Annotated in this window: 51 protein-coding genes; 37 read left to right on the top strand and 14 right to left on the bottom strand. The window is 57.6% G+C overall.

Annotation, left to right across the window (positions count from 1 at the left end; genetic code table 11):
• Positions 1 to 167: 167 nt before the first annotated feature.
• The 3 genes from ACW81B_RS02870 to ACW81B_RS02860 form a co-directional block, all read right to left on the bottom strand.
• Complete coding sequence (locus ACW81B_RS02870) at positions 168 to 590, bottom strand: hypothetical protein (protein WP_491578700.1); 423 nt, start codon at positions 588 to 590, stop codon at positions 168 to 170.
• An 11-nt stretch (positions 591 to 601) separates the two neighbouring features.
• Positions 602 to 1,711: a porin gene (locus ACW81B_RS02865; RefSeq protein WP_491578699.1), complete on the bottom strand. Its 1,110-nt coding sequence runs from the start codon at positions 1,709 to 1,711 to the stop codon at positions 602 to 604.
• 188 nt (positions 1,712 to 1,899) lie between these two features.
• On the bottom strand, positions 1,900 to 2,097 hold the full coding sequence (locus ACW81B_RS02860) for an Alvin_2107 family globule sulfur oxidation protein (protein WP_491578698.1): 198 nt from the start codon (positions 2,095 to 2,097) through the stop codon (positions 1,900 to 1,902).
• A 243-nt stretch (positions 2,098 to 2,340) separates the two neighbouring features.
• Between ACW81B_RS02860 and ACW81B_RS02855 the strand changes: the two genes are divergently transcribed.
• From ACW81B_RS02855 to ACW81B_RS02795, 13 genes are all read left to right on the top strand, one after another.
• On the top strand, positions 2,341 to 2,787 hold the full coding sequence (locus tag ACW81B_RS02855) for a tetratricopeptide repeat protein (RefSeq protein WP_491578697.1): 447 nt from the start codon (positions 2,341 to 2,343) through the stop codon (positions 2,785 to 2,787).
• Positions 2,787 to 3,926 (top strand): sulfur reduction protein DsrS, encoded by a 1,140-nt coding sequence (locus ACW81B_RS02850; RefSeq protein WP_491578696.1) that lies wholly within the window; start codon positions 2,787 to 2,789, stop codon positions 3,924 to 3,926. Before ACW81B_RS02855 ends, ACW81B_RS02850 begins: the two co-directional genes overlap by 1 nt.
• 139 nt (positions 3,927 to 4,065) lie before the next feature.
• The gene (grxC, locus tag ACW81B_RS02845; RefSeq protein ID WP_491578695.1) at positions 4,066 to 4,341 is read left to right on the top strand and encodes a glutaredoxin 3; all 276 of its coding nucleotides are present in this window, start codon (positions 4,066 to 4,068) and stop codon (positions 4,339 to 4,341) included.
• A gap of 12 nt (positions 4,342 to 4,353) precedes the next feature.
• Complete coding sequence (gene cysG / locus ACW81B_RS02840; RefSeq protein ID WP_491578694.1) at positions 4,354 to 5,784, top strand: siroheme synthase CysG; 1,431 nt, start codon at positions 4,354 to 4,356, stop codon at positions 5,782 to 5,784.
• Positions 5,784 to 6,482 carry a thiopurine S-methyltransferase gene (locus ACW81B_RS02835; protein WP_491578693.1) on the top strand — a complete coding sequence of 233 codons (699 nt, stop codon included), beginning with the start codon at positions 5,784 to 5,786 and terminating at the stop codon, positions 6,480 to 6,482. Before cysG ends, ACW81B_RS02835 begins: the two co-directional genes overlap by 1 nt.
• Positions 6,483 to 6,598: 116 nt before the next feature.
• Positions 6,599 to 8,254, top strand: a complete 1,656-nt coding sequence (locus ACW81B_RS02830) for a VWA domain-containing protein (protein ID WP_491578692.1) — start codon at positions 6,599 to 6,601, stop codon at positions 8,252 to 8,254.
• A 2-nt stretch (positions 8,255 to 8,256) separates the two neighbouring features.
• The gene (locus ACW81B_RS02825; protein WP_491578691.1) at positions 8,257 to 9,468 is read left to right on the top strand and encodes a hypothetical protein; all 1,212 of its coding nucleotides are present in this window, start codon (positions 8,257 to 8,259) and stop codon (positions 9,466 to 9,468) included.
• Between the two features lie 111 nt (positions 9,469 to 9,579).
• The gene (gene mrcB / locus ACW81B_RS02820; RefSeq protein ID WP_491578690.1) at positions 9,580 to 11,880 is read left to right on the top strand and encodes a penicillin-binding protein 1B; all 2,301 of its coding nucleotides are present in this window, start codon (positions 9,580 to 9,582) and stop codon (positions 11,878 to 11,880) included.
• Positions 11,868 to 12,368: a tetratricopeptide repeat protein gene (locus ACW81B_RS02815; protein WP_491578689.1), complete on the top strand. Its 501-nt coding sequence runs from the start codon at positions 11,868 to 11,870 to the stop codon at positions 12,366 to 12,368. Before mrcB ends, ACW81B_RS02815 begins: the two co-directional genes overlap by 13 nt.
• 56 nt (positions 12,369 to 12,424) lie before the next feature.
• The gene (locus ACW81B_RS02810; protein WP_491578688.1) at positions 12,425 to 12,934 is read left to right on the top strand and encodes a DUF6998 domain-containing protein; all 510 of its coding nucleotides are present in this window, start codon (positions 12,425 to 12,427) and stop codon (positions 12,932 to 12,934) included.
• A gap of 12 nt (positions 12,935 to 12,946) precedes the next feature.
• Positions 12,947 to 14,899: a DNA repair helicase YoaA gene (gene yoaA, locus ACW81B_RS02805; RefSeq protein WP_491578687.1), complete on the top strand. Its 1,953-nt coding sequence runs from the start codon at positions 12,947 to 12,949 to the stop codon at positions 14,897 to 14,899.
• Positions 14,900 to 14,901: 2 nt separating this feature from the next.
• Positions 14,902 to 15,591 (top strand): tRNA (adenosine(37)-N6)-threonylcarbamoyltransferase complex dimerization subunit type 1 TsaB, encoded by a 690-nt coding sequence (tsaB, locus tag ACW81B_RS02800; protein WP_491578686.1) that lies wholly within the window; start codon positions 14,902 to 14,904, stop codon positions 15,589 to 15,591.
• Positions 15,592 to 15,866: 275 nt separating this feature from the next.
• Positions 15,867 to 16,133: a hypothetical protein gene (locus ACW81B_RS02795; protein WP_491578685.1), complete on the top strand. Its 267-nt coding sequence runs from the start codon at positions 15,867 to 15,869 to the stop codon at positions 16,131 to 16,133.
• A 55-nt stretch (positions 16,134 to 16,188) separates the two neighbouring features.
• On the opposite strand, the gene ACW81B_RS02790 is transcribed toward ACW81B_RS02795, so the two are convergent.
• Complete coding sequence (locus tag ACW81B_RS02790) at positions 16,189 to 16,557, bottom strand: hypothetical protein (RefSeq protein ID WP_491578684.1); 369 nt, start codon at positions 16,555 to 16,557, stop codon at positions 16,189 to 16,191.
• 300 nt (positions 16,558 to 16,857) lie between these two features.
• On the opposite strand from ACW81B_RS02790, the gene trhP reads away from it, so the two are divergent.
• Positions 16,858 to 18,156, top strand: coding sequence for a prephenate-dependent tRNA uridine(34) hydroxylase TrhP (gene trhP, locus ACW81B_RS02785; protein ID WP_491578683.1), 1,299 nt, complete (start codon positions 16,858 to 16,860; stop codon positions 18,154 to 18,156).
• A gap of 191 nt (positions 18,157 to 18,347) precedes the next feature.
• The gene (locus ACW81B_RS02780; protein ID WP_491578682.1) at positions 18,348 to 18,836 is read left to right on the top strand and encodes a DUF302 domain-containing protein; all 489 of its coding nucleotides are present in this window, start codon (positions 18,348 to 18,350) and stop codon (positions 18,834 to 18,836) included.
• Between the two features lie 9 nt (positions 18,837 to 18,845).
• Here the strand turns inward: ACW81B_RS02780 and ACW81B_RS02775 are convergent, their stop codons facing one another.
• From ACW81B_RS02775 to dapC, 8 genes are all read right to left on the bottom strand, one after another.
• Positions 18,846 to 20,102, bottom strand: a complete 1,257-nt coding sequence (locus tag ACW81B_RS02775) for a TRAP transporter large permease (RefSeq protein ID WP_491578681.1) — start codon at positions 20,100 to 20,102, stop codon at positions 18,846 to 18,848.
• Entirely contained in the window at positions 20,087 to 20,572 is a 486-nt protein-coding gene (locus tag ACW81B_RS02770) for a TRAP transporter small permease (protein WP_491578680.1), read from the bottom strand. Before ACW81B_RS02770 ends, ACW81B_RS02775 begins: the two co-directional genes overlap by 16 nt.
• A gap of 24 nt (positions 20,573 to 20,596) precedes the next feature.
• Positions 20,597 to 21,634, bottom strand: a complete 1,038-nt coding sequence (locus tag ACW81B_RS02765) for a TRAP transporter substrate-binding protein (protein ID WP_491578679.1) — start codon at positions 21,632 to 21,634, stop codon at positions 20,597 to 20,599.
• Positions 21,634 to 22,506, bottom strand: coding sequence for a TRAP transporter TatT component family protein (locus ACW81B_RS02760; protein WP_491578678.1), 873 nt, complete (start codon positions 22,504 to 22,506; stop codon positions 21,634 to 21,636). The genes ACW81B_RS02765 and ACW81B_RS02760 overlap by 1 nt, the downstream gene beginning before the upstream one ends.
• Positions 22,507 to 22,533: 27 nt before the next feature.
• Positions 22,534 to 23,661 (bottom strand): succinyl-diaminopimelate desuccinylase, encoded by a 1,128-nt coding sequence (gene dapE, locus ACW81B_RS02755; protein WP_491578677.1) that lies wholly within the window; start codon positions 23,659 to 23,661, stop codon positions 22,534 to 22,536.
• Between the two features lie 101 nt (positions 23,662 to 23,762).
• The gene (locus tag ACW81B_RS02750; RefSeq protein ID WP_491578676.1) at positions 23,763 to 24,104 is read right to left on the bottom strand and encodes an ArsC family reductase; all 342 of its coding nucleotides are present in this window, start codon (positions 24,102 to 24,104) and stop codon (positions 23,763 to 23,765) included.
• Between the two features lie 7 nt (positions 24,105 to 24,111).
• Positions 24,112 to 24,933 carry a 2,3,4,5-tetrahydropyridine-2,6-dicarboxylate N-succinyltransferase gene (gene dapD / locus ACW81B_RS02745; protein ID WP_491578675.1) on the bottom strand — a complete coding sequence of 274 codons (822 nt, stop codon included), beginning with the start codon at positions 24,931 to 24,933 and terminating at the stop codon, positions 24,112 to 24,114.
• 18 nt (positions 24,934 to 24,951) lie between these two features.
• Complete coding sequence (gene dapC, locus ACW81B_RS02740) at positions 24,952 to 26,148, bottom strand: succinyldiaminopimelate transaminase (protein ID WP_491578674.1); 1,197 nt, start codon at positions 26,146 to 26,148, stop codon at positions 24,952 to 24,954.
• A gap of 48 nt (positions 26,149 to 26,196) precedes the next feature.
• On the opposite strand from dapC, the gene ACW81B_RS02735 reads away from it, so the two are divergent.
• The 4 genes from ACW81B_RS02735 to ACW81B_RS02720 all read left to right on the top strand — a co-directional run bounded on the left by ACW81B_RS02735 (position 26,197) and on the right by ACW81B_RS02720 (position 28,819).
• Positions 26,197 to 27,078: a DMT family transporter gene (locus ACW81B_RS02735; protein WP_491578673.1), complete on the top strand. Its 882-nt coding sequence runs from the start codon at positions 26,197 to 26,199 to the stop codon at positions 27,076 to 27,078.
• Positions 27,075 to 27,461, top strand: a complete 387-nt coding sequence (locus tag ACW81B_RS02730) for a VOC family protein (protein WP_491578672.1) — start codon at positions 27,075 to 27,077, stop codon at positions 27,459 to 27,461. Before ACW81B_RS02735 ends, ACW81B_RS02730 begins: the two co-directional genes overlap by 4 nt.
• A 216-nt stretch (positions 27,462 to 27,677) precedes the next feature.
• Positions 27,678 to 28,004 (top strand): hypothetical protein, encoded by a 327-nt coding sequence (locus tag ACW81B_RS02725; protein WP_491578671.1) that lies wholly within the window; start codon positions 27,678 to 27,680, stop codon positions 28,002 to 28,004.
• Between the two features lie 47 nt (positions 28,005 to 28,051).
• The gene (locus tag ACW81B_RS02720; protein WP_491578670.1) at positions 28,052 to 28,819 is read left to right on the top strand and encodes a complement resistance protein TraT; all 768 of its coding nucleotides are present in this window, start codon (positions 28,052 to 28,054) and stop codon (positions 28,817 to 28,819) included.
• Between the two features lie 81 nt (positions 28,820 to 28,900).
• On the opposite strand, the gene glnD is transcribed toward ACW81B_RS02720, so the two are convergent.
• Both glnD and map read right to left on the bottom strand, forming a co-directional pair.
• Complete coding sequence (gene glnD, locus ACW81B_RS02715; protein ID WP_491578669.1) at positions 28,901 to 31,594, bottom strand: [protein-PII] uridylyltransferase; 2,694 nt, start codon at positions 31,592 to 31,594, stop codon at positions 28,901 to 28,903.
• The gene (gene map / locus ACW81B_RS02710; RefSeq protein ID WP_491578701.1) at positions 31,591 to 32,397 is read right to left on the bottom strand and encodes a type I methionyl aminopeptidase; all 807 of its coding nucleotides are present in this window, start codon (positions 32,395 to 32,397) and stop codon (positions 31,591 to 31,593) included. The genes glnD and map overlap by 4 nt, the downstream gene beginning before the upstream one ends.
• 233 nt (positions 32,398 to 32,630) lie before the next feature.
• On the opposite strand from map, the gene rpsB reads away from it, so the two are divergent.
• The 18 genes from rpsB (at position 32,631) to dnaE (ending at position 52,446) form a co-directional block, all read left to right on the top strand.
• Positions 32,631 to 33,374 carry a 30S ribosomal protein S2 gene (rpsB, locus tag ACW81B_RS02705; protein ID WP_491578668.1) on the top strand — a complete coding sequence of 248 codons (744 nt, stop codon included), beginning with the start codon at positions 32,631 to 32,633 and terminating at the stop codon, positions 33,372 to 33,374.
• A gap of 48 nt (positions 33,375 to 33,422) precedes the next feature.
• A complete protein-coding gene (gene tsf / locus ACW81B_RS02700; protein ID WP_491578667.1) occupies positions 33,423 to 34,307 on the top strand; it encodes a translation elongation factor Ts in 885 nt (294 codons plus the stop codon).
• 173 nt (positions 34,308 to 34,480) lie between these two features.
• Complete coding sequence (gene pyrH / locus ACW81B_RS02695; RefSeq protein ID WP_491578666.1) at positions 34,481 to 35,200, top strand: UMP kinase; 720 nt, start codon at positions 34,481 to 34,483, stop codon at positions 35,198 to 35,200.
• Positions 35,201 to 35,203: 3 nt separating this feature from the next.
• Positions 35,204 to 35,761, top strand: a complete 558-nt coding sequence (frr, locus tag ACW81B_RS02690) for a ribosome recycling factor (protein ID WP_491578665.1) — start codon at positions 35,204 to 35,206, stop codon at positions 35,759 to 35,761.
• A 40-nt stretch (positions 35,762 to 35,801) separates the two neighbouring features.
• A complete protein-coding gene (uppS, locus tag ACW81B_RS02685; RefSeq protein WP_491578664.1) occupies positions 35,802 to 36,572 on the top strand; it encodes an undecaprenyl pyrophosphate synthase in 771 nt (256 codons plus the stop codon).
• Positions 36,565 to 37,386: a phosphatidate cytidylyltransferase gene (locus ACW81B_RS02680; protein ID WP_491578663.1), complete on the top strand. Its 822-nt coding sequence runs from the start codon at positions 36,565 to 36,567 to the stop codon at positions 37,384 to 37,386. The genes uppS and ACW81B_RS02680 overlap by 8 nt, the downstream gene beginning before the upstream one ends.
• Positions 37,383 to 38,588: a 1-deoxy-D-xylulose-5-phosphate reductoisomerase gene (gene ispC / locus ACW81B_RS02675; RefSeq protein ID WP_491578662.1), complete on the top strand. Its 1,206-nt coding sequence runs from the start codon at positions 37,383 to 37,385 to the stop codon at positions 38,586 to 38,588. The genes ACW81B_RS02680 and ispC overlap by 4 nt, the downstream gene beginning before the upstream one ends.
• A complete protein-coding gene (rseP, locus tag ACW81B_RS02670) occupies positions 38,585 to 39,952 on the top strand; it encodes an RIP metalloprotease RseP (protein ID WP_491578661.1) in 1,368 nt (455 codons plus the stop codon). Before ispC ends, rseP begins: the two co-directional genes overlap by 4 nt.
• 18 nt (positions 39,953 to 39,970) lie before the next feature.
• Entirely contained in the window at positions 39,971 to 42,250 is a 2,280-nt protein-coding gene (gene bamA / locus ACW81B_RS02665; RefSeq protein ID WP_491578660.1) for an outer membrane protein assembly factor BamA, read from the top strand.
• 46 nt (positions 42,251 to 42,296) lie between these two features.
• Positions 42,297 to 42,821 (top strand): OmpH/Skp family outer membrane protein, encoded by a 525-nt coding sequence (locus ACW81B_RS02660; protein WP_491578659.1) that lies wholly within the window; start codon positions 42,297 to 42,299, stop codon positions 42,819 to 42,821.
• 18 nt (positions 42,822 to 42,839) lie between these two features.
• Positions 42,840 to 43,859 (top strand): UDP-3-O-(3-hydroxymyristoyl)glucosamine N-acyltransferase, encoded by a 1,020-nt coding sequence (lpxD, locus tag ACW81B_RS02655; protein ID WP_491578658.1) that lies wholly within the window; start codon positions 42,840 to 42,842, stop codon positions 43,857 to 43,859.
• 39 nt (positions 43,860 to 43,898) lie between these two features.
• Positions 43,899 to 44,342 (top strand): 3-hydroxyacyl-ACP dehydratase FabZ, encoded by a 444-nt coding sequence (fabZ, locus tag ACW81B_RS02650; RefSeq protein WP_491578657.1) that lies wholly within the window; start codon positions 43,899 to 43,901, stop codon positions 44,340 to 44,342.
• A gap of 57 nt (positions 44,343 to 44,399) precedes the next feature.
• Positions 44,400 to 45,194: an acyl-ACP--UDP-N-acetylglucosamine O-acyltransferase gene (gene lpxA / locus ACW81B_RS02645; RefSeq protein WP_491578656.1), complete on the top strand. Its 795-nt coding sequence runs from the start codon at positions 44,400 to 44,402 to the stop codon at positions 45,192 to 45,194.
• A gap of 11 nt (positions 45,195 to 45,205) precedes the next feature.
• Entirely contained in the window at positions 45,206 to 46,357 is a 1,152-nt protein-coding gene (gene lpxB / locus ACW81B_RS02640) for a lipid-A-disaccharide synthase (RefSeq protein WP_491578655.1), read from the top strand.
• Positions 46,350 to 46,958, top strand: a complete 609-nt coding sequence (gene rnhB / locus ACW81B_RS02635; protein ID WP_491578654.1) for a ribonuclease HII — start codon at positions 46,350 to 46,352, stop codon at positions 46,956 to 46,958. Before lpxB ends, rnhB begins: the two co-directional genes overlap by 8 nt.
• Positions 46,959 to 46,978: 20 nt before the next feature.
• Positions 46,979 to 48,151 carry an alpha/beta hydrolase gene (locus ACW81B_RS02630; RefSeq protein ID WP_491578653.1) on the top strand — a complete coding sequence of 391 codons (1,173 nt, stop codon included), beginning with the start codon at positions 46,979 to 46,981 and terminating at the stop codon, positions 48,149 to 48,151.
• Between the two features lie 28 nt (positions 48,152 to 48,179).
• Positions 48,180 to 48,833 (top strand): class I SAM-dependent methyltransferase, encoded by a 654-nt coding sequence (locus tag ACW81B_RS02625; RefSeq protein WP_491578652.1) that lies wholly within the window; start codon positions 48,180 to 48,182, stop codon positions 48,831 to 48,833.
• Between the two features lie 103 nt (positions 48,834 to 48,936).
• Positions 48,937 to 52,446 (top strand): DNA polymerase III subunit alpha, encoded by a 3,510-nt coding sequence (gene dnaE / locus ACW81B_RS02620; RefSeq protein WP_491578651.1) that lies wholly within the window; start codon positions 48,937 to 48,939, stop codon positions 52,444 to 52,446.
• Positions 52,447 to 52,679: the final 233 nt, after the last annotated feature.

Below are 52,679 nucleotides of genomic sequence, written 5' to 3'. Positions count from 1 at the left end.
CGGGAACACTATGAGCGCAGGGTCTATGTCGTTGTCGTGGAGCCGCAACTCCCGGATGCCCTGTATGAGCGCTGGCCAAGGATTTTCAGTGTCTGAGCCCATTGATCCATTGACCCTATTGATCACCATTGATCCGACCCCATTGATCCTTGATCTGTGCTTTCCGGTTACGGAATACGCAACAGCACCTTGACGCGATCATCCACCGCGTCAGCATCAATGTAGCCGATGTTCCCCGGGTCGCTGATGACGCGTTCGATGACAGCTTCATCATTTTCGACAATGCGTGGCGGGTGGCCCTTGCCGGAGAACATGCGTCGTGACCAGTATTTTGAAAGTCCGGTTTCCGACATGCCCAGAATACGGGTGGCGAATGCCTTGCGTTGATCCGAGCCGCTGCGTTGATCCAGCGGTTGCAGGGGGACTCCGTCAGGGAACCGGTCAGCCCGGTTCAGGTACAGGCGTTCCAGCTGTTCGGCGCTGATGCTGTCGATGTCGACGGACGGGGCAACGATCACAGCCAGCTCGGCCCAGGCGTTAAATGCCAGCAGGGCGACTGACAGGGGTAGCAGTTTGAAGAAGGTTTTCATGAATCGGTCCCCTAGAAGATTGCGTCAACAGCAAGGCTGTAGATGGTGATGTCATCGATGGGGCTGATGAGCAGGCCACGGGTGCCATCCTTCGGTTCGATGCGTTGCACTTCGAGCTTGAGCGCGGCACCGGTGCCCAGTTCATAGCGCAGTCCGGCTGTGATGGATTCCTGTTCCAGGGCGATACCGGGATCGCTGTTGCTGTTGTTGTCTTCCAGCTTTGCATAGGTGATGTGCGGGAGGAATCGATTGATCCGGTAACCCAGGGTCGCGTACCAGCCCTTCTGGCTGGGAAAGAATGCATTGGCCGCGCCATCGATTTCACGTTCGAAATATTCGCTGTAGACAATAACGTCATGCCAGTCGAGATTGCCGCCGACACTCCAGAACGTCACATCCTCGTTACTGGTAATACCAAAATCCTCCGCGCTGACCTGGGTGGTCAGGTAACCGCCACGCAGGGTGCCGGCCGGGCCGGTGAAGGCAATGTTGATACCGGCCATGTTTTTGGCATCGAAGTTGGCGTAGGTGACGGTGCCGGCAGGCAGGCTCAGGGCCGGCAGTGCTTCCTGGGGAACCAGCGCTTCCTCGTCGCTGGCGGTACCGAAATAGGGTTGTGCCAGCAGGTCGCCGTTACCGACGCGGACGCGCAGCAGCAGGTCCGCGCCCGTGATAGCGGTAATGGGGTTGCTGCTGTACACCTCTGTCGGTGGGCGAATCCACGGGTAGGCGTAGCCGACTTCGATGTATTCCGAAATCAGGAAGGTCGGGAACTTGATCTTGCCGCCACGGATATCGGCATTCTCCCCGAGGGCGTAGCTGACATAACCCCAGTCAAATGTCGCGTCGAAGGACTGACCCTGGTCGGATGCGCCGAGTAGTTGCGCAGTCACTGACATACGTTTGTTGATGTCGGCGGAAATCTGCACGCCAATGCGCGTATCTTCGTCGAAACCGATATCGTCGCTGATGTTCCCGTTCCGGGTGTCGACGTCATCATTGCTGCCCGCGGCGCCAACGGTAAAGAAACCGTTGAACTGGATATTTTCCACAGCGGGCAGGGTGCCGGCGTGAAGCAGCAGCAACCAGGCTGCCACGGTTCTCAGAAACCGTATCTTCATGGTGAATCCCTCTTGGCGTGTCGTATAAAAACAGTGTTGCGGCCACATACCGGGTGTGGCTTTAGTTATTTTTTGGGTCAGGTGAACAGAATAATACGGTGCCGTGGAGCGTTTGAGCCACTTATATGATTTATGCGGGCATAAAAAAACGGGCCAGAGGCCCGTTCTTTTACCTGAACCGGCTCAGCTTACTTGCCGACCCAGTTCGAGGCATTGTCCATGTTACGTGCCTTGCCGTCTTCATAACCGGCTTCATAGGCTTCCGTCAAACGCTGTTCTTCACGAGGCGGGTTGAGTACATAGCCACTCTGCCAGCCTTCAATGTAGTCGGCGTTCACACCGTCTTTTTCCATCTTGACAGTAAAATCGTAGTAGTTCTGATCCATTGTTGCGATCTCCTTCGACAAGGTTTCGAAATCTTTATACCTGGAGACCGGAAGTTTTGAACCGGTGTCCATCGGATGGCGCGCAAGTATACAGGTATATCAGGAATCCGCTATATATCCCCAGCGGGATAATACCTTAATATTATTATGGTCAATAATTCGTGGTATCAGAATAAATCCCGAGTAATTTGGTAAGGAAAGAGCAGATCGATATAATGCCTTCTTTTTTCGGAGATTCAGGCGATGAACGACGCAGTCAACAGTAACGAAGAGCAGGTGGATTTCGCCAGTGGCATGGCCGCGTTTGAAGCCAGGCACTTTTCCCGCGCGGCCCAGTTGCTGTCGCCGTTTGCCAATGACGGCAATCCTGAAGCGCAGCACCGTCTGGCTATCATGTACCAGAACGGTCTGGGTGTTGCCCAGCACGATACACTGGCGCTGCGCTGGATGAAGGCTGCCGCGGAAAACGGTTACGCGATTGCCCAGCACGGCCTGGGTTTCATGTACCTGGAAGGCGAGTGTGTCGACAAGGACCCGGCCAAAGCCGTTGAGTGGTTCCAGAAAGCGGCAGACCAGGGGCTGGTGGGTTCGCTGACCACACTGGCGATGATGTACGAGGAAGGTAACGGTGTTGAGCAGGACATCGACAAGGCCAACGAACTCTACCGGGCGGCCGGCTTCGAGCGTTGATGGAGCTGTCGGCTGAAGATGCGCTGCGGCTCAACGTACTGCTGGCCAACAGGCTGGAAGCGGTGCGCATCGATGAATCGCAGATGGTGGTCCATGCCCTGTCGCCGGAAGGCGAGGCGAGTGTGCGATTGAACCCGCAGGGCAGGGATGACCAGTACCTGAAAAAAGTACGCGAATTGCTGTCCAGCCAGGTGCTGGGTTCACCCGGTGGTTACCCGGTGTTCCTGCGCCGCTGGACGCGCATGGGCCAGGCGCGTGATGACAGCCTGGAGCAGTTGTTGTTGCTCGGGGAACCCGAGGCGGTGGTGGCCGTGGTACACGCCAATGGTCTGACGGATGAAATCGCCCGACGTGCCTGGTGGGCGATGCCGGTAGCGGATAATGCGCGACGCATGCTGGAGCACGAGTGCGTGGTAACAGGGAAGCTGGGGCCTGAGCTGGCGGAATTCCTGGTCGAGTACCTGCCGTTTGAAACCGAGCACAAGGCGATGATCGAAACCATTCGCCTGGTGTTGCAGCCGGGCCTGATTTCCGACCCGCTACGCGACAAGCTCTGGCGTTCCGCCAAACGCAAGCATTCCTACTACATTGGTTTTATGGATGCCTGTCCGGATAATTTGCCGCAACAGGTGCCACCGCGTAGTGACTGGCAGCAGGTCAGTGACACGCTGGCGCCACTGGTAGAGGCGGGGAATGCAGTGGCAAAACAGTTGTGCCGTTGCCTCAGTCCACAGGGCCAGAGTTTTCTGGTGACGGCAGAGGCGGCGATGTCCAAACCAACCAACCAGGATGTCGTGGTTGAATTCCTGAAGTCGATACAGGGTTATTTTTCCTCTGTGTGTCCCAGCACCGATACAACCGCTGACATGGAAACCATTATGAGTGACGCCGAAGCCCTGCTGGATGTGCCTGCCGTGTGCCCAACTACCACGGCGGTATACGAGGTACTGGAAAAACTGCCGGATTACCGTGCCGATGTGCGCGCCATGCTGGCGCTCGGCTGGGTGGGCGAAGCGCTGGTCAACCCGATTTTTTCACGCACCGATTCCATCGGTTCAGTGATGCGCAAGAAAATTGTCCCCGTCACCGGGCCGATACAGCAGCAGTTTCTGCAACTGCGTGGTAAGGTTAAATCATAGGGAGTCCCTGATGAATTCGTCATACCGGCAAAGGCCGGTATCCAGTGTTCCGGAATCCGGGGATTCCGGCATGCGCCGGAATGACGGAGGGTGACTGAATCAGGGGTTCCATGTTGAGTTACGAACAGGCAGGTCGTCTATGTCAGAAGTAGTCATGTATTGCACGCGTTTTTGTCCCTACTGCACCAGTGCCGAACGGCTTCTGGCCGGCAAGGGTGTCGAGATACATAAAATTCCGGTTGGCGGTGATCCGTCGTTGTGGGAAGAAATGGAACGGCTCACCGGCCGTAACACAGTTCCGCAAATCTTTATCGGGGATTATCATGTCGGCGGTTACGATGAGCTTGCCGCACTGGAACGGGATGGCGAGCTCGACCCGTTACTTGAACCTGTATTGAACGCCAGCCGAGCCTGAGGACAGACTGCATTGGACTTTTTCCCGATATTCATGGAACTTGGTGAGCGCGATTGTCTCGTGGTGGGCGGGGGCAAGGTTGCCGCGCGCAAGGCTGCACTGCTGGTGCGTGCCGGTGCGAAGGTCGAGGTGGTTGCGCCGCGGTTATGCGACGAGCTTGCCCGCCTCGCGGCGGAGGGTGAAATCACTCACAGCGCACGCGACTTCGACGACAGCGACATTGATAACAAGGCATTGATTATCGCGGCCACTGACCGGCAGGATGTGAACCGTCGTGTTTCGGAACTGGCGCACGAACGCCACCTGCCGGTCAACGTGGTCGATCAGCCGGAGTTGTGCAGTTTCATCATGCCGTCGATGATCGACCGTTCACCGGTGCAGATTGCCATTTCCACCGGTGGCAGCGCCCCGGTGCTGGCGCGCCTGTTGCGCGCACGCCTGGAAAGCTATGTGCCGGCGGCCTACGGTCGTCTGGCAAAACTGATGGACAGCTATCGCGACAAGGTCAAGGCGCGGTTTTCAGACGTTGAACAACGTCGCCGTTTCTGGGAAGAGCTGCTGGATGGTGAGATCGCCGAGCTGATGTTCACCGGCCAGGACCAGCGTGCGCGCGAGTACCTGGAGAATGCGCTCAATAACGCCGATGACGCGGCACAGGTGGTCGGCGAGGTTTACCTGATCGGCGCCGGTCCCGGTGATCCCGACCTGTTGACCTTTCGCGCCCTGCGGCTGATGCAGCTCGCAGACGTAGTGGTCTACGATCGCCTGGTCTCGACACAGATTCTGGACATGGTGCGCCGCGATGCGGAACGTATCTATGTCGGCAAGGAACGTGACAATCACACCCTCACCCAGGAAAACATCAACCAGCTGCTGGTGCGGCTGGCGAAAGAAGGTAAACGCGTCGTGCGTCTCAAGGGCGGCGACCCGTTTATTTTCGGACGCGGTGGCGAGGAAATTTCCACCCTGATGGAAAATGGTATCAGTTTCCAGGTGGTGCCGGGTATCACCGCGGCGTCCGGTTGTGCGACCTATTCGGGTATCCCGCTCACGCACCGCGACTATGCGCAGTCAGTGGTATTCGTCACCGGCCACCTGCAGGACGGCTCGGTGGACCTCAACTGGAAGGCGCTGGCGCACCCCAACCAGACCATTGTGTTTTACATGGGCCTGCACGGCGTTGGTGTGATGTCGGAGCAACTCATTAAACATGGCCTGCCGGCTTCAACCCCGGTAGGGCTGGTGCAGCAGGGTACCACCCAGAACCAGCGTGTGATCATCACCGACCTGGAAAACCTGGAACGTACCGTGAAGGACGAGGCACTCAAGCCGCCGACGATCATCATCGTTGGTCGCGTCGTTGAGTTGCACAAGACCCTGCACTGGTTCAACCCCTTGCCGGGTGCCGATCCAAGGCCGTTCGGCGGCACGCCGCACGTCTGATGGAGCCGGACTTCTGGCACCAGCGCTGGCGCGACAACCTGATCGGTTTTCACCTGCCCGGCGTCAATCCCCAGCTGGAAGCCTTCTGGTCGCACCTGTCGGTCGAGGCGGGCGACCCGGTTTTCGTTCCCCTGTGCGGCAAGAGTCTCGACATGTTGTGGCTGGCCGAGCGTCACCCGGTGACCGGTGTGGAGCTCAGCCCGATCGCGGTGGAGGCATTTTTCGAAGAGAACGACCTGCCATCCCGGCAGTCACAGGAGGGCCGCTTCAGTGTTTGTGAAAGTGACCGCATCCGCATTCTCTGTGGTGATTTTTTTGATTTACAACCCGAACAGCTTGCTCATATCAAGGCCGTCTATGATCGTGCTGCATTGATTGCCTTGCCGCCCGATATGCGCGGTCGGTACGTCCGTCATCTGGAAGCCGTATTGCCGCCGGGTGTCGAGATGCTGCTCATCACGCTCGATTATCCTCAGGAACAGATGGACGGGCCGCCATTCGCCGTGAGTGAAAGTGAGGTGCTGGACCTGTTTTCATCAGGCTGGTCGATCGAACACCTGCATGACGACGATGTGCTGGTCAGGGAAGAGCGCTTCCGTGAACGCGGTTTGACGCATCTGACAGAAAACGTTTTTCATCTACGACGCGGGCAGGGTTGGCTGGACACTTCCTCGTCCTGTTCTGGAATCATCGAGTAAGCGATTGAAACTCAATTAATTCTGTCCCTTGCCGTTACAGGGGCTGAGTTACGGGCCAATCCCGTGTCTCCACGGAAATAACGAGTTTTATCAACAGGATATAAGGATATGCAGGCATGAACAGGAGTTATACGGGTGGCGCCGGTCACGGCGCACGTGTTGCGTTTATCTCAACCGTTCTTCGCTGGTTCCTGCTGTGCTGCCTGGCGGCCAGCTGGTCCGTGCAGGCGGCTGCGGGCAAGGCCGGTGGTGTTGATGCGGTATTGTTGATCGACAGTTCCGGCAGTATGGCCAAGAACGATCCCGACAAGCTGCGCGTACCCGCCGCGAAAATGTTCATGTCACTGCTGGGCGAGGAAGACCGCATCGGCCTGATCAGTTTCAGTGACAACGGTTACCCGGTGTTGCACCTGACTGCACCCGGTCCCAAAACCAATGCACGTATTCTTGCCTCTGCCGATCGCGTGTCATCCAGAGGTGTGTACACCAACCTGTATGCTGCGCTGGCCAGGGGCCTGGCGATGCTGGAGAAGGAAGGCAGGAAAGGTCAGCAGCCCATGCTGGTGTTGATGTCGGATGGCAGAATGGATGTCGGCGACACAGATGAAGACTGGGCGCTGACACAGAAATTACAGGAAGAGCTGGTTGCAAAGGCAACGGCGCGTGGCGTCAAGGTGTATACCATCGCTTTCACCGAAGCGTCTGACGTAGACCTGCTGCGTGATATTGCCAATGAAACCGGCGCCCTGTTCAAGCTGGCGCGTAATGACAAGGATCTGCATGAAGTTTTCAGCGCCATTTTTGAAAGTGCCAAGGATCCTGACATGCTTCCCATCGAGGGCGGCGAGTTCAAGGTAGATGCGTCTATCGAGGAAGTGACTATTGTCGCATCCAAGGAACGTGAGGATGTGCGTATCTACCTGCAGGCGCCGGATGGCACAAAGCTGAGTTCCGATGACGCCAGCGACAAGCTGAAGTGGTTTCTGTCTCACCACTTCGACATGATCACGCTGAAGAACCCGCAACCAGGCACCTGGAAGCTGCTCTACACAGGCGGTAAAAACCGCGCCTACATCGTGACCAATATGAGCCTGAACCACAGCCCGCAGACGCCCAGCCTGCAGGTCAATGAGGACATGGTGCTGGAAACCTGGCTGGAGCAGGATGGCAAGTTGCTGGACAGGGAAGCGGTATTGACCAATACAAACTTCTATATGGAAATCCAGGTGCCGAGTGGTGAGACCGCGCGTTTCGAACTGAAAGACCAGGGACGTGAAGGCGACAGAAAAGCAGCAGACGGAAAATACTCGACCGTACTGGCGTATGAAAACCCCGGCTCCTACCGGATTAATCTGATTGCCGAGAGTGCAACCTTCAGCCGGCAGAAAACCGTTCATTTTGAAGTGCAGGCTCCACCAGTCGGGCTTTCGCCAGCACCAGAGCCTGTCGTGGAACTACCGGAACCTGTGACAGAACCCGAGCCTGTGCCTGAACCGGAGGCCGAGCCATTGCCTGAGGAACCTGTCACCGGAGAAGAGGAAACTGTTCCGGAAGATGAAGCTGTTGTTGAAGAAGAAACAGCCGGTGAAGCGACAGAGCCAGAGAAACCCGCGAAGAAAAAAATGAGTCTCGGCCTGGCTATCGGGATCTTTGCCGGTATCAACGTATTGCTGGGTGTGATCGGTTTCGGTGTCTGGTGGTTCCTGAAACGCCGCAACAAGGGCGCGAGTGATGAATCAGAAGATGACGAAGAGGACGAGGACAGCAAGTAACAATGGACGATATGCAGGTCGGATTATTTGCCTTCCTCGGCATTCTGGAGCTGGCCATGCTGGCAGTGGCCGCCAGTGTGGTGTTCCTGTTGCGCGGGAACCGGCTGTCACGCAGGATGCGTGTCCTGGAGAACAAGCTGAAGCAGCAGGATGAAGCGCCCGGACCGGTTGGTTTTGACCAGTACCTGCGCGATGAAATTATCCGCAACGAGGCATTGACGGAACAGGCTGCGGCCTCGGAAGACGAGTCGGAAAAGAAAGCCGCCGAGTTACTGAAATTTCGCAAGCGGTTCCTTGAAATCGAGCTTGAGGCGCATGCACTGGAGAGCAACCCCGTTGCCTTCCAGGACCGGATTGCCGCCGGCCTTTGCGAACTGATGGAAGTCATGCGACCGGAGGCTGAAACAGTTGACGCAGAAGTAGAGATACCCGCGGCTGTCGAGCTTGAAGAAGCCCCGGATGATGAGGATGAAGCGGAACCTGAACGCAAGATCATTGATACATCCGAAAATGAGATTAACCACCTTAAAGATGTTATCAATAATCAGCAGGATGCCATGGCAGCGTTGCGTGCACAGCTTGAGGAGCATGCCGAAGCCGAAGGCATGGATGCAGCCCTGAAGCAGCTGGAAGACTTCGAAAAGCAGGGTGCGGAACTCGAAAAGTGCCTGCTGGTACTGGAGAGTGAGAACGAACGTCTCAAGGCTGCGCAGAATCAGGGTGGTGAGGCGGAGGCGCGCATCGAGCCGGAGGACCCGGCCCAGTTGACCGGCTTGAAAAACATGGTGGGTGGACAACAGGAAACGATCGACAGCCTCAGGAAACTGATTGCCGAGCTGATGCCGGAGGCTGACAAGGTCGGTGAGCTGGGGGAAACACTGGATTGTATCCAGCGCACCAACCAGGAGTTGTCAGGTTGCGTGAGCGTACTGGAAGACGAGAACAACATGCTGCGCAGCGAACTGGAGATGATCGAGCGTCAGCTGGAAGAGCAGGCAGCGCAGCGTGGGGCGGAAGCCGCTGCGATAGAAGAAACGGCAGCCGGAGAATCCGCTGCTGCACCCAGCAGTGAACACATCAAGGAAATGGAAATCAAGGTTCAGGAGCTGGAAGCCCTGGTCGAATTCAAGGACGCTACCATTGAGGAACTGGAAAAGCAGTACAACGCGCTGGAAGTAAAGTACCGCGAAGCCACCGGCGAGCAGAGCGCCTGAGGACCGGGCTGCTCAATGCATCACCAGGCTGCATGAACCGGCCCTGTACAGGTATACTGTGGCTTCAGATCCCGGCATCGGGCCGGTTTCGTACTTCGACAGCCGTATTGCATGCCACCAAAAAAACGCAAAACCCCTCGCCGCGCCCGCAAGCGGCGTAAAAGCAAAGGTTTTCACTTCCCCTGGATCAAGCTTTCCCTGCTTTTGCTGGTGATTGTCGTGGGCTATATCGGCTGGCTGGACTTCCAGATCTATCGACAGTTCGAAGGCAAACGCTGGTCGCTGCCGGCGCGGGTTTATGCGCGGCCGCTGGAGTTGTATGCCGGGTTGTCGTTGCGGCCGGCGCAGTTCACCAGTGAACTGCGTGCACTTGGCTATCGCTTTGTCAGCCGTCCACGCCGTGCCGGTGAAGTGTCGCGTAATGGTAACCGCTATCAACTGATTACCCGGCCCTTCACCTTCTGGGATGGTCGTGAACGATCACAAACGTTGCGCGTGACATTTTCCGCACAACAGGTGACCCGTCTGCAGGATGACCGTAATGGCGCCGAACTGGTGCTGGCGCGGCTCGAACCCCTGGAGATCGGCAGTGTTCACACCGCGCGGCAGGAAGACCGTATCCTGGTGCAGCTCAGTGAAGTGCCGACCCCCCTTACCGAGGCGCTGATCGCCGTCGAGGACCGTGCCTTTTACCAGCACCACGGTGTTTCACCACGTGCGATTGCCCGGGCTTTCTGGGTGAATATCCGTTCCGGTGAAGTGGTACAGGGTGGCAGCACACTGACCCAGCAGCTGGTCAAGAATTTCTTTCTCACCAACCAGCGCAGCCTGTGGCGCAAGATCAATGAAGCCATCACGGCATTGTTACTGGAGCGTCGTTACAGCAAGGACGAGATCCTTGAGGCCTACCTGAATGAAGTCTATCTGGCGCAGGATGGACAGCGAGCCATCCACGGTTTCGGACTGGGCAGCCGGTTTCTGTTTCAACGCCCGCTGGATGAACTTACCACGGCGCAGATGGCGCTGCTGGTGGGCATGGTCAAGGGACCGTCCTATTACGACCCGCGCCGTCACCCGAAGCGCGCAAAGCAGCGCCGCGACCTGGTGTTGCGGGTGATGTACGAACAGGGTCTGATCGATCAGGCAACCTACCAGAGGTCACGCAATGAACCGCTGGGGCTGGTGCGTGCGGTAGCGGGTACCAGTAAACAGTTCCCGGCTTTTCTTGACCTGGTACGACGCCAGTTGCGGCGTGATTACCGTGAGGAAGACCTGGTCAGTGAAGGGCTGAAGATCTTCACGACACTGGATCCGCAGGTGCAGTGGGCTTTGCAGAAAAGTCTTGACCAGCGCATCAGGCCGCTGCTCGAAAAGCACGCGGAAATGCAGGGCGCGGGCCTGGTGACGCATGCGGCCAATGGCGAGGTGCTGGCACTGGCGGGTGGCCGGCGGGCCGGTTTCTCCGGGTTTAACCGTGCGCTGGATGCGAAGCGTCACGTGGGTTCACTGATCAAGCCGGCCGTGTATCTTACTGCACTTGCGCAGCCGCAGCGCTACAGTCTCGCCACGCTGCTCGACGACGGGCCGCTGGAGTACGAGCAGACCGATGGCATCTGGAGCCCCAATAATTACGACCACAAGTTCCATGACCAGGTCATGCTCTACCAGGCGCTGGCGCATTCCTACAATGTTGCAACCGCGCGACTGGGTCTCGAGCTGGGTGTGAAAACGGTGATCCGTACACTGCGCCGCCTGTCGGTATCCAGTCCGCTCAATCCTTACCCGTCGCTGTTTCTGGGTGCCACGGACCTCAGTCCACTGGACGTGACGCGCCTCTACCTGAACTTTGCCAGCGGTGGTTTTCGCGTGCCATTGCGCGCCATCCGTTCCATCCTCAACGCTGAAGGTGAAATATTGCAACGCTACGAGTTGCAGGTGTCGCGGGTAATCGATCCACAACCGGCCTTCCTGATTGATCAGGCGCTGCAGGCTGTCGTAAGGGAAGGGACTGCGCGTGCACTCAATCGACGCTTTTCGGACAAACTGGGGCTGGCCGGCAAGACCGGCACCACCAATGACCTGCGCGACAGCTGGTATGCCGGTTACGACGGCTCGCAACTGGCCGTGATCTGGATGGGCCGGGACGACAACCAGCCCATGGGGCTGACCGGCGCCAGTGGCGCCATGCAGGTGTGGTCCGGCCTGTATGCGCAGACCGGTGCCGTGCGCAACCAGCCAGCTGTGCCGGACGGTATCGTCTGGCACGGCGTGGACCGTGACACGGGCGGGCTGGCCGACACGGGTTGCGCGGATACCGTACAATTGCCCTTTGTCGAAACCGGCGTGTTGCCGCCGCCCGCACCCTGTGCCGGCCGGGCTGCGCCGCAGTGGATACCGGAATGGTTGCAATAAGACGTACGTTTTTCCTTTTGACCCTGTTACTGGGTGCCTGCAGTACCCGGCCGCCGAGCCAGATGCCGCCGGTGGTCGACAGTGGTGCGCCATCCACCGAAGCGCGGTTACCCGGTGAAATGCCGGCCCCGGTCATCGAGGCACAGCCGGAGAACCGCGCCAGTCGTGGTGCAGTGGTTGCGTTGCTGGACCGTGCCGAACATTACCGTCGACTTGGCGATAGCGGCGCGGCTTCCGCGACACTGGAACGCGCCCTGCGCATCGATCCGCGCAATGCCCGTCTGTGGCACCAGCTGGCCGCAGTACGCCTGGAACAGGGCAGGCCGGCCCAGGCCGAGCAGCTGGCGCTGAAATCCAATGCACTGTCTGCCGGAGACCGGGCCTTACAGGCGCGTAACTGGGCGCTGGTGGCCCGCGCCCGCTGGGCACAGGACGATCCTGCCGGTGCGCGTCAGGCCGAGCGCAAGGCCGCGGAAACACGTCACTGAGCAGGGTTCCGTGTACAATCGCCACATCCACAACTGATAACGATAAAGATGATCCCGTGGGCGTTTATTCTGTCGACAAGCTGATTGCCGAAGCACGCCGCCTGGCGGCGGAGTTTCGGCGTACCACCGGCAAACCCTTGCCCGGTGTGAGTGGTGAAATTGCCGAACACGATGCCGCCCGTCTGCTAGACCTGGAGTTGTGCAAGGAACGTCCGGGTGGTTACGATGCGATTGGTCGCGGCCGTCGTGAAGGTGACCGCGTGCAGATCAAGGGTCGGGTGATGTTTGGCGAGGAAAAATCCGGCCAGCGCATCGGCCAGCTCAAGCTCGACAAGGACTGGGACAGCGTGGTGCTGGTGGTTATGGATGAAAACTACGAGGCGGCTGAAATCTACGAAGCCAGTCGCGAGGAGGTTGAAAATGCCATGGATGAGGCAGCTTCAAGTAACCGAAAGAAACGTGGCGCCATGAGTGTGGCACGCTTCAAGATCATTTCCCGGCTGGTATGGACGCGTGAGGAAGGCGCGCTCGATGATGAAGTCTGGGACAACCGTTCCAGTACCTGACCCCGGCGTATCATGACAGCAGATCCCCTGGTTGATGACATCACGCAGGCCGCGGCCTGTCTTGGCGGCGATGGCCTGCTGGCGGGCGAGGTACAGGGTTTTGCCGCACGTCCCCAGCAACAGGAGATGGCCGCAGCGGTAGAGCAGGCGCTGGCCGAGGACTCAACGTTAATCGTTGAAGCCGGTACCGGTACCGGTAAAACTTACGCCTACCTGGTGCCGGCGTTGTTGTCCGGCAAGAAGGTCATTATCTCTACCGGTACCCGCCATTTGCAGGACCAGCTGTTTCACCGCGACCTGCCGACGGTGCGCTCCGCACTCGGGGTGCCACTCAAGGCGGCGTTGCTGAAAGGGCGTGCCAATTATCTTTGCCCGCAACGCCTGCACATGACACGCAGCGAAGGCCGCCTCGCAGATCGTCGCCAGGTCAACCAGCTGGAGCAGGTGTTCGACTGGTCCGGGCGCACTGCCAGTGGTGATATCGCAGAACTTTCCAATATTCCTGAAGATGCGCTCATCTGGCCAAAAGTCACATCCACTACGGAAAACTGTCTTGGTTCGGAATGTGAATACTTTTCCGATTGTTATGTCATGAAGGCGCGCCGTGAAGCGCAGGATGCCGATCTGGTGGTTATCAATCATCACCTGTTGTGCGCCGACATGGCGCTCAAGGAAGAGGGGTTTGGTGAACTGCTGCCGGGCGCAGAGGCGTTCATTATCGATGAGGCGCACCAGCTGCCGGAAACCGCATCACGGTTTTTTGGCATGGCATTGTCCAGCCGACAACTGCTGGAACTGGCGCAGGACAGCATCAATGAATACGTCGGTGAAACCGGCCAGCTGGACGGACTGCCGGATGTCGCCCGCGAGCTGGAAAAAGCCACCCGTGAATTCCGCCTGGTCATGGGGCAGGGCGAACAGCGTGCCCCCTGGTCACGGCTGGCCGGTAACAAGGCGATCGGCGAGGCATGCGATGATCTGAAAACCGCGCTCGCCGAACTGGCGCTGCAACTTGAACCCTTGTCGGAACGCAGTCGCGGGCTGGACAACTGTTACCAGCGCACTCTGCGCGTGCAGGCCCTGCTGGTACAGACGACTGAACAACCGCCGGCTGGCTACATCCACTGGTTTGAGACCTGGCGGCAGTCGTTCCGCATTAACCTCACACCGCTCGATGTGTCGGAGAACTTCAACAGCCAGCGCCACGCCCTGCCAGACTGCTGGGTGTTTACCTCGGCGACATTGTCTGTCAATGACAGTTTTGCGCATTTCGCCCACAAGCTGGGGCTGGAAGATGCCACGACCCTGCAACTGGACAGCCCTTTCGACTACGCCAGCAACGCGCTGTTCTATGTACCCAAAGGCATGCCCGAGCCATCTGACCCGGACTATACGAACCGCATGCTCGATGAGGCAGAGGCCATTATCGAAGCCGCACGTGGCCGTACCTTCGTGCTGTTTACCAGTTACCGCGCCATGAATATTGCACGCGAACGCCTGCTCGACAGTTGCCAGTTTCCCCTGCTGGTGCAGGGTGACGCGCCGCGCAATGAACTGCTGGAACGTTTCCGCGAACTGGGTAATGCTGTATTGCTTGGTACCAGCAGTTTCTGGGAAGGCGTCGATGTACGCGGTGAAGCCCTGTCCTGCGTCATCATCGACAAGTTACCGTTTGCCTCGCCCGGTGACCCGGTCTGGCAGGCGCGCATCGATGCCATGAAAGAGCGCGGCGGCAATCCTTTCATGGACGAGCAACTGCCGCACGCGGTGATTACCCTGAAACAGGGTGTCGGGCGCCTGATTCGCGATATCAACGATCGTGGCGTACTGGTGATCTGTGACCCGCGCCTGCTCGGCAAGCGCTATGGCCGGGTGTTCCTCAACAGCCTGCCGGACATGGGGCGTACCCGCGATCTCGATGAAGTCGTGAAGTTCTTTCATGCCAGCGATGCCCTGAGCCTGTAATCATGTTACGCCTGCTAGCCATTGAAACTGCGACCGAGGCCTGTTCTGTTGCCCTCTACCAGGAAGATGAAGTGACAGAACGTTTCGAGATCGCACCGCGCCGTCATGCAGCGCTTGTGTTGCCGTGGGTCGAGGTACTGGTGGCTGAAGCAGGTATCGGCCTCAAGCAACTCGATGCCATTGCCTTTGGGCGTGGACCGGGTTCTTTTACCGGGCTGCGCATTGCCGCCGGTGTGACCCAGGGGCTGGCCTTCGGCGCGGATGTGCCGGTGGTGCCGGTTTCCACACTGGCGGCGCTGGCACGCGGTGCTCACAAGGCCAGCGGCAAGGCAAACATTCTCGCTGCACTGGATGCGCGCATGAAAGAAGTCTACTGGGGCGCTTACCGGTTTGATGCCGAGGGTCGTGCGATCTTGATGGGTGAAGAACGTGTCTGTGTGCCCGACGCGGTAGCCGTACCGGAAGGGGATGACGACTGGTTTGGCGCCGGCAGTGGCTGGGCAGGTTATGCCGGCGAGTTGTCGGAATGTTGTGCCTTGCCGGAGTCAGCCTGCCTGCCGGATTGGCAACCACACGCGTCCGATGTCGCGCAACTCGCTGCCGGACTGTATCTCGACGGCCAGGCCATTTCCCCGGAACAGGCCGCACCTGTCTATCTGCGTGACGATGTTGCTGACAAACCTGCACCGTAGCGTCTATTTGGGGTCAGAGTAAAAACTTGTATTAACGATCCTGTGAGCGGGAAGCAGTTTTTACTCTGACCCCAAATATTCAATCTTCCTTAGCGTTCGTTCCAGCAGGTGAGCTTGCAGGAAGGCCTCACTTTGCTCCTTATCAGTCATACACCAGGAAGTTGTGGGTGATCGCGTGTTTTTCAAGAGGTAAACCTCTGTGGATATTAGCCTGGACAATCAGACGGGCCGCAAGCCTATAATTGCTGTGATGGCTACAACATGCGAGGCAGGGGATGCAGGATAACGTTTTACAACAGGTGGTCGAGATCATCGAGTCCGGTCCGCACAGTGGTGCGGGCCTCAATCTCTATGCCTTGATCAGCACGCTGAGGATGGAAAACAGCGGTTATATGTACATGTTGCGCAAGCTGCGCGATCTGTCGCCTGAACACCGTTTGCTTGCCTATGGGCTGATGGAATTGATGGCGGAAAACGGGAACCAGGGCGAGGCATGGGATACAGCACTGCAGGCGATTGACAGGGCCGTGCGGGGTGGCTGAACCGGTAGCCCGCAGCATGCAGCGGGCTACCGGTATTACCCATCAGACGTAAAAATCAATAAACGTATGACCATTCGGGGGCTGGTGCCATATGATCCTTGGCCAGCATTTCCAGCAGGTGTCCCATCACACGCACGTTTTTGCTGAGTTCTTCCGGTGTCAGGGAACGACCTTCATCAGCAGCCTTGACGTTGGTGTTGTTGAGGTTTTGCAGAATATCAACCATCAGGGTGAGGTGCTTGACGCGAGCCTTGCCGGCTTCCTCCCGGGTGGCGGACTTGCTGCGCATCGCCTTGAATGCCGCTTCGCACTGCTGCAGTTTTTGTTCAAGCGGGTATTCTGCGGCTGATAAATTGTGACTGCCTAGCGCCAGTATGCTGGAAATCGCAAAAGCCATTACAAATGATGTTAGTTTTTTTGTCATCGAACTCTCTCCTGGATGATGGTGAAACACTGATTACGGCCACAGATGACACTGGCAGGCCCTGCGTTAACTTGGATTACATCTAACCTAGAGGGCTTCCGGCATGGAAATATTCCCTGTTCTGCGGTTGTTATTCCCTGTCTAACCGGGATTCTGTGGGGCGGCCAATGCAACTATAGTCTAATCAATGGGTTGCGTGTGCCAGTTGCTTTTGTATCCAGAGGTCGTTGAAAGCGCTACCGGTAGCTTGTCCAAGGCAGTAAAATTCGCAGCCCTGAAGCCTGTTGTGCGAACTGAATCATGAAAGCCCCCGAACTGCTTGCCCCCGCCGGTACTTTCAAAAACCTGCGCTATGCCATCACCTACGGCGCTGATGCCGTTTACGCCGGTATGCCGCGCTACAGTCTGCGTGTGCGCAATAACGATTTCAGCACGCCAGAGCGTCTGGCCGAGGGGATCGAATTTGTGCATGCGGCAGGCAAGGCCTTCTTTCTTGCCAGCAATGTGTTGCCGCACAACACCAAGGTCAAAACATTCATCGCTGATATGGAGCCGGTCATTGCCCTGAAACCGGATGCCCTCATCATGGCGGATCCGGGCCTGATCATGCTGGTGCGTGAACGCTGGCCCGATATGCCAATACACCTGTCCGTTCAGGCCAATACCATGAACTATGCCAGCGTGAAATTCTGGCAGCAGATTGGTATCAAACGCATTATCCTGTCACGGGAACTGTCGCTGGACCAGGTGGAGGAAATCCGCCAGCAATGCCCTGATACAGAGCTGGAGGTATTTGTCCACGGTGCGCTGTGCATTGCCTATTCGGGCCGTTGCCTGTTGTCGGGTTATTTCAATCACCGTGATGCCAACCAGGGAACCTGCACCAATTCCTGCCGCTGGGATTACAAGGTGAAACAGGCGGTCGAAGACGACGCGGGGAATCTGATACCCGTCGCCGTCGAGCCTGCCCAATCCGAAGTCAGGGTCAGCCTCATTGAAGAGGCCAGCCGACCCGGTGAGTACATGGCTGTCGAGGAAGATGAACACGGTACCTACATTATGAACTCCAAAGATCTGCGTGCGGTCGAGCACGTCGAGCGGCTGGTGAAAATGGGCATCGACAGCCTGAAGATCGAAGGGCGCACCAAATCACATTATTACGCGGCGCGAACGGCGCAGGTGTACCGCAAGGCCATCGACGATGCCGTGGCCGGCCAGTCATTTGATCCGGCATTGCTGGGCAAACTGGAAAACCTGGCCAACCGGGGTTACACCGATGGTTTCTTCCAGCGCCACCATGAGCAGGATTCCCAGAACTACCTCGACAACCATTCAAAAAGTGCGCAGCAGCGATTTGTCGGTGAGCTGGGCCAATATGACGCTGAAACCGGTACGGTGGAAGTGGTCGTCAAGAACCGCTTTGCCGTGGGGGATGAGCTGGAACTGATCCTGCCGGATGGAAACCACACCTTCACGCTGAGTGAAATGATCAACAAGGACGGGCAGACCGTTGATGTGGCGCCGGGCAGTGGGCATCAGGTACGCATCCCGGTGCAGCCAGGAAAGTTTGATATGGGGCTTCTGGCCGTTAATTACTGATTTTGATCTCTCGTCCATCCAGCATCCCGGTATTCTGCGGAGCATCGTTCGTTACCAGCACGACTCAGTGGGTGAGGTTGAAAGCATTGTCGAACAGTTTGACGAAAACCATTCAGGTTGAGTTATCCTGCTTTGCCCCCGGGTTCTGTATGCTTCGGTTGCCCGCAACATTGATGACAGGAGTCACTAAAATGAAGTTGTTCAAATTGTTTCTGGTTTCCCTGCTGTTTGTGGCACAGGCTGCCATCGCGGACCGAACGGTGCTGGTATGGGAAACAGGAAAAGATCTCGAAACCTCTTACGATACAATCTATAAGGCACTGGAAGAAAATAATTTCTTTGTTGTATTCGAGCCTGATATCCAGGCGAATCTCAGCCATTTTTCCGAGCGTTGGGGGGAAGACTACAACCGCAACGGGCTGGAAGGTATTCGCTCCATGATTTTCTGCAACGGCTGGTATGCCAATGCTGTGAGCAATGTCGACCCGGACATGATGGCGTTGTGTCCCCTGCATATCACACTGGTGCAAAAATCAGGTGTGACACGCATCCTGTTTGCGCGGCCAAGCGTTATTGCTGCCGGTAGCAAGGCCCTGTCTGTTGCCCGCGAAATCGAACAGGGTGTATCAAAGGCGCTGGATGAAGCAGTCACTGCACTGAAGGCGGGACCACAAAAATAAGCCGGGGCTCTATTGCCACCAGAGTGACAGTACAGGCAGGTAGGTGACAATGCCCAGCCACACCAGCATCAGCGCCAGGAACGGCAGGGTTGAACGGAACAGGGTGAGTATCGGTTTTTCGAAGCGCTGGCTGGCGATGAACAGATTGATGCCGACGGGCGGCGTGGAGTAGCCGATTTCCAGGTTGGCGAGGAAGATCACGCCAAGGTGCACCGGGTCGACACCGAAACGTTGTGCGAGTGGCAGAATCAGCGGTACCACAACCACCGTCGCGGAAAAGATATCCATCATCGCACCCACCACGAGCAGGAACAGGTTGAGCAGCAGCAGGAATTTCAACTGGCTATCGATGCTGTTTTCCATCCATTCCAGCAGTCGCATGGGCAGTTGTGCATCGATCAGCAGGTTGGTCAGTCCCATGGCGATACCGAGGATAATAAGGATGCTGCCGACCAGCACCGACGTGTCACCCAGTATGGACACCAGCTGCCTGCGCAGTGAAATGGAACGGTGTATCACGCTTTCCAGGAGCAGCACATACAGGGCGGTACAGGCGGCAGCCTCGCTGACGGTGACATAACCGCCGAAGATGCCGATGATAATCAGCACCGGCAGCAGAAGGTCCCCGAAACCGGAGCGCAAGGCGCGCCCGAGTATGTGCCAGGAAAAGTGATGGCGTGGAATGTCGAAGCGTGCACCAACCACAGCGGCATAGATCCACAGCATGAGCATCAGCACCAGCCCGGGAATGATGCCGGCCCGGAACAGGTCATCGATGTTTACCCCGGCGACAACACCATAGAGAAGAATGGCCAGGCTGGGTGGAAACAACAGCCCCAGCGAGCCGGACGTGGTCAGCAGGCCAAGCGAGAACCGCTCCGGGTAGTGAACTTTTTTCAGCACCGGGTAGAGCAGCCCGCCCAGCGCCAGGATGGTGACGCCCGAGGCGCCGGAGAAAGATGTGAAGAACGCGCAGGCGGTAATGGCAACAATGGACAGGCCGCCGGGCAGCCAGCCGAGCAGGGCATTGAACAGCCGGATCAGTCGCTGCGGCGCACCACCGGAAGACAGGATGACACCCGCCAGGGTAAACAGCGGGATTGCGGTGAGGTTGGGCGAGGAAGCCAGCCGGTTCAGTTCAACAATCAGCAGCGCGCTGTCCAGCCCGCTGTTGTGCGCATAGAACAGGCTGCCGGCGCCCAGTACGGCAAACAGCGGTAGCCCGAACAACGCCAGTAAAACAATGGCCGCTATGGCAGGTGACATGTGTCGTCATCCGGGCCGAGCAGGGCCGCCAGCAGGAAGTGTACAGTCAACAGAACGAAGCCGACCGGCAGGATTAATCCAACCAGCGTTTGCCAGCGGTCGTAGTCCTGTGCATAGGTCCATTCATCACGCCAGAAACGAATGGCGGCATCGGTAAAGAACAGGCAGATCACGGCGGCCAGGGCCTGCAGAGGACGGTACAGTGCCTGTACTGCACGGGGGGAAAGCAGGGTGGTGGCAACGTCGATCTTGATGTGCCGGTTGCGGTCTACCGCCAGCGTGGCGCCGAAGAAGGTGACATACAACACCAGGTAGCGCGTCAGCGTATCGGCCTGTGCAATACCGGCATCAAAGGCATTACGCGCAACAATCTGTACCAGCGCCAGCCCCAGCAGGAGTAGCAGGCTGGCTGCCGCCAGCAGCAGTTCCAGCTGCAGCAGTCTGTCTCGAATGACTTTAAGCAATGTCATGGTTATCGCCAGACGGGTTGTGCTTCAGGGTTGGGGGGTGTCCGCTGTGGCTTGAGCGTGACGATGCTGGTCCAGTAACTCGCGGGTCTGGCTGAACAGGCTGGACGGAATATAGTTGCTTTCTATCAGCTTGCCGGCGGCGCGGTTGCGCAGTGCCAGCAGCTCGGTATCGCTCATGCTGTCGTCCGGCTCGATAAACTGTAAACCGCGTTGTTTAAGTTCATCGATACTTTTTTCATTGTCAATACGTGTGGCGGCCACCAGTTTTTCGCCGAAAGCATAGCCGGTTTCACGCAGCAGCGTCTGCAGATCGCCGGGCAGCTGATCGAAGAACCGGCGTGTCACAATGAGTCCGCCCATGCCGTTGGTCAGGGGTACGCTGCTGATGTATTTTGTTTTGGTAAACCACTGCAGGGCTATGGCGCCAAGTGGCGGGGCATACACGGTATCGATCAGCCCTGTGGACAGGCTGGTGTAGACATCGATGATCGACAGCGGTACAGGTGATATACCACTGGCCTGGAAAAAGGCCTGTCCCATCGGATCACCCTGCCACAGCCACACCCGCCGCGAGCGCATGTCGTCCATTGAGCGAATGGGCTCGGTCGAGAACATGTGAATAAACCCGACTTCCATCCAGCCCAGCAGTTCATAGCCGTTGTCGCGGAAGCCCTGCTGGAATTCAGCGGTGAAATGGTGGCGAACCAGGTCGACTTCCTCGATAGTGTTGAACAGGAAGGGCAGTTCGAGCACACGCGCCGGTGAGTACATGCGGCCGATGCCGTAGCCGGTAAAGGCGCCACCCTGCAACTGGTTAAAGCGCATCTTTTTCAGTACATCGGGTTCGTCACCCTGCACACCCCCCGGGTAGAACTTGAAAACCAGCCGGCCGTTGCTGCGGGTTTTGACCTCCTGGCCCCATGCTTCGAGGATGTTCATCCAGGTTGTGCCGGATGGTGCCAGCGTGGCGAATTTCAGAACGTGTGTGGTGGCTGCCGTGGCGTACAGGGGGAGCAGCAGGCTGAACAGAATCAGGGCAGGCATGTTTACGCATCGTTTCATCAGAACCACTCCGCTTCGAGGCCGAGCAGATGTCGTGCACGCGCGCGTGAAATCTGGTTAATCAGCGCCATCTCCGGGAACGTGCCGGATGGCGTGTTGATCACACCCTCCAGCAGGCTGTGGAATTTTGTCTGGTCGAGCCGCTGGCGTTCAAGGTACTCGGCCTGAAGGACATCGAATATCAGCAACCTGCCTTCTGTGACAGCACGTGCCGCGGAAAAGTTTTTCTCCGCCAGCGCAAAGTCGCCGCCAAACATGGGTGCCCGGCTGCCGTAGTAAACGCCATAGTAGCCGTGCACACTGCCATTAAAGTAGTCGGGTTCCAGTTGCAGGACACGCTGCATCAACCGTTCTGTGCTGCCAAGCTGGGCCAGGCGTGCGGGGTCAGTCCGGTTGAGATCAATCTGTTTGGCCCAGCAGGATGCTGTCCAGAACAGGGCGGGTACGGCCTTGCGGCCCAGTCGTGAGACAGCCTTGTCGATGGTGTCGGGGTTTGCCTTGCGCAAATCGATATCGACACCCAGGCTGCGCAAGGCGCGTAAGCCGTAGTCGGCGCCACGCTGGTAGAGGGCCTCGGCGCGTTTTTTGTCTTTCAGTTCGGTAAAGCCGAAGGCATACCCGTACAGGCCCTGTGCGGCATTGGCGAGCAAAACCGGGTTGCCAGGGTCTTCGGCAATCAGGCCTTCGATCAGCTTGATGTTGGCGGGCAGGGCGGCTTCGGCGAGGACCAGGTCGGTTTCGCGGTTCATTGCCTCGATGGCACCATCCATGATCGACACCGAGGTGCGGGCGACCATCTGTCCCATGCTGCAGGCACCCAGCAAGGGTGCTAGCAGAAAAATCAGCAGGTATCTGCGCAAAGTGGCCCCCATGACAACTCCCTTTGTTATATATATGGCTTACGTTAACAGATTTCTCAGCATAACCGTGTAAATGTCGGAAAGCTGGTCCAGCGCCTCCACGGCAACACATTCGTTGACCTGGTGAATGGTGGCATTCACCGGTCCCAGTTCCAGTACCTGCGCACCCGTCGGTGCGATAAATCGCCCGTCCGATGTGCCGCCGCTGGTGGATAATTCTGTTTCAATACCCGCAACTTCACGGATGGCACGCTGCGCCGCCTCCAGCAACTCGCCTTTGGGTGTCAGAAACGGTTCACCGGACAGCCGCCACTCAATGTCATAGTCGAGCTTGTGTCGATCCAGTACTTCACAAACACGCTTGCGAATCTGTTGCCCGGTCAGTTCTGTCGAGTAACGCAGGTTGAACATGGCCTGCAGTTCGCCAGGCACCACGTTCTCGGCGCCGGTGCCCGCGTGGATATTGGAAATCTGCAAGCTGGTCGGCGGGAAATGATCGTTGCCACGGTCCCACTCGATGGCGGCCAGTTCCGCCAGTGCCGGTGCCGCGAGGTGGATCGGGTTCCTGGCCAGGTGCGGGTAAGCCACATGGCCCTGTTTCCCGTGCACGGTGAGTTTGCCGTTCAGTGAACCGCGCCGGCCGTTTTTTACCATGTCACCGAGTTGCCTGGTACTGGACGGCTCACCGACCAGGCACATGTCGATTTTTATACCCTTGTTCACCAGGTGTTCGACCACTTTGACAGTGCCGTTGACTGACGGGCCTTCTTCATCGCTGGTGATGAGGAAACCGATCGAACCCTTATGATCGGGGTGTGCGGCAATAAAGGTTTCGCAGGCCGTAATCATGGCGGCCAGCGAGCCTTTCATATCGGCGGCACCGCGTCCGTACAGCATGTCGTCGCGAATGTCCGGCAGGAAGGGGTCCGATATCCAGTCTTCCCGCGGGCCGGTCGGCACCACATCGGTATGACCGGCAAACACAACCAGCGGTGCGCTGTCGCCGCGTCGCGCCCAGAAGTTTTTGACTTCAGCAAACGGCAGATCCTCGGTTTTGAAACCGATGGCCCGCAGGCGTTTCTGCATGAGTTGCTGGCAACCGGCATCTTCCGGTGTCACCGAGGCGCGGCTGATCAGGTCTTTGGCAAGGTCGAGTGTGCTGGACATGGGGGGAGTGTACCGGGTTTGTTGGCAAGGCTGTAGTGAGTCGCTGCTGTGGATTAATGCCGGCGTGGTGCAAGTCTGGCAGGTCAGTACAAGCGGGTGGCTCAGAACAGCGTTTCGTATATTTCCGGCTTAAAGCCGAGTACTCTGCGGTTGCCTGTGTCAAGCAGCGGCCGCTTGATAATACCGGGGTTATCACGCATGCACTGCAAGGCGGTTTCCCGGTTGATGTTGTCGCGTACCGACTGTGGCAGCTTGCGCCACAGCTGGCCGCGACGGTTGAGTAATTGTTCCCAGCCGAGTTCCTTCTCCCAGCCGGTCAATTGTTTCTCGTCCAGCCCGTGTTTGCGGTAATCGTGGAAGTGGTACTCGACACCGTGCTCATCCAGCCAGCGCATGGCCTTTTTCATGGTATCGCAGTTTTTGATGCCATAGATCGTGACCATTGTAGAATCAGATATTTCGCAGCAGTTCGTTGATGCCGACCTTGCCCAGTGTTTTGGCATCGACCTTCTTGACGATCACGGCGCAGTACAGGCTGTACTTCCCGTCTTTTGAGGGCAGGTTGCCGGATACCACGACGGAACCGGCCGGGATGCGGCCGTAGGTGATTTCATCTTTCTCGCGGTCGTAGATGCGCGTGCTCTGGCCAATATAGACACCCATGGAAATGACCGAGCCTTCCTCGACGATCACGCCCTCGACCACTTCGGAGCGCGCGCCGATGAAGCAGTTATCTTCGATAATGGTCGGTGCAGCCTGTACCGGCTCCAGTACGCCACCAATGCCGACGCCGCCGGACAGGTGAACATTCTTGCCGATCTGTGCGCAGGAACCCACGGTAGCCCAGGTATCGACCATGGTGCCGGAATCGACATAGGCGCCGATGTTGACGTAGGAGGGCATCAGCACCACGCCGGAGGCGATATAGGAACCGAAGCGCGCCGTGGCCGGCGGTACCACGCGTACGCCGCCAGCGCGGAATTCGCGTGCGTTGTAGTCGCTGTACTTGGATTTCACCTTGTCGTAATAGTTGGTGAAGCCACCCTTCATGAATTCGTTGTCCTCGATACGGAATGACAGTAGCACGGCTTTTTTCAGCCAGTCGTTGACCTCCCAGCCAGCGTCTTTCTTTTCCGCCACCCGGGCTTCACCGGCATCCAGCATGCGGATGGCCTCAAGGGTGGCTTCCTTGACGTGGGTTTCAACCGTGCGCGGTGTGATATCGGCGCGTCGTTCAAAGGCTTCTTCAATGGTGGCTTGCAAGTCGCTCATGGCGGTCTCCTGAAACGGTTATAACTGTTCGGTAAAGGCTTGTATTCTTTGTGCGGCGTCGATGCACTCGTCGAGTGGTGCGACCAGCGCCATGCGTACGTGACGGTGGCCGGGGTTGCCGCCAGCTGTGTCGCGTGACAGGTAGCTGCCGGGCAGCACAATAACATTCTGTTGCCGGTACAACGCCCGGGAAAACCCGGTGTCGTCGATCGGGGTGCGTTGCCACAGGTAGAAACCCGCCGGCGGGATCTCGATATCCAGTTCCGGTGAGAGTATATCTGCAACCGCTGCAAATTTTTCCCGGTACAGTCGGCGGTTTTCCACGACATGCGCCTCGTCGCCCCAGGCGCGGATACTGGCATCCTGGGTGGCCGGCGGCATGGCACAGCCGTGATAGGTGCGGTAGCGGAGGAAGGTCTGGATCAGCCCGGCATCACCGGCCACGAACCCGGAGCGCAGGCCCGGTGCATTGGAGCGCTTGGACAAACTGTGAAATACCAGGCAGTGCTGATAATCCTCATTACCCATTTGCGCGGCGGCCTGCAGCAGGCCGGGGGGTGGTGTATTTTCATCGAGGAATATCTCCGAATAGCACTCGTCGGAGACGATGATGAAATTATATCTGTGCGCCAGTTCGATCAATGACTGCATAGCGGCTATATCCATTACGCGTCCGGTCGGGTTGCCGGGCGAACAGAGGTAGAGTAGCTGGCAGCGTTGCCAGGTTGCCTCATCGATCGCGTCAAAATCCGGAAGGTACTGGCTGCTTGCGGTGGCATTGATAAATACCGGCTCGGCGCCTGCCAACAGTGCAGCGCCCTCGTAGATCTGATAAAAGGGGTTCGGCATCAGCACGGCGGCATTCTGCGTGCGGTCGACGACACACTGGGCGATGGCAAACAGCGCTTCGCGTGTACCATTGACCGGCAGGACGTGGCGATCCGGGGCGAGATTGCCGGCTGGCAGGCTGAAACGTGTCGTCAGCCAGTCGCAAATGGCCGTACGCAAGGCTTCGGTGCCACGTGTCGACGGGTACAGCGACAGGCCATGCAGGTGTTCGATCACTGCTTCGGTAATGAAGGCCGGTGTCGGGTGTTTGGGTTCACCGATGGATAAGCGAATCGTCTCCAGACCGGCCGGCGGTGTTACACCGGCGCACAACTTCGCCATGCGCTCGAACGGGTAGGGTTGCAGGCGTGACAGGTCGGGATTCATATAAAAGGATATGGTTAAAAAAATGAAGGCGAGAGTATACGCAATCTTATGAAGCCGTGCAGTCACCCGCTGTTGCCCGTATTCAGCCTGTTACTGACTGCTACCCTGTGGGGCCTTGTCTGGTATCCGCTGCGCCTGCTGGAGGCGCAGGGCCTGCAGGGGCTGTGGTTGTCGCTCTCCAGTTACACGGCAGCCCTGCTGGTTGGTCTGCCCTGGTTATGGAATTCACGTGGTGACTGGGCACGCGAAGGGATGGTGCTGGCATTGCTGACACTGGCAACCGGCTGGGTGAACGTGGCATTTGTGCTTGCCATTCTTGACGGTACCGTGGTGCGGGTATTGCTGTTGTTCTACCTGTCGCCACTGTGGGCGCTGGTGCTCGGCTGGCTGATTCTCGGCGAGCGGCCGGGAGCCAGTGGAATCATGGTCTTCGTGCTGGCGATTTCCGGCGCTGTCGTCATGTTATGGGACCCGCAACTGGGTATGCCCTGGCCACGTGACGAGGCCGACTGGATGGCTGCCTCCTCGGGGCTGGCCTTCGCCTTTGCGAATGTGATGGTGCGCAAGCTGAAACATGCCGGTATGCCTGCCAAGGCATCGGCCAACTGGCTGGGCGTGGTGTTGGTGGCGAGTGTGTGGATACTCGTGGTCCGTGAACCTGTGCCGGCGGTCGACGTGTCGGTGTGGCTGGGTTCGGCAATGCTTGGCTGGTTCGGTTTCGTTATTATGACTGTGACGGTGATCTACGGCGTGACGCACATGCCGGTGCATCGGTCGGCTGTCATTCTGCTGTTTGAGCTGGTGATCGGTGCAGTGTCATCGATTTTGTTGACGGATGAGCAGGTGCAGTTGCAGGAATGGATTGGCGGTGCGCTGATCCTGGCGGCCGCCTGGTTTGCGGCCTACGAACATATTGGAGAAACAGCGTGAGTGAGGTGCTGGGATTACACCATGTCAGTTTCGTAGTGGCAGACGTGCAGCGTTCGCTGAAGTTTTATCACGAGCTGCTGCAGCTGGATGCTGACCCGCAACGCCCCGATATTGGCTATCCGGGGGCCTGGCTGAATGCGGGTGAACAGCAGATACACCTGTTGCAGGTCCCGAACCCTGACCCGGTGAAGGGCCGGCCGGCGCATGTTGGCCGTGACCGCCATACAGCACTGGCTGTCGGTGACCTGGCGCCGGTACTGAAACGTCTTGAGAAGGCCGGGGTATCCTGTACACACAGTCGATCGGGACGCAGGGCGGTTTTCTTCCGTGATCCGGACGGTAACGGGATCGAGTTGGTGGAAGTGACGCCTGTACAGGTATGAGCTGCCCTGACAGGGGTTGCGGACTGATGTGTGCGGAACGTCAATGATCCGTCATATTCTGTAGTATCTCCCAATTTTATATTGCTTTTTGGGGTTTGGGTAACTAATCTACTTCATGTGGCACCGCCCTGGTGGCACCTGAAGAATTATAAATGCGCATTGCCTTAAGACAGTTCCAGGGGAAGCATACGTGCGTGAATGAGGGGGGTATTGTCTATGAATTATTCAGTTCTCTGTCGAACGATTCTTGTTTCACTTTTCATGGTATCGGTACAGGCGTCCGCCAGTGAGGAAGACGATCTGGCCGAGATGCAGCGCCAGCTCAATGCCGAAACCATGAGCCAGCCTTTTTTTGCCGAACAGCCTGAAAAAGTGGATGCCTACATCAAGGAAGCCATGAAGAAAAATCTCAAGCCACCGGAATACAAGGGTAAGAACTGGCGCCCCGGATACACCTGCCGGAACCTGCTTGGCTATTCGTGGCTGGAATACCGGAACTGCCGTTATTACCGTCACTATTACGGGCGTTACTACCCGTATTGAGGCAGCTGCAGATTTACTGTTAATTATAACAATGTGAGGAGTAAGTAATGATGGAGTACAGCGTTTTCAAATCGGGGATCCGTGTTCTGATGGTCGGTATGCTGCTGGCTTTTCTGGCCGGTTGCGCAGCGACACAGGTTGCGGTCTCCAAGAAAAATCTGGATGTGCAGACCAAAACCAGTACGGCAATTTTTGTCGATGAAGTTTCCAGGGACAAGCGGACAATTTATATCAATGTGCGAAGTGGTGTGATGGAGTTCGATCGTCGCGCATTCAAGCAGTTCATCAATGAGCAGTTTGCGCAATCCGATACAGGCTATACAGTTGTTGATGACCCGGAGGCTGCCCATTTCAGCATGAGTATTTATGTGCTGAATCTTGAAAAGGCCAGTCCCACAGCCGCAGAGGCCGCCTTGAACCAGGGCTTTACCGGTGAGGTTGTAGCCGGTGCAGCAGCCGGCGCACTGATCAACCGTAACAGTAACCCCTATACGGGTGCGGCTGTCGGTGGTTTGCTCGCCGCCGGTATTTCCACGATTGCCAATGCCGCGGTCAAGGATGTTACCTACATGCTGGTAGCGGATGTGCAGATCAAGGAAAAGACCCGCAAGGGCGTTATCGTTCGCAAGGATACGCAGATCAGTTCCAAGGTGTCTGACGCGGGAACGAGTACACAGCGTGTGTCGGAAGCGAGCAATCGCAAGGAATACCGTACGCGTATCGTGACGACGGCCAACAAGGTGAACCTGAAGCTGGAAGAAGCCCAGGATCTCATGTTCAGGAAAACAGCTTATGCGATGGCCGGGTTCTTTTAGCAGTCTGTCATTCAGCAAGCAGGTTGAAAGCAGAAAGCGCCTGAAGGCGCTTTCTGCTTTTCCAGGGCATGTTATGCCGTGTCAGACAGCTTCATCCAGGGCATTCACGAGCGCTTCACGCAGCTTTTTTTGTGCCTTGTCGTCAAGCGCGCCAGCATTTTTATCGGTCACAAAAAACACGTCTTCCGCCTTGGACCCGAACGTAGCGATCTTGGCGTTTTGCAATACAACGCCCTGTTCATAGAAGACCTGGCCTACGCGTGACAACAGGCCGGGGTAGTCCGTGGTGAAGAGTTCGACGATAGTGCGATGCTGCGCCTCATCCTGATGAAAATTGACCTGTGTCGAAACATGGAACTGGCGGATACGCCTTGGTGCGGGACGTGCTGTGATGGTGGTGGTTGCTTCTTTTGACAACAATTCCTGTTGCATCAGAGTGACCAGTTCCTCACCGTCATACGTGTCCAGTACGGGCTCGCCGGCAGAATTCAACAGCAGATAGGTATTGATGGCATAGCCGCGTTTCGAGGTGATGATGCGTGCATCAGTGATCGTCAGGCCCATCTGGTCGATCAGGGCCGTGGTTCGATTGAACAGACGATCAATGACGGGTGTGTACAGGAACAGCGCGCTGCCGCCTCGTTCCGATTGCGGGCACAGGTCGACGCGCACACCTTCCATGTTGTCCTCCCTGAGAATGACCTGTGCATGCCAGACCACTTCGTTGACGTTGTGGCGCAGGAAATAGTCTTCCGGGAAATCCTGCCACAGGGCTTCGAGTTGTTGCGCATCGATCTTGTACTGTACGAGTTTTTCAGCCGCCTTATGTTTGATATCGCGGATCAGTTCGTCGCGATGCAGCGGGTTTTCAAGGCCACGGCGGAGGGCGCGTTTAGTGGCATTGTAAAGGTCGCGGAACAGGGCATCTTTCCAGGAATTCCATAGCGTCGGGTTGGTGCCACGTATGTCAGCGACGGTCAGCAGGTACAGGTAGTCGAGGCGTGTGCGATCGCCAACCTGTGTGGCGAATTCGTGGATGACATCCGGGTCGCTGATATCGCGGCGTTGTGCCACCTGCGACATCAGCAGGTGATTACGTACCAGCCAGGAGACCAGCTTGCAGTCATAGTCGCTCAGGCCATGCCGGGCAAGGAATTCACAGGCATCATCCGCACCCAGTTCGGCGTGGTTTCCGCCCCGCCCCTTGGCAATGTCGTGGAAGAAGCCTGCCAGGTACAACAACTCCGGTTTGGGGATTTCCGCCGAGATGCGGCTGCACATGGGCAGTTCGTGTGCCATTTCCGGTACTGAAAAGCGACGCAGGTTGCGTACCACGAACAGCGTGTGTTCATCGACAGTGTAGGCATGGAACAGGTCGTGCTGCATCTGCCCGACAATGAGTTCGAATTTCGGGTAGTAGGCCGCCAGTACGCCATAGCGGTTCATGCGCCGCAGTTCATGGGTCAATCCTGTGGGCTGGCGGAAGATTTCCATGAACAGGCTGCGGGCGCGGATGTCCTGACGAAACTTGTCATCGATCAGGTGCAGGTGATCGCGCACAAGGCGGATGGTCGATGCGCGCACGCCCTTGATCTCGCTGTGCTGCTGCATGAGCAGGAACAGTTCCAGCAGCGCAAAAGGGTAACGCTTGAAGACGCCATTGCCGGTCACTTCAAGGAAGCCCTTGCGCATCTGGAAACGCCGGTTCAGGGGTGTAACTGCACTTTGATCATTTTCGTACAGAATGATTTCCTGCAGCAGTTGCAGCAGCATTTCGTTCAGGCGGCTGAGCGCCTGGATAGTCCGGTAGTAATCTTTCATGAACCACTCGACCGCCAGCTTGTGGTCATGGTCGGTATAACCGAAATTCTGTGCCAGTGTGCGCTGGTGGTCGAACAGCAGACGGTCTTCACGGCGTTTTGTAATCTGGTGCAACCCGAAACGGACCTTCCATAAAAAGCGTTGGCCCTGCATCAGGGTTTCGTATTCACCGGGTGTAATATCTTCGCGTTCTACCAGTTCGCCAAGGTCTTCTGTGCCGAAGTGGCGCTTGAACACCCAGCCAATCATCTGCGCATCGCGCAGGCCACCGGGACCTTCCTTGACGTTGGGCTCGAGGTTGTAGACGGCGTCGTCGAATTTTTTATAGCGTGCGTGCTGTTCTTCCAGTTTGGCGGTGAAGAAGTCCCGGTCCGGCCAGACGTGATCCGGCCCGGTGAGTCGTCGCATGTCATCGAAAAGATCTTCACGGCCATGCAGCAGGCGGGCTTCCATCAGATTGGTCGCCACGGTGATGTCGGCACGTGCCTGTGCCTGGCAGTCCTCCAGTGTGCGTACACTGTGGCCGACTTCCAGGCCGATGTCCCACAGCAGCATCAGGAAAGCTTCCAGTGCCTCGGCGGTCTGGTCGTCCTCGGTCTGCGCCAGCAGGATCATGATATCGACATCCGAGCCGGGCAGCAGCTCGGCGCGACCGTAGCCGCCGACAGCTACCAGCGATCCGTCGAGTCCTGCAAGCGTTGTTTCCCAGCAGTGAATCAGTACCTGGTCGACCAGCCAGCTGCGCGCAAAGATCAGGTCCTCGATGTCAGCACCTTCATCAAATCGCGCCATGAGATGGTCGGTCGAGTGTTTAAGGAAGGTGCGGATATCAGAAAGCGACGGTGTGTCCGCATCGAACGCACGATCCAGGGTGTCGAGATCAAACCAGCCAGCAATGGTGTCCGTGGGCAGGCGGGTCATGGATTGCACCGCGCTGTCATCCGGGCTCATCATATGGTTTCACCCTTGCGCAGGGTAAGGACTTCGTAGCCGTCGGCCGTAACCAGGATGGTATGTTCCCACTGTGCTGACAGGCTGTGGTCCCTGGTTACCACGGTCCACCCGTCCTTGAGTACCCTGGTATGGCGCTTGCCGACATTGATCATGGGTTCGATGGTAAAGGTCATGCCTTGCTGGAGTACGGCACCCGTCCCGGGTTTACCGTAGTGCAGCACCTGGGGGTCTTCGTGAAACTCGCGACCGATACCATGACCGCAGTATTCGCGTACCACGGAGAAATTCCGGCTTTCCGCCAGTTTCTGGATCGCGTGCCCGATATCACCGAGCCGGGCGCCGGGTTTTACCATGCGAATGCCGGTGCACATGCACGCATAGGACGTATTGGCAAGGCGTTTTGCAATGACCGAGGGCTCCCCGATAAAGAACATCTTGCTGGTGTCGCCATGAAAGCCGTCCTTGATCACGGTGATATCGATATTGAGTATGTCGCCGTTCTTGAGTTTGCGGTCGCCGGGGATGCCGTGACAGACCTGGTGGTTAACCGAGGTACAGATGGATTTCGGAAAACCGCGATAATTCAGCGGGGCAGGAATCGCGCCCTGAACATTGATCGTGTAGTCATGGCAGATACGGTCAAGTTCATCGGTCGTAACGCCGGGTTTGATGTAAGGCTCGATCATTTCAAGCTGCTCGGCCGCCAGGCGGCCGGCTACGCGCATTTTCTCGATTTCTTCGGGGGTTTTGATGGATATGCTCATGGCTTCCTGTCGCTGTCGTTTCCGGCAGCACTGGCTGATCGGCTCGGACGTGAGAAAAAGGGGCCTAAGTGGCCGGAATAATTGCTGTTACGCCTAGTGTATGGTATAAAGCGCGGCTTGTTAACAGGGCTGTTGGAATCTTCTGCTGCCCGCTAACCTGAATCCACACATACGTCGGCACATGCAGTTGGGTGCCTTCGGCATGGCGAGAGCCATCCGCGGGTTACTGTATGGGGCGTATGGAGGCCCAACCCTTACAAAGAGGTTTATTTATGTCTAGTGTAACCATGCGCCAGATGCTTGAGGCAGGCGTACATTTCGGCCATCAGGCCCGTTTCTGGAACCCGAAAATGGCCCCGTTCATTTTCGGCGAACGCAGTAAAATCCACATTGTTAATCTGGAAAAGACGCTTCCGCTTTACCAGGATGCGCTGAACTTTATCGGCAAGCTGGTTGCCAACAAGGGCACCGTGCTGTTTGTCGGTACCAAGCGTGCCGCGCGCGATACCATTCGCAGCGAGGCCCAGCGTTGTAAAATGCCTTATGTGAACCACCGCTGGCTGGGCGGCATGCTCACCAACTTCAAGACCGTGCGCCAGTCCATCAAACGCCTGAAGGATCTTGAGGCGATGGAGCAGGATGGCACCTTCGACAAGCTGAACAAAAAAGAAGCCCTGATGCTGACCCGCGAGAAAAACAAGCTGGATCGCAGTCTGGGCGGTATCAAGGACATGAACCGCCTGCCGGATGTCATGTTCGTGGTTGATGTCGGTCACGAAAAGATTGCCATTGCCGAGGCAAAGAAGCTCGGTATCCCTGTGGTCGGTGTGGTTGATACCAACAACTCCCCGGACGATGTCGATTACGTTATTCCCGGCAACGATGACTCTATTCGCGCGATCCAGCTCTATGTGCAGGGCGTGGCGGACGCAGTCGAGGAAGGCCGCAGCGCCATGGCGCAGATCGGCGGCAGCAAGGAAGACGAGTTTGTCGAGGTCAGCGGTACCGCCCAGTAACCGGGCGGCCGTATCTTTATTCAGCAATTTTTTCAAGAGGTATTAATCATGGCAATCTCTGCAGCGCAGGTTAAAGAACTGCGCCAGCGTACCGGCTGCGGCATGATGGAGTGCAAGAAGGCACTGGTGGATGCGGACGGCGATATGGATGCAGCCGCCGAGGCCCTGCGCAAATCCGGTCTGGCCAAGGCTGACAAGAAGGCCGGCCGTGTCGCGGCCGAAGGTGCAATCATTGTTGAAGTCAGTGGTGACGGCAAGACAGCCGCGATGGTTGAAGTCAATTCCGAAACCGACTTTGTGGCGAAGAAAGACGATTTCCAGAATTTCGCCCGCGCGGTTGCGAAGCGGATTCTGGCTGATGCGCCGGCTGATATTGAAGCCCTGATGGCCATGCCGCTGACCGATGGTGGTGAAACCGTCGATGAAGCGCGTCGTGGCCTGATCGCAACCATTGGTGAAAACATCAATGTGCGCCGTTTCGTGCGCCGCGAAGCGAGCGGCGGCAATCTTTCCAGCTACCTGCACGGAGAGCGCATTGGCGTGCTGGTTGAAGTGGAAGGTGGCGATGCCGCGCTGGCGCGCGATGTGGCCATGCACATAGCGGCATCAAAGCCGGTGTGTGTCGATGAAAGCGAAGTGCCGCAGGAAATGCTCGACAAGGAAAAGAACATTTTTTCCGCGCAGGCAGAAGCCAGTGGCAAGCCGGCCGAGATCATCGAGAAAATGGTCAGCGGTCGTATTCGCAAGTTCCTGGGTGAAATTACCCTGCTGGGCCAGCCTTTCGTCAAGGATCCGGATCAGACCGTTGGCAAGTTGCTCAAGGCTGCCGGTGCCACGGTGAAGGGCTTTGACCGCCTCGAACTGGGTGAAGGTGTCGAGAAGAAGACCGAAAACTTTGCCGAAGAGGTTATGGCGCAGGTTCAGGGTAGCTGAGTCGACGCCTTGCCGGGGAGGACGCGAAGTCCACTTGCCGGTATGATTCACGGGGTCGCATTGCGGCCCCGTTTCGTACCTGCGTCCGATTTAGCGAAATCATCGCTGGTGCCGCAGCACCAGTAATGATAAATTTACTTAAAATAGTTCTATAACTTATTGTAAATAAACCTATGAATCAAAAGAAACTGGCCTATCGCCGCATCCTCCTGAAGATCAGCGGCGAAGCACTGATGGGAGACGGTGACTACGGGATCGATCCGGAAACCATTCTCCGGGTGGCAGGTGAGATACAGGACCTGGCTGAACAGGGCGTGGAAATTGGTCTGGTCATCGGCGGGGGTAACATTTTCCGCGGCGCAGGGCTGGCCCAGGGTGGCATTGACCGGGTCACCGGCGATCACATGGGTATGCTGGCCACGGTGATCAATGCGCTGGCGATGCAGGATGCGCTGGAAAAACTCGGCAGTCAGTGCCGGGTGATGTCCGCACTGAAAATCAACCAGGTCAGTGAGGACTATATCCGGCGCCGTGCCGTTCGCCACCTGGAAAAGGGACGTATCGTGCTGTTTGCTGCCGGCACCGGTAACCCGTTCTTTACTACGGACTCTGCCGCCAGTCTGCGCGCCATCGAGATCGGCGCCGAGATTATGCTCAAGGCGACCAAGGTCGACGGCGTCTATGATTCCGACCCGATGAAGAACCCGGATGCAGTACGTTACGAAAAGCTCAGTTATGACGAGGCCATTGTCAAAAAGCTGGGTGTGATGGATACCACGGCGCTGGTTCTGTGCCGTGACCAGAATGTTCCCGTACGTGTGTTCGATCTGTTTCAGCCGGGCAACCTGCTGCGTGTGGTTCAGGGTGAAGCCGTCGGAACACTGGTGGAGTAGAAAATGATTGAAGAAATAATAGAAGATGCCAAATCCCGAATGGGCAAGAGTATCGAGGCGTTCAAACAGGCCTTGAGCAAAATCCGCACCGGCAGGGCGCACCCCAGCCTGCTCGACCATGTGAAGGTCGATTATTATGGTTCGGAAGTTCCGCTCAGCCAGGTGGCAAACATCAACGTGGAAGATTCCCGCACGCTGGTGGTCAACCCCTGGGAGAAGCAAATGGTGCAGGCGGTTGAAAAAGCCATTATGAAATCTGACCTGGGGCTGAATCCGAACACGGCCGGGACGGTAATACGCATTCCCATGCCGCCACTGACCGAAGAACGTCGTCGCGATATGGTGAAAATCGTTCGCAGTGAAGCGGAAGGCGCGCGCGTCGCCATCCGTAATATCCGCCGCGACGCCAACAGTGATTTCAGGGAGCTGCTTAAGGAAAAGGAGATTTCCGAGGACGATGAGCGCCGCGCCAGTGATCGCATACAGAAGCTGACCGACCAGTATGTTGAAGAAGTCGAGAAGCTGGTTGAGGTCAAGGAAGCGGAGTTGATGGAAATCTGACCCGGCATCACCCGGAAACAGGCTGATAAAGATCAAGCACATGTCACAGGAGCCCGTCCAGGCCGGAACACAAGTCGCAGAACAGCGCCTGCCGCGCCATGTTGCCATCATCATGGATGGCAACGGGCGCTGGGCGCGACAGCGTATGTTGCCGCGCTATATGGGACACCGGGAAGGCGTCAAGGCAGTACGGCGTATTGTCGAATCCTGTCGCACCCGTGGTGTTGAGGTGCTTACCCTGTTTGCTTTCTCCAGTGAAAACTGGCGGCGACCGAAAACCGAGGTGGGGTTGTTGATGGAGTTGTTTCTTCGCACCCTGCGCAAGGAAGTTGCGCGACTGGATAAGAACAATGTGCAGTTGAGATTTATTGGTGACCGCAGTGCATTCAACGACAAGCTCCAGTCAATGATGGACAGTGCCGAAGCGCAGACTGCCGGGAATACCGGTATGACACTGGCTATCGCAGCAAACTACGGGGGGCGCTGGGACATGGCCGCTGCCGCCAGGCGACTGGCGGAAAGAGTGGCCAACGGGGAGCTTCAGCCCGGGGAGATTGACAGCGACTTGCTGGGCAGGGAATTGTCGATTACCGACCTGCCCGAGCCGGACCTGTTTATCCGTACCGGCGGTGAACAGCGGATCAGTAATTTCATGTTGTGGCAACTGGCCTATACCGAACTTTATTTTACGGATTTGTTATGGCCGGATTTTGATGTTGCTGCGTTTGATGAAGCACTGCAATCCTTTGCCGGCCGACAACGGCGCTTTGGTAAAACCGGCGACCAGGTGGAGCAGGCCGGCAGTGCTTAAACAGCGTATCCTCAGCGCACTGATTCTTGTGCCGCTGGTGGTGCTGGCGGTACTGCGTCTCGATTTAAGTGGTTTTGCCATGCTGGCGGCAGTGGCTGTATTACTGGGTGCCTGGGAATGGGGGCCGCTGGTTCCATTGCGAAGTCTGGCGGCTCGCATCACGTTTGTGCTCGTAGCGCTTGCGACAGTGATCGTGGTCTGGCAATTCGCGCAAAGTGAGTTGCTGGTCAACAGTATATTATGGGGCGCGATGGGTGGCTGGATCCTTGTCCTGTTCTGGATAACCTCGCCTGATCTTGGTCGTGTCGAGACACCGGCGCATTCTGTTTTCAAGTTTGCGCTCGGCATTGCTGTGCTGGTCAGTACCTGGCTGGCACTGGTGGTTTTGCACAGCCGTCCGGACGAGGGGCCTCGCTGGGTATTGTATCTGCTGTTCCTTATCTGGTTTGCGGACAGTGGCGCTTACTTTGCCGGGCGCCAGTGGGGCAAGACGAAGCTCGCGCCACAGGTCAGCCCGGGTAAAACCTGGGAAGGTGTGATGGGTGCGCTGACGGTGTGTACCCTGTTCGCATTCGGGTTTGGGCAGTACCTGGGTTTACAGGGTGCCATGCTGGCAAGCTTTACACTGGTCAGCCTGGTCACGGTATTGTTTTCCATCGCTGGCGATCTGCTGGAAAGCCTGCTGAAGCGCCATCACGGCGTGAAGGATTCCGGTGCGCTGATTCCGGGACACGGTGGTGTGCTGGATCGTATCGACAGCCTGCTGGCCGCCGCACCGGTGTTTGTGTTTGGGCTGAGGTGGATCGAATTATGAATCCCCAGGGCATAACCATACTCGGCGCAACAGGTTCTATCGGTGTCAGTACGCTCGACGTGATCAGTCGCCATGCCGATCGTTACCGGGTTGTGGCGCTGACGGCCAACCGTGATGTCGAAGGTCTTTGCACTCAGTGTATCGAACATCAGCCGCGCTATGCTGTGATGGCCGATCGTGATTCGGCGGAACAGTTGCAGCAACGCCTGCGTACTGTGGCGCCCGGTATTGAAGTGCTCGCCGGTGCGGAGGGTTTGCAGCGTGTCGCCAGCCTCGATGAAGTGGATTGTGTCATGGCCGCTATCGTGGGTGCCGCCGGGCTGATGCCGGCACTGGAAGCGGCGCGTTCGGGCAAGCGCGTGCTGCTTGCCAACAAGGAAGCCCTGGTGATGGCCGGCGCACTGTTTATGCAGCAGGTTCGCGACGGCGGTGCCGTGTTGTTGCCGGTGGATAGCGAACACAACGCCATTTTCCAGTGCATGCCGGCATCTTTCGTACCAGGGACGGGGCAGCCGGATGCTGTCAGCAGCATTCTTCTTACCGCATCCGGCGGGCCATTCCGGACCACGCCGATCGAACAACTTGGGGGTATTACCCCGGAGCAGGCCTGCGCCCATCCCAACTGGGACATGGGGCAAAAAATTTCAGTGGACTCTGCCACCATGATGAACAAGGGGCTGGAAGTTATCGAGGCCTGCTGGTTATTTTCAACCGACGCGAAGGATGTTCAGGTCGTGATTCATCCGCAAAGTGTCATTCATTCCATGGTGCAGTATCACGACGGTTCGGTACTGGCGCAGCTGGGTAACCCCGATATGCGCACACCAATCGCACACTGTCTTGCCTGGCCCGAGCGCATCGATGCTGGCGTGGAGCCGCTGGACATCGTTGCTATCCCCCGGCTGGATATCGAAGCACCGGATCTGACGCGGTATCCCTGCCTGCGACTGGCACAGGAAGCCTGGCAGGCCGGTGGTACTGCCTCCGCTGTGCTGAATGCAGCCAATGAAATAGCGGTCGAGGCTTTCCTCAACCGGCAACTGGCCTTTACCGGCATACCCGGCATTATAGAATCCACGCTGTCGCATATCGGCGTGCAGGAGGCCACAACACTGGAGGTTATTCTTGGTGCCGATCAGCAGGCGCGCGAGTATGCGAGGTCACTGGTTAACGGGGCATCGCACCCGGGAGAACTGGCATGACAAGTTTTCCGGGGATGTTGCTGGCCTTTATTGCTGCGATCAGCGTACTGGTGGCGGTGCATGAGTTCGGGCACTTCTGGGTCGCCAGGAAACTTGGCGTCAAGGTGTTGCGGTTTTCCATCGGCTTTGGCAAACCATTATGGCGGCGTAATTTCGGGGCGGACAATACCGAGTTTGTGGTGGCGGCATTGCCACTCGGCGGTTATGTCAAGATGCTCGATGAGCGCGAAGCCCCGGTTGCAGACGAAGAGCGCGCCCGCGCCTTCAATAACAAGCCGTTGTGGATTCGAACTGCGGTCATACTGGCCGGCCCACTGTTCAATTTCCTGTTCGCCATCGTCGCATTCTGGTTGATGTTTGTCAGTGGTGTGCCGGGCATGAAGCCGGTACTTGGTCCTGTCGAACCGGCTTCCATTGCTGCGCAGGGAGGGTTTCGGGAGGGTGACCAAATCATTTCCATTGATGGTGCAAAGACAGCCACCTGGGACGATGCCACAATGTCCCTGCTGGATGCCGCGTTGTCGCGTAGCCGTACGCTGGTCGAGGTTCGTGACAGCAATGAACGCTTGCAGGAGCGCTATATCGATTTCAGCCAGGCCCCTGATGCGCTGGCGAAAGGTGGTTTGCTGAAGAATCTGGGATTGTCTGTGTGGCGGCCGAAAGTTCCCGCGCTAATCGAAAGGGTGCTGCCGGACAAACCGGCTGAACGCGCCGGCATGAAACCGGGTGACAAGGTGATTGCGGTAGATGGTGAACCCGTCGAATTCTGGCACGAGTGGGTGAAGTATGTTCGTGCACATCCCGGAGAAGAAATTACCGTTCGCGTACTGCGCGAGGGTGAGCCTGTTGACCTCCAGCTGATACCGGAGCCTGTTGAGGAATCGGGTGAGATTGTCGGCAAGATCGGTGCTGCGGTACAACAGCCAAACAACCTGCGGGATGATCTGCGCGTGACAGTACGTTACAGTGCCGCCGACGCAGTTGCGCGTGCCATCAGCAAGACCTGGGAAACCTCGGCCCTGACGGTGCGTACACTGTGGGGCATGCTCGCCGGGCGAGCCTCGGTTGAGAATATCAGCGGCCCGCTGAGTATCGCGCAGTACGCGGGCTATTCCGCCAGTGCAGGGCTGGCAAGTTTCCTCAAGTTTCTGGCCATTGTCAGTGTCAGTCTCGGGGTGCTTAACCTGTTGCCTGTCCCGATACTCGATGGCGGACACCTGCTGTACAACATTATCGAATGGATACAGGGCCGGCCCCTGTCCGAGTACGCGCAACAGATCGGGCAACAGCTCGGTATTGTGTTGTTGCTGTTGCTGATGAGTATTGCTTTTTACAACGACTTGTCCCGCTTGTTCGGGACCTGACTGTTTGCGGAATTTTTTATGCGATTTAGTTTGAAACCACTGGTTATGGGCCTGATGCTGGCGTCATCGGCCCACGCCTTCGAGCCGTTTAATATCAAGGATATCCGCGTCGAGGGACTTCAGCGCATTGCGCCGGGTACGGTATTTAACTACTTACCGGTAAAAGTAGGCGACCGCTTCAATGACTTTGAATCGGAACGCGCAATCCGCGCCCTGTTCAAGTCAGGCTATTTCCGCGACATTCGACTGGAACGCGATGGTGACGTGCTGGTCGTCAAGGTCGAGGAGCGTCCCGCCGTCGCCAGTATCAAGATTCAGGGTAATGACGATATCGAAACTGAACCATTGCTGGACTCGCTGGAAGACATCGGGCTTGCTGAAGGCCGGGTGTTTAACCGTTCGCTGCTGGAGCAGGTTGAACAGGAGCTGGAGCGGCAGTATTTCAGCCGCGGCAAGTACGGCGTAAAAATCAAGACTACCGTAACGCCCCTGGAGCGCAACCGGGTGGGTATTCTTATCGACGTGTCCGAGGGTGTCGTTGCTCGCATCAAGCAGATCAATATCGTCGGGAATAACGTTTTTGACGATGAAACCCTGCTTGATCAGTTTGAACAGCGAACCCCTGGCTGGTTGACTTTTTACACCAGGGACGACCAGTATTCCCGGCAGAAACTGGCAGCCGACCTGGAGACGCTGCGTTCGTATTACCAGGACCGGGGTTACATCAAGTTCAATGTGGATTCCACCCAGGTTTCCATTACTCCGGACAAGAAAGACATCTATATCACCATCAATATCACCGAAGGTGAGCAGTATCATGTGAGTGATATCAAACTTTCAGGTGACCTGGTTGTGCCGGCCGAAGAACTGTTCCCCGAATTCAGGATAAATGCAGGCGACACCTTCTCGCGGAAAAAAGTAAGCAGTACCGTAACGCGTCTTTCGGACCACCTGGGCAACAAGGGTTATGCCTTTGCCAATGTTAATACGATTCCTGATATCGATGAAGAAACGCGAACCGTCTCCCTGACATTCTTTGTCGATCCGGGCAAACGCGTCTACGTTCGCCGGATTAACTTTGCCGGCAACACCAAGACCCGCGATCAGGTCATGCGCCAGGAAATGCGCCAGATGGAAGGCGGCTGGTTTTCTGCAAAGAAAGTTGAACGCTCGCGCACGCGTCTGCAACGGCTGGGATTTTTCTCTGCGGTTAACGTGGAGACACCGGCTGTACCCGGTACGACAGACCAGGTCGATGTGAATTATTCCATCGCAGAACAGCCATCGGGCAGTATCTCGGTGGGTGTCGGTTTTTCCCAGACCTCCGGCTTGTTACTGAACGGCAGTATCTCCCAGAATAACTTTCTTGGTACCGGCAGGCGGGTGTCCGCGTCGATCAATAACAGTTCGGTTAACCGGATTTTCAGTTTTTCCTATAACAATCCCTATTATACGGTGGATGGTGTCAGCCGCGGGTTTGGTGCGTTTTACCGCGAAACGAACGCCAGCCAGGCCAATATTGCCCGCTATTCAACAGACACCTTTGGCGCCAATGTTAGCTATGGCTTCCCGGTTAACGAATACGATACCTTCAATTTCGACCTGAAGGCGGACAGCCTCACGCTCAGGGAGTCGAGTTTTTCATCCACCCAGATAACCGATTTTATTGCCCGGCACGGTGATGAGTTCAAAAGCCTGACGCTGGTAGGCAGTTTCTCGCACGATACACGAAACCGTCGTATCTTCCCGACCAGTGGTGGTGTACAGCGCGTGAGTGTTGAAACCAAAGTGCCTGGCTCGGAGCTGGAATACTACAAGCTCAACCTGCGTGCGCAACACTATGTGCCGCTGACACGCCTGTTTGTACTGTCTTCGAAGTTGCAGATTGGCTGGGGTGACGGGTTTGGCGATTTTGACAACCTGCCGTTCTTCCAGAACTTCTTCGCCGGCGGCACGCGTTCCGTGCGCGGTTACCGGGATAATTCCCTGGGGCCGAGAGATTCAAGAAACGATCCGCTTGGCGGCAGTTTCCGGACGGTTGGCAATATGGAGATTGTGTTTCCGCCACCGTTCATGTCCGCCAGCAACAGTGTTCGGCTGAGCCTGTTTTATGATGTGGGTAATGTATACGCTTCCACGCAGGACTTCAGTGCGCAGGACCTGCGTATGTCAGCCGGTCTTGCGGCTATCTGGTTATCACCGGTTGGCCCGTTGTCGATCAGTGTCGCACAGGCGTTTAACGACCAGGCTAATGACGATACACAGTTCTTCCAGTTTAATCTGGGTGCAGGGTTCTGATGCAGAAATAGCGTATTCAACATGAGTTCATTTTGAGGAGAAAGCTGTGAACAAGATAAAGGCTGTATTAGGCGGGATATTGTTGCTGGGCGCGTTTGCCGCACCGGTTTACGCCGAGACGACGGTGGGAGTGGTGAATTTCCTGCGCATGATGGAGGAAGCACCGCAGGCAAAGGCGGCGCAGAGCAAGATTGAGTCGGAATTTGCACCCCGCGAACAGGAGCTACTGGCGCTGCAGAAGGAAATCCGCAAGCTTGAGGACAAGCTGGCAAAGGATGGTGCCGTGATGAGCGAGGCACAGAGCAACAAGCTGGAAAGGGAAATCCTGTCAAAGAGTCGGGAGCTGAAGCGCTCCCGTGAGGAATTCCGCGATGATCTCAATATCCGCAAGAACGAAGTGACCTCACAGCTGCAGCGGCAGATGCTGGAAGCCACGCGTGCGCTGGCCGTGGAAAAGGGCTTCGATATCATTCTCGGGCAGGGCGTGGTCTATGCGAACAAAAGCTCGGATATCACGGATATGGTGCTGGAAAAACTGACCAGCGATTTCAAATCGGGCAGCAGCAAGTAAGCGCTAGCAGGTATCTCCATGCCGCTCACCCTGTCGGCACTGGCGCAACAGTTGGGTGTTACCTGGCGGGGTGACGGTGATACACTGATCTCTTCGGTATCGACATTACAGCACGGCGCCAGCGGTGCACTGGGATTTCTTGCCAATCCTGCCTACCGGAAGTACCTGGCGGGTACACAGCTGTCAGCCGTTTTGCTGGCGGAGCAGGATGCCGATGACTGCCCGGTGGCAGTACTGGTCTCGGCCAATCCCTACGCGGACTATGCGCGCGCAGTGCGTTTGCTCTATCCCGGACAATCACGGACCCCTGGCATACACACAAGTGCCGTGATTGATGCCGCTGCTGAAGTTGACGCCGAGGCCTGTATCGAAGCAAACGTCGTGGTTGCATCAGGTGCACGCATTGGCAAAGGTGTCTACCTCGGCCCGGGTTGTGTGATCGATGCCGATGTCAGTATCGGTGAAGGCAGCTGCCTGGTCGCCAATGTCACGGTGCTGGGCCGGGCGCAGATAGGCCGGCGCGTCACCATTCATCCTGGTGCAGTCATTGGCAGCGAAGGTTTTGGTATCGCCGCTGTCGAGGATGGCTGGGAAAAAGTCCCGCAACTGGGCAGTGTGCGAATTGGTGACGATGTGGATATCGGCGCCAGTACCACCATCGACCGGGGCGCACTCGAGGATACGGTGATCGAGGAAGGTGTGCGCATCGATAATCAGGTGCAAGTGGCGCACAATGTGTTTATCGGCGCGCATACCGCCATTGCCGGCTGTGTCGGTATTTCCGGCAGTGCGCGCATTGGCCGGCACTGCAAGCTGGCCGGTGGCGTGGGTGTCGTCGGGCACCTGGAAATTGCCGACCATGTGACGGTGACCGGCATGTCGATGATTACGCGCTCTATCACCCGGCCGGGCAGTGTCTGGTCGGCCGGCACGCCACTGATGGAAAATACTGTCTGGCGTCGCAATGCGGCGCGCATGAAGCAGCTGGACGACCTGGCAAAGCGTATCGCCAGGATTGAAAAAATACTGAAAAAATAGATTGTTATAATATAAATCACGAATCAGGTTTAATAATTGATGATGGATATCAACGAAATCAAGAACACCCTTCCGCACCGCTACCCGTTTCTGCTGGTGGACCGGGTGCTGGAGTTCGAGTCCGGAAAATCGCTGGTGGCCATCAAGAATGTGTCCGTCAACGAACCGTTCTTTCAGGGGCACTTCCCCGAAAAACCGGTCATGCCCGGTGTGCTGATTCTGGAGGCGCTGGCGCAGGCGACCGGTCTGCTGGCATTTCGCAGCGAAGGGCGGGATGCCGCACGTGACTCGCTTTACTATTTTGTGGGTATCGACAAGGCGCGTTTCAAACAACCGGTGGAGCCGGGTGACCAGTTACGCCTGTCGGTGGATGTCCTCAAGGTCAGGCGGGGTATCTGGGTGTTTGATACCAGGGCCACCGTGGATGGCAAGGTGGCGGCAACCGCTGTCATTATGTGCACCGAACGCAAAATCGACGAATAGTCCGACTCCACTTGCAGGGTACTACCATTCAACAGCAGCTGCCGGTATGGTTTGCCCATGCCGGTTAACGATAAAGTCTCCCTGGTTCATCCCACTGCGGTCATCGATCCACAGGCACGTGTCGCCGCCGACGTCATTGTTGGCCCATACAGCATCATTGGCGCGGGCGTTGAGATCGATAGCGGCTGCTGGATCGCGCCCCACGTGGTGATAGTCGGTGACACCTCCATCGGTCGCGACAACCGTATTTTCTCTTTTGCCTCGCTCGGCGACGTGCCACAGGACAAGAAGTACAACGGCGAGCGTACACGTCTGGAAATCGGCAACGGCAATACCATCCGCGAATATGTCACCATCAACCGCGGCACCGAGCAGGACGCCGGCGTAACCCGTGTAGGTGACGATAACTGGATCATGGCCTATGTGCATATTGCCCATGACTGCCAGATCGGCGACCATGTGGTACTGGCCAACAACACAACACTGGCCGGGCATGTACAGGTCGGCGATTACGTCACGCTGGGCGGTGCGACGCTGGTGCACCAGTTCTGTCATATCGGCGAGTATGCGTTTTCCGCCTATGGCGCGCGTATCAACAAGGATGTGCCGCCATTCATTACTGTCAGCGAAGGCAAGGCGCGGCCGCGTGGTCTGAACAGCGAAGGCCTCAAGCGCAATGGTTTTGACGAGGCGCGCATCCGAACGCTCAAGGAAGCCTACCGCGTGTTGTACCGGGATGACCTGCCATTACAACAGGCCATCGAACAGCTGGCGTTACTGGACGATGCGCACGGTGATATTGCACGGTTGCAGGCCTTTGTTTCCGGTCGCCAGCGCAGTATCGTGCGTTAATCCCGGTAACGATGGCGCGGCGACTGCGTATCGCTCTGGTGGCGGGGGAGATGTCGGGAGACCAGCTCGGCGCCACATTGATCCGCGCGATACAGGCGCGTAATCCGGACGTCGTGTTTGAAGGCGTGGCCGGCCCGCGTATGCGCGAGGCCGGTTGTACCGCCCTGGCGGATATCGGGGAATTATCGGTGATGGGACTTGCCGAGGTGCTGGGTCGTTTGCCCTCGCTGCTGGCACTGCGCCGCCGGTTGTTTCGATACTTCAGGGACAGCCCGCCTGACGTGTTTGTCGGAATCGATGCACCGGATTTCAATTTCACCCTGGAAGCAAGACTCAGGCGTGTCGGTGTGCGGGTCGTGCACTGGGTCAGTCCGTCAGTCTGGGCCTGGCGGCAGTACCGCGTTAAAAAGATTCACCGCAGCGTGGACCGGATAGTCACGCTGTTCCCGTTCGAGGAACACTTCTATCGACAGCACAATATTGCATCAGTATGCAGCGGGCATCCGCTTGCCGATGAAATACCCGAACAGGGTGAGCCGGCGCTGGCACAGGCCTCACTCGGGCTTGAAGGCGGGCGGCGTTACGTGGCCCTGTTGCCAGGCAGTCGGCGCAGTGAAATCGACAGGCTGCTTCCCGTGTTTCTGGAAACGGCACAGCGTTGCCAGCAGGTGGCCGGGGAGCTGGTTTTCCTGATACCGGCAGCCAGTGACGCCCTGTACCGTCACTGTCAGGGCATACTGGCAAGGTCTGCTGTTGCCAGCGACCTGTCGGTCGAGCTTTTCCAGGGACAGGCGCGCCACGTCATGCAGGCTGCAGATGCCGTACTATTGGCATCCGGTACCGCGGCGCTGGAGTGTATGCTGGTCGGTCGACCCATGCTGGTGGCCTATCGCCTGCATCCACTGACAGCTTTGTGGGTGAGGCACTTGTTGAAAACGCCGTATGTCTCCCTGCCAAACCAGTTGCTGGGACGCATGCAGGTGCCGGAATATCTGCAACAGGACGCGACACCGCCACGCCTGGCGGAAGGGCTGCTGGCATTATTGCAGGATCCTCAGCGGGCCGCGGCCCAGGTCGCACCCTTTGCCGCGGTACACCGTGATCTGAAACGTGATGCGGCCTCGTGCGCTGCAAACAGTATTCTGGAGATGGCCGGTGGTTGAACAAGGCGAGCTTTACTTGATAGAACCCGGTATTCGCCACGCCGGTGTGGACGAAGTCGGGCGTGGTCCACTGGCCGGCCCGGTGGTGGCTGCCGCTGTCATTCTCGACCCGCAGTGTCCTGTCGATGGCTTGCGCGATTCCAAAAAGCTCAGCGAGAAGCGACGTGAAACACTGTTCGATGAAATCTGCGACTGCGCACTGGCCTGGTCACTGGGGCGTGCCGAGGTCGAGGAGATCGACCGCATCAATATACTGCAGGCCAGCCTGCTGGCCATGCGCCGGGCCGTCGAGGGCCTTTCGATCGAGCCGGAACGGGTACTGGTCGATGGCAATCGCTGCCCCGAGTTGCGGCATCCCTGCGAAGCTGTCATTAAAGGCGATGACCGGGTGCCGGCGATCAGTGCCGCCTCCATCATTGCCAAGGTCAGCCGTGACCGGGAAATGATTGCACTGGACGCGCAGTACCCCGGCTATGGCCTTTCCAGTCACAAGGGTTATCCCAGCAAGGCGCACCTCGAAGCACTGCGCACACTCGGTGTGACGCCGATGCACCGGCGTTCCTACGCGCCGGTGCGCCGGGTACTGGATGGTGAGGGCTGACAGGGCGGATTATGGCGCGCATGCACAGTATTCTCGGCCTGCTGGGTGCAACGGGTGAGCTATCGGAACGACACCGCCTGAAGACACCGGGTCATGAATGGATGCAGGGTGTCGGGTCGCTCGATGATTACCTGCAGCTTTGTCGTCAGCGGGTAGCCGTTTCGCGCACCGATCTCGATACGGATAACGGTGAGTCGATTGTCGATGGCAACAGCCCGTTCCTGCTGGAACCCCGAAATCATAAAGGAACACGCCGCACAATTGTCATGACACACGGCCTCACCGACTCACCATTTTTAATGCGTGATATTGGCGGCTGGTTCCAGTCGCAGGGTTTTCGTGTACTGTCAGTGCAGCTGCCCGGTCACGGTACCCGGCCGGGAGATCTGCTGGGCGTGTGCTGGCAGGACTGGGTCAGTGCACAACGCCTGTTGATCGATTTAGTGGCGGAAGAGAGTGATGAACTTTACCTGCTGGGCTCCTCGCTGGGGGCCGTACTGAGCCTCTACCAGGCCCTGCATACACCGCGCTTCAGTGGCCTGTTCCTGTTTTCACCCGCCATCCACATTACACCGCTGGTGCGTGTCGTCTGTCCACTTGCCGCCGCGGGCCGCTGGTGGCAGCGCGCTGCCTGGTTTGATGTGCAGCCGGATAGCGATTGCTTCAAATATGAGTCGCTGGCCAACCGCGCTATTTGCGAAGTCTACCGGCTTACCGAAGCCCGGCAACGTCTTGCCTCGATCGCGGCGCTTGAAATCCCGCTGTTTGTCGTCGCCAGTGAGAATGATGCAACGATCAACAGCCCGGCGATACTCGACTGGTTTGCGCGACAGCAGGGCGCAGCAAAGCGTATGCTCTACTACAGCACTGGCCACCCCGAGGTGCCGGCGGGTGTTCATGTGAAGAATGCCTGTTTACCCGAACAGCGTATACGCAGCTATTCCCACACCTCGCTGTTACAGTCACCCGAAAACCCGCATTATGGTGAGCAGGGCGCGCTGCGTTTCTGTACGCACTATTACCGGCTGGATCCTGACAAGTACCGCCGGTGCAAGGCGGGTGAAGAAGATTGTCTCGGCGAGATGTTCGATGAAACAGACGAATGCCAGGTGATTCGCCGGCTGACCTGGAACCCCGGTTTTAACGATATGCTGGCCGAGATAGCGGATTTTCTTGAAACACGGGTATACTGATCCCTGAATACAAAGGAGGGCGCACTCCATGTCGTGTTGCACCATTCCCTGTTCTGACACCAACCGTTTCTTTTCCCGTCTGGCCGCACTGCACCGCTGGCGCTTTCGCCTGTTCGGCTTCGAGACAACTCAAAAACACTTGATCGAGGGGATACGCAATGCCGGCATGGAGAACGCCACCCTGCTTGAAATTGGCTGTGGCGTCGGGCAATTGCACCAGTATCTGTTGCAGCAGGGCGCTTCAGCGGCGGTTGGCGTGGATATTTCCCCGCGTATGCTGGAGGAGGCACGGCGCCTGGCGCAACGCTCCGGTCTCAGCGATCGCACCCGCTATTACCCGGGTGACTTTGTCGAACTGGCCGATGCCCTGGAGAAAGCGGACATCGCCATTCTCGACAAGGTGGTGTGTTGCTATCCTGAACCGGAACGGTTGCTCGATGCTACCCTCGACCGGACCCGGCGGGTCATCGCGTTGACCTATCCGCGCGATCGCCGGCTCACGCGCGCCGGCGTGGCTGTACTGGCCGGTCTCATGAAGCTGCTGGGCTCGGCGTTCCGGCCTTATGTGTACGACCCGGCCGATATACGCCACTGGATAACCCGTCGTGGCTTTGTTTTGCAGGGCGAGCCGGCCATGACCACAGCCTGGCAAACAGAAATCTACTGCCGCCCGGCTGTGTGAGAACAGACCCGGGTACGGGTTGTGAACCCCCGACTGGGCTGTCTCCCGGGTCTGGCTATTGTCAAGTCTTGAAACGCCGCCCGCAAAGCCCGACACTGCGCTCATGAACCCCGGCTTCGTCCACCTCCATCTGCATACCGAATACTCGCTGGTCGATGGCGCGGTGCGTATCAAACCGCTGGTGAAGGCCGTAGCGGAAGCCGGCATGCCGGCAGTGGCTGTCACGGACCAGAGCAACCTGTTTGCGATGGTCAAGTTTTACCGTGCTGCGCTGGCGGCCGGGGTAAAACCCATTATTGGCGTCGATATCCGGGTGCGCAACCCGGAACAGCCCGCGCAACCGTTCCGGCTGGTGCTGTTGTGCAAGAACAGCACCGGTTACCGGCACATGACCGAACTGGTATCGCGCAGTTACCTGGAAGGCCAGCACCAGTCAGTGCCGATGATCGACATGCACTGGCTGCCCGGTTCCACCGAGGGCCTGATTGCCCTGTCGGGCGGGCGCGAAGGGGATATCGGCAGTGCCATCCTGGACGGAAACCCGGATCTTGCCGAACAGCGCCTGCAACGCTGGCAGGAACTGTTTCCCGATCATTTCTACCTGGAATTGCAGCGTACCGGCCGCGAGGGTGAGGAAGACTGGCTGCACGCGGCCGTGGTGCTTGCGGCGCGCCACAATGTGCCGGTGGTCGCCACCAATGACGTGCATTTCCTCAGGCCGGAAGAATTCGACGCCCACGAAGTGCGTGTGTGCATTAATGACGGCCGCACACTGGATGACCAGCGCCGTGTCAAACGCCATTCCGAGCAGCAGTACCTGCGCAGCCCGGAGGAAATGCAGGCGCTGTTCTCCGACCTCCCCGAAGCACTACAGAACAGCGTGGAAATCGCCCGCCGCTGTACCCTGGAGTTGACGCTGGGCAAGAATTACCTCCCGGACTTCCCGGTGCCGGACGGCATGACCATGGACGAGTTTTTCCGTGCCGAGGCGCGTGCAGGCCTGGAACAACGCCTGGCATTTTTGTTCGACACTGAAGCGGAAGACTTCGCGGAAAAGCGTAAGCCCTACGACGAGCGTCTGGAGATTGAGCTTGGCGTGATTATTTCGATGGGGTTCCCGGGTTACTTTCTCATCGTGGCTGATTTTATCCGCTGGGCCAAGCAGAACGGTGTACCGGTGGGGCCGGGGCGTGGTTCCGGTGCCGGGTCGCTGGTGGCCTATGCGCTGACTATTACCGACCTCGACCCGCTCAGGTACGAACTGCTGTTCGAGCGTTTTCTGAACCCGGAACGTGTTTCCATGCCCGACTTCGACGTGGACTTCTGCATGGAAGGCCGCGACCGGGTGATCGATTATGTGGCGCAGCATTATGGTCGCGACAAGGTGTCGCAGATCATCACCTACGGCTCCATGGCGGCCAAGGCGGTCGTGCGTGATGTCGGACGCGTGCTGGGGCACCCGTACGGTTTCGTTGACCGTATTGCCAAGCTGATCCCGTTCGAGATCGGTATAACGCTGGAGAAAGCGCTGCAACAGGAGCAGGCGCTGGCAGACCTGTACCAGAACGATGAAGAGGTTCGCGACCTGATCGATATGGCGCGCTCGCTGGAAGGCCTGAAGCGTAACGCCGGCAAACACGCCGGTGGCGTGGTAATTTCGCCGACCAGGCTCACCGACTTTACGCCGGTCTATTGCGAACAGGGCGGTGTCAATGTCGTCAGCCAGTTCGACAAGGATGACGTGGAAGCCGTTGGCCTGGTGAAATTCGATTTCCTCGGCCTGCGTACCCTCACTATCATCGACTGGGCGTTGCAGACGGCGAACAAGCAGCGCGCCGAGCAGGGCGAAACACCGCTGGACATTGCCACCATTCCGCTCGACGACGAAAAAGCCTTCAGGCTGCTCAAGGCCTACCAGACCACCGCCGTGTTCCAGCTGGAATCGCGCGGCATGAAGGATCTCATCAAACGCCTGCAGCCGGATACCTTCGAGGATATTGTTGCACTGGTGGCGTTGTTCCGTCCCGGCCCGCTGCAGTCGGGCATGGTGGATGACTTCATTGCGCGAAAACACGGCGCCAGAATCGAATACCCGCACCCGGACCTTGAGCCAATCCTGGAACCGACCTACGGTATTATTCTCTACCAGGAACAGGTCATGCAGATTGCCCAGACACTGGCCGGCTACAGCCTCGGCGGCGCCGACCTGTTACGGCGCGCCATGGGCAAGAAGAAGCCGGAAGAAATGGCCAAGCAGCGCGATATCTTCACCAAAGGTGCGCTGGAACGTGGTGTGGAGGAGAAGACTGCGACCTATATCTTCGACCTGATGGAGAAGTTTGCCGGTTACGGTTTCAATAAATCGCACTCCGCTGCCTATGCGCTGGTGTCCTACCAGACCGCGTGGCTCAAGGCCCATTACCCGGCGCCGTTCATGGCCGCCGTGTTGTCCGCGGATATGGACAATACCGACAAGGTCGTCACGCTCATCGACGAATGCCGGCACATGCAGCTGCAAGTGGTTGCACCGGACATTAACCGTTCCGGCTACGCGTTTACCGTGGAAGCGGTGAGTGAAGAGGCGCCGAACGGCACAGTGATTTACGGTCTTGGCGCCATCAAGGGGGTGGGCGAGGGTGCAATCGAAGTGATTGTCAATGAACGCACGGCGAACGGCCCCTATGTGTCGTTGCACGATCTCTGTCGGCGCGTGGACTCACGCAAGGTCACGCGCCGTGTGTACGAGGCGCTGATTCGATGCGGTGCGCTGGACCAGCTGGGCGAGAACCGCGCCACGCTGATGGCCTGTTTGCCGGATGCCATTAAACTGGCCGAACAGCACTCGCGTGATTCCGCTGCCGGCCAGACCGACATGTTTGGCAATGTGGTCGCACCCAGTGAAGTGCCGCCCGTTGAAGTTCCCGTGCAACCGGAATGGGACGATGAACAGCGTCTCGCCGGTGAGAAGGAAACCCTCGGCCTGTACCTGACCGGTCATCCCATCGACCGTTACCGCGACGAACTGGCCAGCATGATCACAGGCCCGCTCAGCGATCTTGTCGACGACAGCGCAGAAGCCGGTTCACGGCAACGCGGCAAGGAGCGCAGCGTGGTGATTGCCGGTCTGGTGGTCGAGTTCCGTACCCGTCCGACACAGAGTGGCGGCCGCATGGCCTTTCTCACCCTCGACGATGGCACCGGCCGTATGGAAATGCGCCTGTTCACCCGCGTGTTCGAACAGCACCAGGCCATTCTCGCCAATGACAAGGTGCTGGTCGTGCAGGGCACGCTGGCTCACGATGATTACACCGACAGCATGCGCCTCAACGCGGAAAAGATTTTTGAAATGGACCAGGCGCGTGAAGTGTTTGCCCGTCGACTGGTGCTGGAGGTTGGTGCGCGCAAGGCGGGTAACGGTTTTATGAAATCCCTCGCCGGGGTGTTGTCGCCATTCAGGGAAGGTAATTGCCCGGTGGGTATCCAGTACCAGGGTGATGGCGCGCAGGCGCACCTGACGCTGGGCGATGACTGGCGGGTGCATCCGACGGATGAGTTGCTGAACCGGTTGCGTGAGTTGGCGGGTGATGAGCGGGTCAGGGTAGTGTACAAATAATACCTGTACCTGTTATCCAGGCCTCGTCATTCGGGGGTATGCCGGAATCCATGTTTTCGAAGTGAGGTGGTTGATTTCGTCACGGGCGGTGTTTCCTTATCGTCGGCAACGGTTTGCCCGCTGCGCGGCTTCCCTGGGCTTCTCGACGTTTTGCGCGCTCGCTAAACTCGCGGTTTCTGCGAAACCGCTCAGACAACGCTCGCTTGATCGCAAAATGTCTGCGATGCTCGGCT

It is taken from the genome of Thiogranum sp. (genome assembly GCF_058323355.1).
The sequence above is the reverse complement of the archived record's forward strand: the minus strand, read 5'-3'. Positions and strand labels throughout refer to the sequence as shown.

What these genes read in the sequence shown, in the direction of transcription:
- ACW81B_RS02870 (WP_491578700.1), bottom strand. Translation starts at nt 590, where the DNA reads ATGAAAACCTTCTTCAAACTGCTACCCCTGTCAGTCGCCCTGCTGGCA.
- ACW81B_RS02865 (WP_491578699.1), bottom strand. Translation starts at nt 1,711, where the DNA reads ATGAAGATACGGTTTCTGAGAACCGTGGCAGCCTGGTTGCTGCTGCTT.
- ACW81B_RS02860 (WP_491578698.1), bottom strand. Translation starts at nt 2,097, where the DNA reads ATGGATCAGAACTACTACGATTTTACTGTCAAGATGGAAAAAGACGGT.
- ACW81B_RS02855 (WP_491578697.1), top strand. Translation starts at nt 2,341, where the DNA reads ATGAACGACGCAGTCAACAGTAACGAAGAGCAGGTGGATTTCGCCAGT.
- ACW81B_RS02850 (WP_491578696.1), top strand. Translation starts at nt 2,787, where the DNA reads ATGGAGCTGTCGGCTGAAGATGCGCTGCGGCTCAACGTACTGCTGGCC.
- grxC (WP_491578695.1), top strand. Translation starts at nt 4,066, where the DNA reads ATGTCAGAAGTAGTCATGTATTGCACGCGTTTTTGTCCCTACTGCACC.
- ACW81B_RS02835 (WP_491578693.1), top strand. Translation starts at nt 5,784, where the DNA reads ATGGAGCCGGACTTCTGGCACCAGCGCTGGCGCGACAACCTGATCGGT.
- ACW81B_RS02830 (WP_491578692.1), top strand. Translation starts at nt 6,599, where the DNA reads ATGAACAGGAGTTATACGGGTGGCGCCGGTCACGGCGCACGTGTTGCG.
- ACW81B_RS02825 (WP_491578691.1), top strand. Translation starts at nt 8,257, where the DNA reads ATGGACGATATGCAGGTCGGATTATTTGCCTTCCTCGGCATTCTGGAG.
- mrcB (WP_491578690.1), top strand. Translation starts at nt 9,580, where the DNA reads ATGCCACCAAAAAAACGCAAAACCCCTCGCCGCGCCCGCAAGCGGCGT.
- ACW81B_RS02815 (WP_491578689.1), top strand. Translation starts at nt 11,868, where the DNA reads ATGGTTGCAATAAGACGTACGTTTTTCCTTTTGACCCTGTTACTGGGT.
- yoaA (WP_491578687.1), top strand. Translation starts at nt 12,947, where the DNA reads ATGACAGCAGATCCCCTGGTTGATGACATCACGCAGGCCGCGGCCTGT.
- tsaB (WP_491578686.1), top strand. Translation starts at nt 14,902, where the DNA reads ATGTTACGCCTGCTAGCCATTGAAACTGCGACCGAGGCCTGTTCTGTT.
- ACW81B_RS02795 (WP_491578685.1), top strand. Translation starts at nt 15,867, where the DNA reads ATGCAGGATAACGTTTTACAACAGGTGGTCGAGATCATCGAGTCCGGT.
- ACW81B_RS02790 (WP_491578684.1), bottom strand. Translation starts at nt 16,557, where the DNA reads ATGACAAAAAAACTAACATCATTTGTAATGGCTTTTGCGATTTCCAGC.
- trhP (WP_491578683.1), top strand. Translation starts at nt 16,858, where the DNA reads ATGAAAGCCCCCGAACTGCTTGCCCCCGCCGGTACTTTCAAAAACCTG.
- ACW81B_RS02780 (WP_491578682.1), top strand. Translation starts at nt 18,348, where the DNA reads ATGAAGTTGTTCAAATTGTTTCTGGTTTCCCTGCTGTTTGTGGCACAG.
- ACW81B_RS02775 (WP_491578681.1), bottom strand. Translation starts at nt 20,102, where the DNA reads ATGTCACCTGCCATAGCGGCCATTGTTTTACTGGCGTTGTTCGGGCTA.
- ACW81B_RS02770 (WP_491578680.1), bottom strand. Translation starts at nt 20,572, where the DNA reads ATGACATTGCTTAAAGTCATTCGAGACAGACTGCTGCAGCTGGAACTG.
- ACW81B_RS02765 (WP_491578679.1), bottom strand. Translation starts at nt 21,634, where the DNA reads ATGAAACGATGCGTAAACATGCCTGCCCTGATTCTGTTCAGCCTGCTG.
- ACW81B_RS02760 (WP_491578678.1), bottom strand. Translation starts at nt 22,506, where the DNA reads ATGGGGGCCACTTTGCGCAGATACCTGCTGATTTTTCTGCTAGCACCC.
- dapE (WP_491578677.1), bottom strand. Translation starts at nt 23,661, where the DNA reads ATGTCCAGCACACTCGACCTTGCCAAAGACCTGATCAGCCGCGCCTCG.
- ACW81B_RS02750 (WP_491578676.1), bottom strand. Translation starts at nt 24,104, where the DNA reads ATGGTCACGATCTATGGCATCAAAAACTGCGATACCATGAAAAAGGCC.
- dapD (WP_491578675.1), bottom strand. Translation starts at nt 24,933, where the DNA reads ATGAGCGACTTGCAAGCCACCATTGAAGAAGCCTTTGAACGACGCGCC.
- dapC (WP_491578674.1), bottom strand. Translation starts at nt 26,148, where the DNA reads ATGAATCCCGACCTGTCACGCCTGCAACCCTACCCGTTCGAGCGCATG.
- ACW81B_RS02735 (WP_491578673.1), top strand. Translation starts at nt 26,197, where the DNA reads ATGAAGCCGTGCAGTCACCCGCTGTTGCCCGTATTCAGCCTGTTACTG.
- ACW81B_RS02725 (WP_491578671.1), top strand. Translation starts at nt 27,678, where the DNA reads ATGAATTATTCAGTTCTCTGTCGAACGATTCTTGTTTCACTTTTCATG.
- ACW81B_RS02720 (WP_491578670.1), top strand. Translation starts at nt 28,052, where the DNA reads ATGATGGAGTACAGCGTTTTCAAATCGGGGATCCGTGTTCTGATGGTC.
- glnD (WP_491578669.1), bottom strand. Translation starts at nt 31,594, where the DNA reads ATGATGAGCCCGGATGACAGCGCGGTGCAATCCATGACCCGCCTGCCC.
- rpsB (WP_491578668.1), top strand. Translation starts at nt 32,631, where the DNA reads ATGTCTAGTGTAACCATGCGCCAGATGCTTGAGGCAGGCGTACATTTC.
- tsf (WP_491578667.1), top strand. Translation starts at nt 33,423, where the DNA reads ATGGCAATCTCTGCAGCGCAGGTTAAAGAACTGCGCCAGCGTACCGGC.
- pyrH (WP_491578666.1), top strand. Translation starts at nt 34,481, where the DNA reads ATGAATCAAAAGAAACTGGCCTATCGCCGCATCCTCCTGAAGATCAGC.
- frr (WP_491578665.1), top strand. Translation starts at nt 35,204, where the DNA reads ATGATTGAAGAAATAATAGAAGATGCCAAATCCCGAATGGGCAAGAGT.
- uppS (WP_491578664.1), top strand. Translation starts at nt 35,802, where the DNA reads ATGTCACAGGAGCCCGTCCAGGCCGGAACACAAGTCGCAGAACAGCGC.
- ispC (WP_491578662.1), top strand. Translation starts at nt 37,383, where the DNA reads ATGAATCCCCAGGGCATAACCATACTCGGCGCAACAGGTTCTATCGGT.
- rseP (WP_491578661.1), top strand. Translation starts at nt 38,585, where the DNA reads ATGACAAGTTTTCCGGGGATGTTGCTGGCCTTTATTGCTGCGATCAGC.
- bamA (WP_491578660.1), top strand. Translation starts at nt 39,971, where the DNA reads ATGCGATTTAGTTTGAAACCACTGGTTATGGGCCTGATGCTGGCGTCA.
- lpxD (WP_491578658.1), top strand. Translation starts at nt 42,840, where the DNA reads ATGCCGCTCACCCTGTCGGCACTGGCGCAACAGTTGGGTGTTACCTGG.
- fabZ (WP_491578657.1), top strand. Translation starts at nt 43,899, where the DNA reads ATGATGGATATCAACGAAATCAAGAACACCCTTCCGCACCGCTACCCG.
- lpxA (WP_491578656.1), top strand. Translation starts at nt 44,400, where the DNA reads ATGCCGGTTAACGATAAAGTCTCCCTGGTTCATCCCACTGCGGTCATC.
- lpxB (WP_491578655.1), top strand. Translation starts at nt 45,206, where the DNA reads ATGGCGCGGCGACTGCGTATCGCTCTGGTGGCGGGGGAGATGTCGGGA.
- ACW81B_RS02630 (WP_491578653.1), top strand. Translation starts at nt 46,979, where the DNA reads ATGCACAGTATTCTCGGCCTGCTGGGTGCAACGGGTGAGCTATCGGAA.
- ACW81B_RS02625 (WP_491578652.1), top strand. Translation starts at nt 48,180, where the DNA reads ATGTCGTGTTGCACCATTCCCTGTTCTGACACCAACCGTTTCTTTTCC.
- dnaE (WP_491578651.1), top strand. Translation starts at nt 48,937, where the DNA reads ATGAACCCCGGCTTCGTCCACCTCCATCTGCATACCGAATACTCGCTG.